We start from the raw sequence: 57,671 nt of genomic DNA on the forward strand, positions 1-57,671 counted from the left end.
ACGTTTGGTGACGATGGCGAAAGGGAACCACGCGTACCCATCTCGAACACGACCGTTAAGCCTTTCAGCGCCGATGGTACTTGGACCGCAGGGTCCTGGGAGAGTAGGACGTTGCCAAGCACGAAGGTAGCCTATTGCGTATGCAGTAGGCTTTTTTTGTTGTGCGGAGAATATAGTGTTGATGCAGGGTGATTGCGCAGAGCCGAGTCAGTGAGGATTTGGTTTAATGAGCTAAAGCTACGACGTTTGTAATGTGCATCGTAGTAACGAGCTAATGATTTAAGCTTGATTATCTCTATAGACTTTTAACCAGTATCTATTAATAAAAGTGTCTTGCTGAGGAAGTCATTGCAGTAATTCAGGAGAGTGTCTGAATCTGTTCGACGTATATTCGAAGATGAGGCAGCGGTAGTATAGGATGATTCAGACGCCGACCTTGAGGTTAGAACATGATGCTAATCAGTGTGTGTAGTCACGATGTTAAACAACCGGTGCGGAATGGCCGTTGCCAAGCACGAAGGAAGTCTATTGCGTATGCAGTAGGCTTTTTTGTTGTGCGGAGATGTAGTGTTGATGCAGGGTGATTGCGTAGAGCTCAGACGGTGAGGTTTAGAGTAATGAGCTAAAAAAGAATGTGTGTAATGTGCATTGCAGTAACAGGTTGCTGGTATAAGCTTGTTTGTATTTATAGACTTTTAATCAGATCTATCAATGAAAGCGAAATGCTGAGGTAGTCATTGCGGTAATTCAGGAGAGTGTCTGATCGACGTATATTCGATGATGAGGCAGCGGTAGTATAGGATGATTCAGACGCCGACCTTGAGGCCATAGCATGATGTTAATCAAGGAAGTGTAATCACGATATAAAACAACCGGTGCGGAATGGACGTTGCCAAGCACGAAGGAAGCCTATTGCGTATGCAGTAGGCTTTTTTGTTGTGCGGACATAGCATGTTAATTTGTAAAAATGTAATTGTTAAAATTAGAAGATGGTTTGCGATTCAAATTTACTCCATTTGAGTTTAAAGTACATGGAATTGTGATGTTACTTTAGTGGCTTTTTTGTTATAATAGGCTTGTTGTACATTTTTGTCGGTATTCAGTTAATCTGCCAACAGCAGCATGTAGCAATAGATTCTAGATTGGGAAGGAGTGGATTTAATGGATATGGATAAATTAATAGCTCGAATTAATGTTTTAGCTAAAAAAAATAAAACAGTAGGCTTGACTCCAGCTGAACAAGCAGAGCGTGCAGAGCTAAGAGCAAAATATCTAGCTACGTTTAAGTCTAATTTTAAGCAACAGCTTGATAGTATCAAATATGTTGAGGATGAACAGTCAGATACAAAGCCGTTGCATTAACGATAGTTATATTTGAGGAGGAGTTCATTTGTCACGTTCTTGGGAAAGAAAAGTTAAAAAGAATATGGATCAAATCAACAAACAGCGTAAAAAAGCTGGAGTTGGCAATCTCGTGCTCAACACGGAGAAAAAACATGAGCTGACCTTCAAAGGTAGAAATTACGTTTTACCTATCGTATTAATATTTTTTATTGGTATGTACAATATTATTAGCTTGATGAATCCGGAATTTGAGTTTTCTACGATGTACTGGTTGACAATTATCGCATATGTGGCGCTTGCTGCGTTATTTTTCTTCCGTAAACCATACCTAACCATTGGTAAGGATTATATTCAATCTCGTAGAATGATGGGGGACAAGCAGCTTTTCGCTGTAGCGATTAAGGAGATAAAGGTACAGGCCGGATATATATTCATCGTTCCGAGTCATGGAAGCAGCTGGGCTTTTAATCGTACCTTTAATCGCTTCCCAATCGATGAGATGTCTGTTGAGCTGAAGAAGTTTGCTGACAAATTCAACATTACTTGGACAGAAGGCTAAATTCAATCTAGGAGGAGAAACCATCGTGAAAAAAGCTGTAATGTTTGATCTTGATGATACGCTATTATGGGATGAGCGTAGTGTAAGGGAAGCGTTTCGTGCAACCTGTGACTATGCCGCAGAGAAAGCTGGAGTAGATCAGGATTTGCTAGAGGAAGCGGTAAGACGTGAAGCAAGAGAGATATATGAAGCGTTTGAAGCATTTCCATTTACGAAAATGATAGGTATTAATCCGTTCGAAGGACTTTGGGCTCGTTTTGCTGAAGGGAAGCAAGAGGAGTTCCGGAAGCTAGAGCAATTTGTGCCTAGCTATCGTTCGGATGCATGGACGAGAGGATTAGCTGCACTTGGAGTACACGATGAGCAGCTTGGTAAAGAGCTAGGAGAGATGTTCCCTGCAGAGCGTCGCAAGCGTCCACTCGTATACGAGGAAACCTTTGCGGTGCTGGATCAGCTTAAAGGAAAGTATAAGCTGTTGCTGCTTACGAATGGTTCGCCTGATCTGCAGCAAGAAAAGCTTGCAGGAGTACCTGAGCTTGCTACATATTTTGATCATATCATTATCTCGGGAGACTTTGGTAAAGGAAAGCCCGACGTTACGATCTTTGAATATGCGTTAAGTAAGCTAGAACTGTCTGCCGAACAATGTGTGATGGTCGGTGATAAGCTGACAACTGACATTCTTGGAGCGAATACAGCAGGAATTGATTCTGTATGGATTAATCGTCATGGCGTAGACCGCAATGATGACATTATTCCTACACATACGATCAAGAGCCTGCAAGAGCTGTTTAACATTATTGAACCCTAGCACTTATTGAATCGTTATTCATTGATCACTCATTAAAGCCTGAATGATAGGAAATCTCCTTCGTTCAGGCTTTTTCTTTTTTCTATGGGCCGCTAAATATAAGTAGTCTGAAACAAATCATCATCTTTTTTCGTTTAAATGATATGTCGACAATGCTTATACTAAAGGAGAAACGATGAGAACCGTTAAAAGAAAACAATCAAAACGTAAGAAGCTATTAAAATGGATCGGTGCACTTGCCGTACTGTGTATTGTTCTACTCACTGTTAATTTTGTAATGAATAAATCAATGAGCACAACAACATATCATATTACTCATGCGAAAATAAACGACTCGCTAGACGGTTTTACGATCGTACAGCTTAGCGATCTACACTCCATCCGCAATGAACGGACAGGAGAGTACATTACAAAAAAGGTGAGGAAGGAAGAGCCTCATATCATTGTGATTACTGGAGACTTGATCGATTATACGTACTACACTGACTTAAGAGACAAGCATATGCAAGAAGAGAAAGGTACTCAAGTCTTAGACTTGAAAACCGTTGAGTTTGTCGATGAGCTGACGGAAATTGCTCCAGTCTATTATGTGTTTGGCAATCATGAGCGAGTCTTCGATAACATGGACGAGCCCTTTCTAAAAGCATTAGTTGATAAGGGCGTTATTATATTAAATAATAAACAGACAACGATAACCTATAATGAGCAAACGATAAATGTAGTGGGCATCTCAGATCCGACAACGGCGTTTATGGAAGAACGCTTTGTAGGTCTCGGTGGTGGTGACAATATTATGAAGGCGATGCTAATGGGAGCTACAGAAACGATCGACAGCAATTTGTATACGGTGCTGTTGTCGCATCGCCCTGAGTATTATGAGATGTATACGCAATACGCGGTAGATCTAGTATTAACCGGTCACGCTCATGGGGGGCAAATTCGAATCCCATTCATGGGTGGTCTCTATGCGCCTAATCAAGGTTTTTTCCCAGAATATACGAGTGGGGAGTTTGAAAATGGCTCGATGAGTATGATTGTAAGTCGAGGAATTGGGAACTCAGCCTTCCCATTACGCGTATTCAATCCACCAGAAATTATAACGATAAAACTAACAGCCGAATAGCTTAATTGTTGTAGTAAAAAAGCGAATGATCACGATAATAGTGACATTCGCTTTATTAATATGGTTAAGTATTATTTCACGAAGCTAGGATCGTGGTGCGGATGAGCAATCCAGCCTTCTGTTTCAATAAATAGACGTACTGCAACGATTTTTTTGTTCTCCATCAATGTAAAGAAGTGAGGAGTGTGCTCTGGTACAGAGATAACGTCTCCTGCTTCAAGCTCGACATCGAAGTAGCCGATCTCATCATTGCCTTTAATAATGAAAATACCTTGACCTGCTGTAATGGCGCGAACTTCATCTTCAGTATGAGTATGAACGTTTTCGAATTTTGCAAGAAGCTCTTCAAGATTAGGTGTAGCTTCAGATAATGTGATGACATCCCAAGTTAGGTAGCCGCGACGACTAGCTAGATCGCGAATATCTGCATCGAATGTATCTAGAATTTCTTGTTTTTCTTCATCAGTAAGTACGAATTTTTCTTTTAGGTCCTCACGAAGCTTGCTCGTATCCCAGTGCTCATAGATAACTTCATATTGAGCAAGAAACTCTCTAACTGCTTGTTCACCCTTGATGCGTTCATTTGTGTTTCGAATTCTTATCTCTGCCATCTATTATTCCACCTTTTCCAATCGGAATTAAATTGTTATAGTAATACTATTATAATTCAAATTCTCATTCTTGTCGATTATAATCCTTTTAAGTTGTGTGAATATCTGATAAACTTTGAAATAGTGATTTTGGGAAGGGTGTATGATATTGGTAACCAGTAAGCTGCAAGAACAGCTAGAAAAGCGCATTCTTATTTTAGATGGTGCAATGGGTACGATGATTCAGCAGGAGAATTTATCGGAAGACGATTTTGGTGGAGCTGAATTGGATGGCTGTAACGAAATGCTCGTTCTTACGAGACCCGATGTTATCAAGCGCATTCATGAACAATATCTTGAAGCGGGCGCAGACATTATTGAAACGAATACGTTCGGCGCTACGAGTGTTGTTCTCGCTGAATATGATATTCCTGAAAAGGCAAGAGAGATTAATCTGGCTGCAGCTAAGCTAGCACGTGATGCAGCAGATAAGTTCAGTACGCCGGACAAGCCTCGATTCGTAGCAGGTGCTCTTGGTCCAACGACTAAGACATTGTCTGTAACTGGCGGTGTAACCTTTGATCAGCTAGTAGAAAGCTATTATGAGCAAACTGTAGCCTTAATCGAAGGCGGCGTTGATGTAATCTTGCTTGAAACCTCACAGGATACGCTAAATGTTAAAGCAGGCAGTATCGGTGTGCGTAATGCCTTTGAAGCAACCGGCAAAACATTGCCGATTATGATCTCAGGTACGATTGAGCCAATGGGAACGACGCTCGCGGGCCAAACCATTGATGCCTTTTATATTTCATTAGAGCATCTGAAGCCGATATCGGTAGGCTTGAACTGTGCAACGGGTCCAGAGTTTATGCGAGATCATATTCGTACATTGAGCGATATCGCACGAAGCAGCGTGTCTTGCTACCCGAACGCAGGGCTACCAGATGAAAATGGACATTATCACGAAAGTCCAGAATCATTGGCGAGAAAGCTCGCTGATTTCGCAGAAAATGGTTGGCTTAATATTGCAGGCGGATGCTGTGGAACAACACCAGAGCATATTCGCGCAATGGCTGAAACGATGGCACAATATAAGCCTCGCACTCAGCTAGGTGAGCATGCCGATGCTGTGTCAGGGATAGAGCCTGTATTTATCGAAGCAGACAACCGTCCGATTATGATCGGTGAGCGTACTAATATTTCTGGCTCGAGAAAGTTCAAACGCCTCATCAAAGAAGAAAAATATGATGAAGCATCTGAGATTGCTCGCTCACAGGTGAAAAACGGTGCGCATATTATAGATATCAATTTGCAGGATACAGAAATTGATGAAGCCTATGCGGTACAACAATTTTTACCGCAGGTAATGAAGAAAATTAAAGCTCCGATTATGATTGACTCAACGTACGATCATATTATTGAGCTTGGTCTAAAATATTCACAAGGTAAAGCCGTTATTAACTCTATTAATCTCGAAGATGGCGAAATAAAATTCGAAAAAATCGTGCCGCTTATTCATAAGTATGGGGCGGCTGTGGTCATGATTCTTATTGATGAGCGTGGACAGGCTGTATCGCGTGAAGCCAAGCTAGAAGTCGTTGATCGTGCATATGATCTTCTCGTTAATAAGTATGGCGTGAATGAAGAGGATATTATCTTTGACCCGAATATGTTCCCGATTGGATCAGGAGATCCGCAATACATTGGATCTGCCGTGGAAACATTGGAAGGCATTCGCATGATCAAGGAAAAATACCCTCGCACGAAGACGATTCTAGGCCTAAGTAATATATCATTCGGTTTACCTGATGCTGGCCGCGAGGTGCTGAATTCGGTTTATCTGTATCACGCGACGAAGGCGGGACTTGATTACGCCATTGTCAATACAGAGAAGCTGGAGCGTTATGCCTCTATACCAGCGGAGGAGAGAGAGCTGGCAGAGCAGCTGATCTATAATACGAATGATGATACATTAGCTAATTTTGTCGCTGCTTTCCGTAATAAAAAGGTCGAGAAAAAGGAAAAGCTTTCGAATCTGACGCTAGAGGAGCGTCTGGCATCCTATATCGTTGAAGGGACGAAGGAAGGTTTAATTGCCGACCTTGATCTAGCCCGTGAGAAATATACGCCGCTTGATATTATTAACGGACCGCTCATGAAGGGGATGGAAGAGGTCGGCCGATTGTTTAACAACAACGAGCTGATCGTAGCAGAAGTGCTGCAAAGCGCTGAGGTCATGAAGGCATCTGTTACTCATCTAGAGCAGTTTATGGAGAAAACAGAAACAGCAACCAAGGGTAAAATTATGCTGGCGACTGTTAAGGGCGACGTGCATGATATCGGTAAAAATCTCGTTGAGATTATTCTATCGAATAACGGCTACAAAATTATTAACCTCGGTATTAAGGTACCGCCAGATCGCATTATTGAAGCGTATCGTGAGGAGAAGGTTGATGCTATCGGTCTATCAGGACTTCTCGTTAAATCCGCCCAGCAAATGGTCTTAACCGCACAGGACTTGCGCAATGCAGGTATTGACGCGCCAATTCTTGTTGGCGGGGCAGCTTTAACTCGCAAATTTACAAGAACTAGAATATTACCTGAATACGATGGAATGGTTATCTACGCGAAGGATGCGATGGATGGCTTGGAGCTTGCGAATAAGCTCACAACTGCTACGCTGAGAACAGAGCTGGAGCAGGAAATTGCGGAGCAGCGTGCTAATCTTGCTAACGAAGCGGAGGAAAAGAAAAAGCTGCCTCCGATGACGAGAGCAGCGCGTTCGAGCATCTCACCAGATGCGCCGGTATTTATGCCACCAGATACAGAGCGCCATATTTTACGGAACATTCCACTAGGTCAAGTGCTACCGTACGTTAATATGCAAATGCTGCTTGGCCATCACCTAGGTGTCAAAGGTCAAGTCGACAAGCTGCTGGCTGCCGGAGACGAACGAACGGAGCAGCTGAAGGATATGGTTGATCAGATTTATCGTGAAGGAATGGCGGAAGGCTTCTTAGAGGCAAATGGGATGTATCGATTCTTCCCTGCTCAATCATCCGGCAACGATGTCATTATTTACGATCCGAATGATCATACGAAGGAAATTAAACGCTTCTCCTTCCCTAGACAGCAGGTGGAGCCGTTCCTTTGCTTAGCCGATTATCTAAAATCGGTGGACAGTGGTGTGATGGACTATGTTGGGTTCTTAGTTGTTACTGCTGGAAGCGGGATTCGTGAGCTGTCTAATCAATGGAAGGAAAAAGGAGATTATTTACGCTCTCATGCACTGCAAGCCTGCGCGCTCGAGACAGCAGAAGGCTTAGCTGAGAAGATTCACCATATGATGCGTGAGCAATGCGGCTATCCAGATCCGCCAGAGATGACGATGAAGCAGCGCTTTGGAGCAAGATATCAAGGGATTCGCGTATCGTTCGGCTATCCAGCTTGTCCGAATCTTGAGGATCAGGGTCCATTGTTCGAGCTGATGCAGCCAGAGGATATCGGAATAGAGCTGACAGAAGGCTTTATGATGGAGCCAGAGGCTTCAGTATCAGCCATGGTATTCGCACATCCAGAAGCACAATATTTCAATGTAGATAAAGCGTAATTCAGATGCTGTTGGTCAGAGGAGTTGTAGCTCCTTTGGTCAGCAGCATTTTTTTGCCATGACGTATTTCCATAATCCAGTATTGAACATCGAACATGCATTCGATACACTATAGAGAGGAAAAGAGAAGCGGTGTAAGAAAGAGGAGATTGAAAATGAATGAGTGGACGGGGAAAGCAAGGGATATGTCAGAGTGGCTTGAGAGCCTGAAGCAGCAGCGGGAAATTATGGACAATGTGACGGAGTGGAGAACGATTTCACCTCGAGATGCGGTCTATGCACCACTTCCTGAGGGGCTTCATCCAGAGCTTCTTAAAGCGCTGCATGCGAAAGGAATGGATCAGCTGTATAGTCATCAGGCAGCTGCTTTTTCTGCGGCGCAGAGTGGAGAGCATGTTGTCACTGTAACGCCTACCGCCTCGGGTAAGACACTCTGCTATAATCTGCCGGTGCTTCAGGAGATTGTTAGTCATCCAGAGTCGCGAGCGCTGTATATGTTCCCTACAAAGGCACTTGCACAGGACCAGGTTGCTGAGCTCCAGCAGTTTGCAGATTTAATGGATTGTGAGCTTAAAACACATACATATGACGGAGATACAGCTCCTAGCATACGTACTGCGATCCGTAACGCAGGTCATATTGTTGTAACAAACCCTGATATGCTGCATTCTGCTATTCTTCCACACCATACGAAGTGGGTAAAGCTTTTTGAAAATATAAAATATATCGTCATCGACGAGGTTCATGCGTACCGAGGTGTATTCGGCTCACACGTTGCGAATGTACTGCGTCGGCTACTAAGAATCTGTCAGTTTTACGGTTCGAACCCGCAGTTTTTATGCGCATCTGCAACGATTGATAATCCTGGTGAGCATGCATCAAGGTTAATTGGCAAGCCCGTTCATGTCGTAGACAACAACGGTGCACCAGCTGGAGAGAAGCACTTTATCTTTTACAATCCTCCAGTAGTCAATGCCCAGCTTGGCATTCGCAGAAGCAGCGTAATCGAGACGAAAAAGCTTGCCAGCTCATTAATTAAGCAAGGGCTGCAAACGATCGTATTTGCTCGAAGCCGAGTACGTGTTGAGCTGCTGCTTACTTATTTGCAGGAGCTGACGGAGCATAAAGTGAACGATCGCACGATTCGCGGCTATCGTGGAGGGTATCTGCCGAAGCTGCGCAGAGAGATTGAGCACGGTCTTCGTTCAGGTGAGATTAAAGCAGTTGTGAGCACGAATGCACTAGAGCTCGGTATAGATATCGGGCAGCTGCAGGCTTGTGTATTGAATGGATACCCTGGAACGATTGCGAGCACATGGCAGCAATCTGGGCGCGCCGGTAGACGCAACGAGATATCTGTTACTTTTCTTGTTGCGAGCAGTAGCCCGCTAGATCAATATATGATTCAAAATCCAGATTACTTTTTCAATCGACCGCCAGAGCAGGCTTTAATTGATCCAGATAATTTGCTTATATTAATCGACCATGTCAAGTGCGCGGCCTACGAGCTTCCGTTCAAGCAAGGGGAGCAGTTTGGTGCCGAGCGCTTAGAGGATATGATGGAGTTTTTAACCGAGGAGAAGGTGCTGCACCATGTAGGTGACACTTGGTATTGGATGGAGCAATCGTTCCCAGCGCACAATATTTCGCTGCGCACAGCAGCAGGAGAGAACTTTATCATTATCGATATTAGCAATCGTAATAAGGTTATAGGAGAAGTCGACCGCTTTAGCGCACCTACCCTAATTCATGAGGAAGCGATTTATATCCATGAGGGTGTACAGTATCAGGTAGAGATGCTGGATTATGAGGAGAAGAAGGCGTACGTGCGTGAGGTGGATGTCGATTATTATACGGATGCGAATCTAGCTGTAGAGCTTAAGGTGCTTCATATCGATAAGGAAAAAACTTTGGGTCATCTGGAGCAGTATTACGGAGAGGTAACGGTAAATGCGCAGCCAACGATCTTCAAAAAGATTCGCTTGCTCACTCATGAGAACATTGGTTCAGGTCCGATTCATCTGCCGGAGGAAGAGCTGCATACATCAAGCTACTGGTTTACGTTCTCTGACGAGCTAACCTCGAAGCTAACGAAGGATCAGATGCAATCAGCATTAATGGGGCTTGCCAATGTGCTTGGTAATGTGGCGCCGCTTTACTTAATGTGTGATCCCTTCGATATACGTGTCGTACCTCAGGTGAAGGCTGTTCACTCGGGGAAGCCAACGATATTTTTCTACGATCGTTATCCAGGTGGCATTGGGCTTAGCAAAAGGCTATATGAGCTGCATGAGACGCTGCTAGATAACGCCGAGCAGTTAATACAGCAATGCGGCTGTGTAAGCGGCTGTCCTGCGTGTGTCGGACCTATAGAAGAGGTAGGCATATGGGGCAAGCAAACAGCGCTGCAGCTTCTAAACAGTGAAGAACACATACAAATAAGTAAAGGGGAAGAGAGCGATGAGCATGCTGAGGGCGCGGCTAGAGCGTCTGAAAGGAATTAAGCCATCACAAGCTGGTGAGCAGATGGATATCCACAATACGGCTGCTGCAGAGAAGAAGTCGATAGCGCAAGAATTGGCTCTATATCAAGATGGCAGCTATACAGAAGGAAGCAGCCCTTACGCAGCTCAAGCAGGTATAAGCCAACCCTCGTTCCCTCCTGAAGCTAACCTATTGGAGTTAGATGCGAAGCTAGAATCAGCTTCGAAATTAACGAACTTGTTAAAGCTCGTGCCCCTTCATGATGAGGAGGCACATGCTCATAAATGGAATCAGCTGCATGTCCAGCTGGCACAAAACGAATTTGGTACGTTTCTTATGCGGACGCGTACCTATCGCCGTGATGAAGCAATTGGAATGCATCAGTTCGGTGAATGGCAGCAAGCTGGATTGCATCTCAATGCATTCTACCCTGAGCAGGAGGCAGAGCTTGAGCAGTTTTTGTTTTTAGATCTGGAAACTACAGGTCTAGGCAGCGGCACTGGCAATATTCCATTTATGGTTGGGCTCGCTTTTTGGGAGAACGAGCAATTTGTTGTGCAGCAAGCGTTAATCCGCCATCCTGCTGAGGAGAGAGCGATGCTAGCTTATTTACATCAATTAACGGCACATTTCTCCCATCTCGTTACTTATAATGGTAAGAGCTTTGATTGGCCGTTGCTTCATAGTAGATATATGTTGAACGGTATGCGAGAGACGATCTGGCAGCCACTGCATATTGATCTACTGCATCCTTCGCGAGCGATATGGCGGAACACACTAGAGTCATGTAAGCTCAGTCATATTGAAAAAATGCGTCTCGGTATTATAAGAGTGGATGATCTACCTGGATCAGAGGCGCCAGCACGCTACTTTAATTTTTTATCAAGTGGCGATCCGAGTGAGCTTGAAGATGTCTACAAGCATAATGAGATTGATATGATGTCTCTCGTTACGCTCGCTATCCGCTTCGGGCATTTATTAAGCAACGAGGATGTACGTACTATCGTTCAGCAGCCAAGCGAGCCAGAGGAGCTTGTTCGCACTGGCTTATGGCTAGAGAAAATGGGACGCTTCCTTTATTCGAAGCAGCTATTCCAATTAGCCGCACATATTCCACAGCAAAGCAGTCAGACGATTATGATGCTGGCGATGCGTGATAAAAAATACAATGAAATGCAGCGTGCACTAATGCTTTGGGAAAAAATCGTAATGACAAGCGGGGCATTTGCAAGTCGTACTCAGGTCGAAGCCGCAATTGAGCTATCGATGTACTATGAGCATAAAGCAAAGCAGCCACTTCAAGCACTACATTACGCTTCGCTTGCTTATGAGTTTCAGCTGCAGCTGCAAAGTGTATCGAGAAGAGAGACTAAGCAGAAGGAAAAAGAGCTTTCTGAGTTAAATAAACGAATAGAACGAATAAAAAAGAAGTGCAGACTGTCTGTATAGAATGTAAAATGTATGATATGTTGTAATGAAGATAGTTTTCGTAGGAGTTGACAACGTTGAAATTACGCTACCATGCCTTATTAATAGATCTAGATGGAACGATATATCATGGCGATAAGCCGATAGAAGGAGCCGCTGAGCTCATTGCTTTCCTGCGCAAGCAGGAGTGGAGCTATCGCTTTGTGACAAATAATTCTTCAGCGACGCCGATGCAGGTTGCTGAGCGATTGAATAATATGGGGATAGACGCAGAGCCTGACGATGTTTGTACCTCTGCTCAGGCTACTGCTTATTATATTAAGCAGCACATGCCGAAGGCACGTGTGATGATGATCGGTGAGTATGGTCTGCAGCAAGCGTTGCTAGAGCAAGGAATAACGATTACCGATGAACAACCAGATATCGTCGTTCAAGGCATCGATCGGTCGTTTACCTATGAGAAAGCAATAAAGGCTGTTCAAGCGATTAGGGACGGAGCTACATCTATTATGACGAATCCAGACCTACTGTTGCCTGCGAATGGCGGATTTATTCCAGGCGCGGGGTCAATTGGGGCAATGCTTAAAGCTGCGAGCGGCAAGGAGCCTGTGATCATCGGCAAGCCTTCGCGCATCCTTATTCAATATGCGCTTGATAAGCTCAATTGCGCAGCTGAGCAAGCACTCGTTGTAGGAGATAATATGCTAACCGATATTCGATCTGGTGTTGAAGCAGGCTGTGATACCGTGCTGCTATATACAGGACTTACAACACCAGCTAATGTAGAGGAGTATCGTATGCTTGCTGAATGCGAGCCTACGTATTGCTATCCGGATTTATATGAGCTCAAGCAAGCATTGATGAGCTAGATTAATGTGCGAACAACAGCAATCAAAAGTGCATTTCTCAAGGCTGATATGCTAACATGACAAGATCAGCTAATATAAGTTAATATATAAGATTAATATTATTAATAGTTACAGCTTTCAACGTCCGTTTGGAAACGTTGATACACAGGAGGCATATGGCAATGTACGAATTACCTGAATTAGAAGTCATACGAGCGATAATAGCTGAAAAATATACCGGTGTCGCCATTACAAAAATTCAATGCGGCGCTAAAGTAATCACAGGAAAAAAATCTCCATTCTGTGAGCAGCTTATTAATACGACCATTTGGTTTGTTGAACGTCGAGCTGGTCATCTCGTGCTTCATCTTGATACGGGAAAAAGACTAATGATTTACTTAAGCGATCAATCTTCATTTTATGGCGGAGAAGCGGGAGAGAAGGCAAAAGGAAGCCCAGACCTCGTGCTATACTTCGGTGAACGCTTTATGTCGTTTAGCAAGCTAGAGGAGCAAGCTGTTCAGTTAACGACTGTAAGAGAGGTTGAAGACCAGCTAAAGGTTTGTGCACCGGATCCATTGGATCGACGCTTTACAGAGGTTTACTTTAGAGAACAGCTTAGTAAAAAACGCAGCTCGTTGAAAACCTTTTTACTTGATGCCTCCGTTGTAACTGGTATTGGACCGGTCTATAGTGATGAAATATTATACGCAGCGCGTTTGCATCCGGCAAGAAAAGTGAATAGTTTAAATGAACAGGAAGCAACGAATTTGTATGAGACGATTCGAAATATGATGAGATCAGCAATCGCCGATGGTGGTGTTCGAACTGAGCCGCTGTATGCTCAGGACACTTTGACGGGCAGCTACGCTGAGCGACTAGCCGTTTATGGTAGAGATGGGAAATTCGTTCTTGATACAGAGAATGAGCAAGTAGAGCTTATCGTTGTCGCAAAGCAGAAATGCTATATTAGCCCTTTGAAGCAATTAAACGAACAGTAAAAAAATAATTCATAAGGTTTAGTTTTCAACACCGAGAAGGTTGAATAAAGCTTAGAGACTGAGAAGCGCAGCGTACGGTATTGGTACGTGAGCATCGGAAGGCTCGGCTGAATTCAAGATTCGAAGTCGAAACAGCGTTCAGCATATGCATCGTGATCAAAACTGAATCTTTTGAACAACCAATTCAATAAGGGTTCAAAAGGTTTAGCTTTCAGCACCGAGAAGATTGAATAAAGCTTAGAGACTGAGAAGCGCAGCGTACGGTATTGGTACGTGAGCATCGGAAGACTCGGCTGAATTCAAGATTCGAAGTCGAATAAGCGTTCAGCATATGCATCGTGATTAAAGCTGGACTTTATGAACAACCAATTCAATAAGGGTTCAAAAGGTTTAGCTTTCAGCACCGAGAAGGTTGAATAAAGCTTAGAGACTGAGAAGCGCAGCGTACGGTATTGGTACGTGAGCATCGGAAGGCTCGGCTGAATTCAAGATTCGAAGTCGAATAAGCGTTCAGACATGCATCGTGATCAAAGCTAATTTTTTTGAACAACCTCTATATAAATAAGGAGCCTTGGAGTATGATTCATGTATACCTAGATGACTTCCGCTACTGCCCTGAAGGCTTTGTGCTTGCCAAAAATGCCGAGGAGTGCAAGCTGCTCATTGATCATGAGCAAATTGACATTCTATCACTTGACTACGATTTGGGCTGGAATGAACCGACAGGCTACGAAGTAGTTAAGCATCTGATGAAGACTGGAAAATATCCAAGATGCATCTATTTGCATACTTCGAGCATGTATGGAAAGCAACAAATGTACGAAGCATTACGACAGCAAGTACCAGCTTCCTATGAGCTGTATGCACGACCAATGACAAAGGAAGAGCTTGAAGAAGCGCTAAAGCGAAAACAAGTGAAAGAGGAACAGAATGAGTAAGTGGATCGCAACATCCAATCAAGGCTTCTCTCCCTATGGGATGGAGGAACTGCGCAAAATATTTTCACAAATTACATTCGTACAATTGATTCCTGGTGAAGTGTATCAGTTCGAGGTTCCACTCGAAAATGATGAGGTTCAAGCTAAGCTGAACACATCAGAATTAATATTTGTACGACACATACAGCCTATAGATCGAATGGTGACGATTACAGGTGATATCACTGGCGACCAGCGTTCCTTGGCAGAGATGATTCATTATATAGACAGCTCGCTTGCTGGAAAGCGAGTTGCTACTCATATTCGTATGAGTAAAATGCACCAGCTTACTGCAACGAAGCAGCAGCTCAAGCAAGCAATGGATGAAGCTCTGCTAGCTGTCGGGGCAGAACCAGTCCTGCAGCAGCCTGACTTAATTATTGCGCTATTTGCACATAAGGATGAGATGCTTATCGGCTTTGGAACGGTGCAGGAAATGGGCTCTGACTGGCCTGGTGGCGCTATTCGCTTTCAAAGAGAGGAAGGTCAAATCTCGAGAGCAAAGTTCAAGCTTCTGGAAGCCGAAAAGGTATTTGGACTTGATTACAGCAGCTTTCATGCAGCAATCGATGTAGGAGCTGCCCCTGGAGGCTGGACGAGCCTGCTGCTAGAGAGAGGCTTAAAGGTGACAGCAATTGATCCTGCAGCATTGGATGCTCGCATTAAGGATCATCCTGCGCTTACACATCTAAGGATGAATGCATCAGCGGTTAAGCTGCCAGCTGGAAGTCATGACCTTCTTGTATGCGATATGAGCTGGAGTCCTATTGAGATGAGTAAGCTAATTTTAAAACTGCAGCCAGCACTTAAGCCTCAATCATTAGCGATAATTACGGTTAAGCTAATGCATAAAAAAGGACTGCAAAGTATTCGAGAAGTAAAGGAGCGACTAAGCAACGCCTTTACTATTATTGCTGCGAAGCAGCTGTTTCACAATCGAGAGGAAATTACGCTCTTTTTACAGAAGAAGAAATAGTACATCAGCCTTTGCTGTTATATAATCGAAGTACAATCTAATAAATGGATCAGAAAAGCATTCTGAGCTATGCCCTATCGCATGGCTAAGAGTGCTTTTTTTATTTGAGAGGAGGAAATCGCAAGATGAACGCTAGCTTACAAGGCTTAATTGCAGAACGATATCAGACTATACATAAAGCAGGGGAAGGAGGGATGGGAGAGCTCTATCTCGCACGAGATATGAAGTTAAACGGAGCGCTGCGTGCGATAAAAATATTAAAGCATACTGAAGCACAGCTCGAGCAGGGGCTAGAGCAAGAAGCATTAATTCTAACTCGCCTGCAGCACCGCTGTTTGCCAATTATTTATGATTACACCTCGCATCAATCAAGGCCGTGTCTAGTTATGGAATGGATTAATGGCATTCATCTCGGTCAGCTTTTGAACGAGCAATCTAAGCCATTACCGTTAAGCTATATTTTCTATGTGCTAATCGATGTGTTGGAGGCTTTGGCTTACTTGCATACACAGCAGCCGCCAATCATTCATCGTGATTTGAAGCCATCCAATATTATGCTAGCAAACGATGGAACCATTAAGATAATTGACTTTGGAATCAGCAAGCAGCTTGGGAAAAACAATGGCAGTACCGTAATGTTTGGCACGCGCGGTTATTCCTCTCCTGAGCAGCTTAGCGGCAAGCCGACAGATGAACGTACAGATATTTACAGCTTCGGAGCGCTGTTATTGAGAATGCTAGGGCTAGATCCAACCAAATGGATAAAAGGAGGGAAAGTAGAGCGATCCTTACTTCGCAAGCTATTGGCTTTTCCAAAAGGTTTGAGAGAGCTCATCGTGGATTGCATTCAGGAGCAACCACTGCACCGTCCGCAAAGTATAGACGACGTTTTACACAGAATGAAGAAGCTACAGCTGCTTCATGGGGGAGAGCTTCAGAACAAGAGTGGGAATAATGCTTACTATGTTGGCAAAAGGATTGCTGTGCTATCAGCGCATAAAGGTGCAGGCGCCACACTTGTCAGTCTTTCCTTACGTGAGCTGTACCAGGATAGAGACATGCCATACTCATTGATTGAGCATCGCTTAGACGAAGGAGAGCTAAGCTATCACTACGATCAATATAGGCAAAGTGAGCATAGCGGCAGCGGCTTAGAACTCATTGATGAAGCATACGAATGTGCAACGGTTGGAGCAGGTAGAATATTTATGATTAATCCACTTAACGAAGAAAACTGTGCGGAGGACCGGTTGCAGCATACTGTAGAGCTAACTGCAAGCTTAGCATTACAGCATGATGTTATTATTGATTATTCCTCGCATTGGAACGAAAAAGAGCTTGAGTACATCGTGCAGCATGCTGATCTCATTCTACTTGTTGATAGCCCCTGGACTTTGAAGCAATCGCCTCGTAGCTTATATCGAATACATCAATTGCTACAGCAGGCGAATCGCTCTAACGTTACTGTTCGATGGATTCATAATCGAGATCAATCGTTCCATGGCCGATCATCCTGGAAAAGCTTAGCTGGAGAGCTTTCCTCGTTTCGCATACCTGAGCTTCCTGCCAAGCAAATATTGAAAAGTATATGTATGCAAAACAGCTATCCGCCGTACCAAGATATAACAAGACAAATTAAGAAATATTTAATGTCATTAATCAAGTGACATGTATGCTTGCAATAATGTCCTTTCTTCTATTATGATGAATATACCGATTATATAAAGGTAGGTGCACCATAATGGGCGATAAAATATTAGTCGTAGAAGATGAATCGGGGATAGCGCGAATACTTCAGCTGGAGCTGGAGCATGAAGGCTATGAAGTAGGTCTTGCATTTGATGGTAAGCAGGGCTATGAGATGATTAACAGCGGAGAGTATCAGCTTGTTCTATTAGATGTTATGCTACCGAAGATGAGTGGCATTGAAGTGCTTCGTCAAGTAAGACAAGCCGGCAATTTAATTCCAATCATTTTACTGACGGCGCGTGACACAGTACCAGATAAAGTGAGTGGCTTTGAGCACGGAGCGAACGATTATATTACAAAACCGTTTGCGGTTGAGGAATTGCTTGCTCGTGTTCGGAATATATTACGCATTTTTCAGCAGAAGCCTAAGGATCAAGATGGCTCTGATGTTATAACGCTAGGAGATCTGACCATTGAGCTAAGAACTCGTAAGGTAACGAGGAAGGACAATGTGATTGAGTTAACTCCGCGTGAATTTGAATTGTTGGTTTTTCTTATTGAGCATGTCAACGAGGAAAAATCAAGAGAAGAAATTTTATCGGAGGTATGGGGCTATGACTTTATTGGTGAAACCAATTTAGTGGATGTGTACATCCGATATCTTCGTCAAAAACTTGACAAGGGTTATCGCTACAAGCTAATTCATACAGTGCGTGGCGTTGGTTATATGATCAAGGAGCCAGATTGATGACACTGCGAAAACGGTTTACGTTATTTACGATTTTTTGGTTAATATTAATTCTTATCTTTTTTAATATTTTTGTTTATTTTTATGTCATCAAGATTACGACAGAAAGTGAAGAAGAGATTATTGCGAACAAAGTCAAGCTTCTTCTCGAGAATCCGAGGATTCAAAGTGGAAGAGGCTTGAATACTGCAGATCTACTGAATGAATATTATAATGTGAACGAAATGATTCGCATTATTAGTCCTAACAATCGTGTCGTGAACATATCAGGGTCTAATGAGATATTACTTGAGCTAACAGCTGAATATAGCTCATATCAAAACAATGGCATTATGACAAAGGGCGGGGAGAGAATTATCTATTCCCGCGTTCCTCTGTTTGAGGATGGTCAAGTTATCGCAATGCTGGAGGTTACAAGAATTCTCGATGAGCTTGATGATTACCTTCAAATTTTGATTGCTGCATTAAGCGTAACGAGCGGTGGAGCGATACTATTCGCTATTTTTGGTACATATTGGTTTACATCTAGACTCACAGAGCCTATATCGCAGATGGTAACGACTATGCGAGAAATTGACCGAAGCGGGAAGCTGAGAAAGATTGAGCTTGGTGAGCGTGAGGAATCTGCAGAGCTACAGCAGCTAATCCGTGCGTTTAACCAAATGATCGATCGATTAGATCGAACATACGAGCGTCAAAAGTTTTTCGTAGCCGATGCATCTCATGAGCTTAAAACACCACTAACGGTTATTTCAAGCTATGCCAACATTCTAAAGCGCTGGGGATCAGACGATGAGAATGTTCGTAATGAAGCGATTGATGCGATTGCGAGAGAGACGACTCGACTACAAACGCTAACGAAGTCGATGCTTACGCTAACAGAAGCGGAGCAGGAGGATTGGCTAAAGCTAGAAACGTTTGATGTTGTTCCTGTCGTTGAAGAAATTGCAACGATGATGGAAACAACGTTCCAGCGTTCGATAAGAGTGAAAGCAAAGTCTCATAATGTACGAATGGTTGGTGATAAGGATAAAATTCAACAGCTGCTCGTTATATTGATAGATAATGCGATTAAGTACTCTAAGGAGCCCATTGATATTTCCGTATCACAGTCAAAGGGCATCGTTAGATTGGAAGTGAAGGATAAAGGGATTGGCATACCTGAGAATGAAATCCCACACTTATTTGAACGTTTTTATCGCGTCGATGGTGCGCGTGCCCGTACGACTGGCGGTGTTGGTCTTGGACTTGCCATTGCTAAGCGTATTATTGATTTGCATGAAGGTAAAGTAGAAGTATTCAGCATGATTGATCTAGGTACTACGATTACGCTACAATTCAGACAGCGAAAATAAGGAGGCATACTGTGAAATATCGTGTAGGAGCGGTTCAATATAAATTAGCGGATATTACAACATTTGAGCAATTCGCTCATCAGGTGGAGCATTATGTCCGTAACGCATCGGAGTATGGAGTACAGCTGCTGCTGTTCCCGGAATTTATGACGACCCAGCTGCTTTCTATTCCAGATGAGCAAGGGAATGCACAAACGATCGACAAGCTGCCGAATTATACGGACGCGTATATTGAGCTTTTTAAGTCATTAGCGGCTTCTTATCACATGCATCTAATTGGCGGGACACATGTCGTAGCTATGTCGGATGGAACGCGTCGTAATGCCGCGCATTATTTTTCTCCTCAAGGAGATATTCAGATACAGCACAAGATCCACTTAACACCGACTGAGGTGGAGGAGTGGGATATGAGTGCTGGAGATGGTGTTGCTGTGTTCGATACGCCTTTCGGTAAAATTGCAATGCTTACCTGCTACGATATTGAATTTCCTGAAATCGTACGAATGGCACGCGCGCAGGGGGCAGACGTTATTTATTGCCCATCCTGTACAGATGATCGCCACGGCTTTCATCGTGTGCGCTATTGCTGCCACGCGAGAACGATTGAAAATCAAATTTATGTCGTTACAACGGGTACAGTTGGTGCACTACGCTCCGTAGATTTTATGCGTGCTAACTATGGTCAGGCTGCAATTCTGGCGCCCAATGATATCCCTTTCCCACCAGGAGGCATCATCGCTGAAGGTGTAATCAATGACGATATGCTCGTTGTTGGCGACCTTGACCTAGCGCTGCTGCAAGACGTTCGAGCAAAGGGCTCAGTCATGACTTGGCGTGATCGACGTACCGACCTATATACCGATTGGTCATCTTCATAATGTCGATATAAGGGGTGAGTTGCCGTGAATAAACAGCTGTACGTCATTCAGGACGGAAAGCCGGAGCTTGTTACGATTCGTAACTATACACTGGCTGATATCGAAGGATTGATCGATGTCCAACGGCTTAGCTTTCCGCCCCCATTTCCTGAAGAGCTATGGTGGAACAAGGAGCAGCTGAAGGAGCATATCACTCGTTTTCCTGAAGGTGCTTTATGTGCGGAAGTGAACGGTACCATCGTTGGCTCCATGACTGGACTAATCGTTCAGCTGGAGCAATATGGTCATAAGCATACATGGAGTGAAATTACAGATGAAGGCTTTATTCGAAACCATAATCCGCATGGAGACACACTGTATGTCGTAGACATATGTGTTGTTCCATCTTATCGTAAGTCGGGGATTGGCAAATGGCTTATGCAGTCGATGTATGAAACGGTCGTACATCTGGGCCTATCAGCTTTATTGGGTGGCGGGAGAATGCCTGGATACTCACAGCATGCTGATCAGCTCTCTGCCGAGCAGTATGTAGACAAGGTGATGGCAGGAGAGCTGAAGGATCCAGTTATTACTTTTTTACTGCGCTGTGGTCGGGTGCCTGTCGCTGTTGCTGAAAATTATTTGGAAGACGAAGAGTCATGCAATTATGGAACCATTATGCAATGGAGAAATCCGTTTATAACATAGTTGTATACATTATTGGATTATTACTAGGAGGTAATCGTTATGTTAACCTATCATCGTATACAATCGATCGATGACCCTCAGTTTCCTGCTATGCACCAATTGCTAGGGACGATATTTCCACCTGAAGAGGTACTTGCTTATGAGCTATGGAGGGAGCCGCTTGAGGACCCTACCATTCACGTTTATGTTGCACTACATGATGGCAAGGTGGTAGGAGCGACAGAATATCGATATTATGCTGATATGCAGGTGGCAATGACTGATTTCACGATCATTGGTGAGCCTAATATGGGCATTGGACGTTTTCTAATGCGCCAGCGTGAAAAGGATCTACAGAAGCTGGCTGCTAAAGCAGGAAATACGCCAATTGGGATGTTCGCTGAAATATATGATCCGTATCGTGCGCAAAGCCATGAATTTGGTGGAGTGTCTCCGATGAATCCGATCGTTCGTCGTGAAGTGCTTTCTCATATGGGCTATAAACGTCTTAACTTCACGTATGTACATCCATCGTGGGATCACGAAGGCAACGCTGTTTCTGAGCTGGATCTATGCTTCCTGCCAGCAGACGAAGAGCTGCAGAAGCTCCCAGCTAACCTAATTGCTACTTTTCTTGAAACCTATTACTCTGCATTGCCTAATAAGCCTAAGCAGTGGCAAGATATGGTTGATAAGCTTAAGAGTAAGACTGATGTTGAGTTAATGCCACTATAGAAATAATGAATACTCCTTTGTAAAAACAGATGTCATCTCCTTCTAACCGGAAGGGGATGACATCTTTTAGGTAGGTGAGCATTGCTTGTAGGAGGAGAGATATGATTGGCTGGGGCACGATATTTTCTAATCTAAAGATCAAATATAAAATATTTATATTGATAGCTTTGTTAATGGCTAGTGTCATCCTAATCACGAACCTTGTGCACCGCTATGCTTTTTATGCATATGACGAGCTAATGTATGAGCAATCCTCTCAGGCAATCAGCATTTCTTCGTTAGGGATGGAGAATGAGCTCAAAAAAATCGCAGCGCTATCCTTTAACGTTGTTACAGATCCAGATATACAAGACTATTTGTGGGACATCAGGAACGAAGAGGCCAATTATAGCAGCTATGTTCTATTTACTAAGATTAGACAGCGTATGGTTGATTTAGGTGCGTTAGATAAATATGTGCTTTCCTTTAATCTTTACGACATTAACGATAAAGAATACACCGTAGGGTCAAGACCAATCACCCTCAATAAACCTCGCTTAGCACGTTTGAAGCTCGATGCACAGAATGAAAAGGGAGGTATCGCATGGACGACACCAGACGAGAATGACCGAACATTAACAGCGGTTAGAAGTGTACGAAGATTTCAGAATCTTTCTTTGGAGAGCTTAGGAATGCTAGCCGTTCGTATCGATGTTAATCGTTTGTTTTCTGATTATGCTACAGGCTTGGATCGTAAGGATGCGCAGTTTATCATTATCAATAGTAATCATGAGATGATTTATCCTGATAAGATAGATTTTGATATGCAAGCGCTTTCTGATATTAGTGATTACGATCAAGGCTATAAAATCGTTAGACAGAAAAATAATGCTTATTTTATTTCCTATCGTTTATCTGCATATACAGATTGGACATATGTCACAATCATGCCCTACAATCAAATATTCCACAGCATAGTTAATGCAAAAAATATTGTATTAGCCGTTTATATCATCCTATTTTTCATTGCTGTAATCGTCGCATTTCAATTTTCTCGTCGCATAACCGACCCACTAGAAAGACTCACACTAAAAATGAGAAGAGTTCAGCTTGGTAACTTTGATTATCAGGACGAAGAGACAACGGTGATAGCGATGGATGAGGTTGGCCAAATTCAGCGGCATTTTCGTATTATGCTTGAGCGCATTAATGAGCTCATAAAAGAAAACTATGTCAAGCAGCTTGTCATTAAGGATACACAATTCAAGGCACTACAAGCTCAAATCAATCCTCATTTCTTATATAATACGTTGGAATCTATTAACTGGATGGCGAAGATGAGCAATCAGAGTCGCATTTCTCAAATGGTCGAATCACTTGGATTTTTACTCAGATTATCCATTAACGATAAAGATTCCATCATTACACTAGAACGAGAACTAGAGATCATTAACCATTATCTCGTTATTCAAAAGCTACGCTTTGAGGAACGGCTCGAGTTTACTGTTCATATTCCTCAGCATCTATTAAGCAGTGGAATTCCAAAGCTATCTGTACAGCCGCTTGTTGAGAATGCAGTCAATTACGCATTGGAGCCGATGATTGAGCCTTGTTCAATAATTATCACGGCAACAGACATTAACGGATTACTAATGATAACTGTCGAAGACAATGGACCTGGTATGTCTGATTCTTATGTAGCGCAGCTAAATAAAGGCGAGGTAGAGACTAAAGGAACCGGGCTTGGGCTTGGTAATATAAGAGAGCGGATACTTATGCTTTATGGTGAAGAGTATGGACTTCACATTGACAGCACGATTGGAGCAGGTACGAAGGTTACATTAAAACTGCCACATGTTGTGAGGGATGAGTATGAATAAAGTGCTGCTTGTTGATGATGAACGGATAATACTTGAAGGAATATCTACGTTAATTCAATGGAATGACTTCGATGCTCAATTAATTGGAACGGCACGCAACGGGATTGAAGCATTACAATTCATTAAAGAACAGCAACCAGATATTGTTATTTCGGATATTAGAATGCCAGGTATGGATGGTCTTCAGCTTGTTGAGGCAGCTAGAGAGCTGTATCCTGAGTTAGCTTTTATTATGCTTTCGGGCTTTGATGATTTTCATTATGCAAGGAAAGCGATGCAATTTGGCGTAAAGCATTACCTGTTAAAGCCGTGCAACGAGAAGCTTATCATTGACGCCTTAAAGGAAGTAATAGGCGACCTTCAGCAAACTCGTAAGAAGGAGCAATTCATGCGTCATATGGAGCTAGAGCTAGCTAAGGCTCTGCCACATGCGAAGGAGCAGTTTCTGAAGGAGCTGGTGACGAACAAAATGTATGGGCAGAGGGATTGGGAGGAATATCGTCGTTTATTCCACATCTCAGAGGACCTTGGCTATATTCAGCTCATTTTACTTCAGCTGGAGGGAAGCTACGAATATGAGCATTTGTTTGCTGTTAAAAATATAGCGGAGGATGTGCTCGGTTCATCCATCGTCCAGCTCGGTACAACGATTGGAAGTCAAGTATTACTTTTACTTAAGGCAAGCTACGCTAAGGAATGGCTCTTTACTAGGCTTGAGCAGATAAAAAGGACTTATCACGAATATTACAGGCTAGATTTAACAATTGCGGTTAGCGATACAGCAACAATAAGTAGGGTACGGAATATGTATCATGATACACTTGAATGCTTGAACTATCGCTTCTATCTAGGCGAAGGTGCGATCATTACAACTAATGATCTGATCAATTTGAGATCTGATACACCGTCATTTTATTTCGATGAAGGTCAGTTATCGTTTTTTATGAAATCAGGAGACTGGCATTCAGCTGAAAGTGAAATAAATCGATATTTTCAGGAACTATCAGAATGCCGCCTTGATACAGCAATGTCCAAGTCGTATGCTCTCTCCTTGCTCGTTTCGATAACGAGACACAGTATGCAGGAGGAAAGTAATGATTATATGCCTACCATTGCAAAGCTTGAGGAGCTGCACACGCTGCGAGCGATCGAGCAATATATACTAGAGGTTGCTCAACAAATTACAACGACAAATTTGCAAATTCAGCAGAAAAAGCATTCGTCTATAGTTGAACGTGTCATTGATATTGTACAGAAGCATTTAGATCAATCCACATTATCTCTTAATTGGATTGCTAATGATGTATTGTTTATGAATGTTGATTATTTAGGGAAGCTGTTCAAAAAAGAAACAGGCGAGAAGTTTTCGAATTACGTAATGAGACTGCGGATCGAGAAGGCCATTAACATCATAGAATCCTCTAATGACGTCAAAGTATTTGAGCTTGCTGAGCAGCTTGGTTTTGGTGATAATCCGCAATATTTTAGCCAGGTTTTTAAGAAGCGCACTGGCCAAACACCAACGGAATATCGCAAATCACCGAGTATATCCGAATGATCATGTTGCAGAGGAACGGGCTGTTCACAGCACGGCTCCTCTGTTTTTTTAACAAACATATCGGTTTTTTATATTTCAGTAAACGCACTGACAAAATATAATAATAATGCAAGCCTATTAAAAGGGAGCAGTCTGCACGTAAGGGGGAGTCAGGATGAAATACTCAAAAAAGACAGTAGTTGTCGCAATCGGCGTTCTGCTCACTCTCATCGTGGCTATTAGTTTTAGTGTTGGCAGTGTAACACCTTCGAAGCTAAGAGGAATAGCTGATCGTAGTGAAGAGCTAAAGCCTGTTACGATTCGAATTGCCTGGTGGGGTGGGGATGCCCGTCATGAATATACGAAACAGGTTGTAGAGCTGTACGAGCAAAAGAATGAGCATGTCACGATTGATATAGAAGAATATGCAAGCTACGATGACTATTGGAAAATAATGGCGCCACAAGCAGCTGCTGGTGAGCTGCCAGATCTTCTTCAAATTGATACAAGCTATTATGCACAATATGCAGGTAAACAGCTCCTGACCGATCTTAATCCATACTTCGGGAATGAAATAAATACTGCGAATATCAATGATGATATTTTGAAGGCCGGGATATACAACAACGGAAATTATGGGATGACGCTCGGTATCAATGTACTTGGGTTTCAATATGACCCTGAGATATTGAATCGAATGGGTATTGGTCACATACCAGAAGGATGGACATGGGATGATTATGAGCGGATAGCGTTACAAGCACAAAAATCAGGCGTGTTTTTTGATGATGGCATGCGTCCAGAAATCTTTTTCGCCTACTATTTACGCACAAACGGTGAAACCCTTTACAATCCAACGGGGACAGCTCTTGGCTATGAAGATGATGCATTTTTTGTTGATTTCTTTGGAAGACTTGTACGTCTTGTCCATTCGCGAGCAACACCTACCTCAGAGGAGAAGGCAGCAATTAAAGGCTTCTCGGACAATTATTTATCGGAAGGTAAGCAGATTGGAATATGGCAATGGTCCAATCAGTATGTGGCGACGCAGCAGGCTACGAATCGTACAATGGCGATTGCACCGATGCTGGGGCCGAATATGAAGCAAGCTCTGTTCTTAAAATCCAGTATGTTTTTTTCGATTGCTGAGAGCTCAAAGGTTAAAGCAGAGGCTGCAAAATTTATAGATTTTTGGGTAAATGACATTGAAGCGAACAGGCTCATACTAGGTGAACGAGGAGTGCCGGTTTCATCCGTTGTTCAAGAAAGTATTAAACCTTATCTAACAGCAGCACAGCAACAGGTTATGGATTATGTAAACTGGGCAGAACAGAACAGCTCGCCAGGTGATCCGGTCGATCCTGTTGGCTCTGCTGAAATTATTGATACACTAAGAGAGCTGTGGGAGCAGATGGAATATGAACAAATATCGATAGAAGAAGCAGCGAGCACATTCCGTATGAAAGCTAATGCAATCTTAAAGCTAAACAATGAGAGCAGTAATGGGTTTTAGCAACGAGAAGGAGTGGTTAACGAAATGGATATTGTATTTCATGGAACGAGTGATGCGTTAGGTGTTCCAAGGATTTATTGCCAATGTGACGTTTGTGAGGAGGCGCGGTTATCCGGTGTAAACCGAAGATACCGACCGTCCATTCAGCTTTGTATAGAGGATGAGGAATCGATATGGATCGACTGTGGACCAGATTGGCACATACAGATGGAGCAAGCACAGCAGCGAGTAGTGTCACGAATGCTCATTACACATGCTCACTATGATCATATTGGCGGACTGCCTCAATGGTATGATCAGTGTCGTTATGCGAAAGTAAAGCCAAAGCTGTATGCTGCAACAGAGGTTTTACAAGAGATAGAGGCAAGATTTCCTTGGCTCTCAGGATTGATTGAGTTTAACTCGCTAGATGAGGGTCTAATGCTAGGCAGCTGGCAGTTACGGATATGGAGAGTTAATCATGGACGCAATGGATATTCCTATGCTTTTCGCTTCGATCATCGTCCATTCGGAAAAAGTATCGTTTATTGTCCAGATTGCATCGCACTTTCTGAAGATCAGCAGCAATTGCTATATAACGTGGATATGCTAATTATAGGTGCGAGCTTCTATAAAGAACCTCATCCATTCGAAACACGTTCACTTTACGATGTAACCGAAATTGTTGAAAGGTCAATGGTGTGGAAGCCAAGAGAGCTTTGGATTACACATATGTCACATGATATTGATGTACGTCATGTTGAGTTGTTACCGCAGCATGTTCATTATGCTAAAACAGGCTTGAAATTATCATTGTAATTCTCAACAGGCAGTAGCGATCGTTACTGCCTGTTGAAAGTTACAATAATCGGCTTATCATTAGATTGTACTAGTATCAATATACACAAAGATAACGCTTTGAAATTTTAAATGTGCAATAACAATGGAAGAAGGGTGATGTGTGATGAAACGACTTCCTATGATGCTGCAGCTCGTGTTTATTTTATTTTGTGTGATGTTGATTCCTACGACGATAATAACGTGGTACAGTGGTACTCAAATTTTAGGTTATTCAGAAAAAGCTATAGCAGAGTCTTCTTTGGATAGCTTGGAATCGAATAGGGAGCTGAATGAAAACGCTTTAAATTATATTGCTCAAGATACGATCCGCTTAGCCTCTTCTAATATATTTGATCGTCTCCGTCACTATAAAACCTACGAACAACTGAATCAAAACTATACAAACGTAGAAATTGGTCTATCACTGCTTAAGGATCTTCAGCGATTAATAAGAAGCAATGAAGGAATATATTCTGCGTTTTTTTATTTACAGGATGCTGATTATATCGTCTCCTCAGATAAAGGGATTACAATGCTCGAGCGATATGAATCGCTCAAATGGATCGATGAAGCATTACTTCAGAAGGATGGTATATCCGGGGTTTGGACTCCGCGCATGCTAGCTGACAATGAAATGGTCTTCTCTTATATATTACCGCTTAACCGTTTATCTACTTCAACGAAGGGTATGCTCGTCGTTAATTTAAAGGAATCACAAATCGCTCAGTATATGGATGCGTCGAATCAAAAGGATAGCAGCTACTATCTCATTGATTTGAAGGAGCAATCGATCATATCGCATAACGATAAATCAGCTCTGCTCACTGATGTGACACAAATCCCAATTATTTCAGAAATGATAAAGACAGGTGCCGCACAAGGCTATCAATTTAATGAAGTAGACGGGAAACGACTTCTGTATACCTGGAACACCTCTAATCTAAATGATTGGTTATATATTCATTCCTATTCTATGGATACACTAATGTCTCAAACTCGTTCAGTTCAGCACGGAATGATTATCTTTTCTATCATCATTTTTTTAGTGGGCTCCGTTCTAGCTGTCCTGCTAGCAACATGGCTGTCTAAGCCTTTGCGAGAACTAACTAAGCATATTCGTGCACGTAACATCTCTAGTGCTGCAGGGAAAAATGAGCTCGATTTCCTTGGAAGCGCATTTAGGAAAATGCAGGATGAGGAAGAAAAGCTTACACTGCTTATTAAGGAACAAGAGCAGGATTCATACAGTCTTGCGATTCACCAATTATTGCAAGGTGAAGCATTGGATCGAAAAAAGAAAGAGCTGTTGCTTGAGATGCTTCCCGAGAGAAACTATCACATCTCAGTTGCTGCACTTGATCAATATAGTCAATACATTAATAAAACAAGTCCAGAAACGCGCTCCTACCATTTTTATTTATTCATAGCGCAGATTGAGAAGCTAAGCTCAAGCAGGATTCGTATACGAAGCGTTAATTATGGAGAGGGCAGATTTGCGATTGTCATGAATTATCATACTGCGGAGCAAGAAGAGCTGCTAAGCAGTTTGCATAACATACAAGCTGCTGCCTTGGAGAACTTTGGTCACACTGTAACGATAGGCATAAGCGATACTGTCGAAGCTTTATCGGACGTTTCTAGTCAATTGCTACAAGCACTAGAGCTTGTAAAGCATCGAATGATTGAGGGGAATGGACGTTTAATCTTTTCGAAGCAGCAGTTACGAGTCAATAATAAGTATATTTACCCGAGCAATAGTGAGCGAAGAATAGTGAATTACATCGATACCGGAGATCTTAGCAGCATAACAGAGGAACTGGATCTCATCCGTAAGCAGATTGAAGCGGCAACGTATATTTCCTATGACAATATATTATTTATTTATAATCAGTTGTTTGGTGTCATGATCAAGCATCTTAATGAGAAAAGCATCAATACTTCAGCTATTTTCGCTAATCGTGGAAATATCTATTCGGTTATGGCTTCAATGGAAACATTAGATGAGCTAGACGTATATTTTAAGCAGCTATTCGCAGAGGTTAGTCTGTATGTTGACCAAAGCTGTCATGAGGTAGGCTATCTAGAAAAAATCTTTGCATATCTAGATGAACACTATAAAGAGGATATCGTGTTTGAAGATATGGCAAAAGAAATTGGCATCAGCTATTCGTATATGCGAAAAATTGTTTATGAGCTAACCGGAAAAAGCTTAATGGAGTGTATCAATCAAAAACGAATACAAAAGGCAAAGCAGTTACTCGTTAAAACAACGCTGAATGTCGCTCAAATTGCAGCAGAGGTTGGGTATAACAACATTCAAAGCTTTAATCGATTCTTTAGAAAATTCGAGGGGATTACACCAAGCAGCTACAAAGCGTCGAAGCTTAATGGTTGATTTTGATTAGAATGAACAATACTGATTCCTTTGTATCATAGGTGCAGTCTGCTTGCTAAGCTACATGTATAGCATATGCCAGGCTGCACCGAAACACGTGCTTGCTAGATAGAAAATCCTTGTGCATCAAGGGATTGCGGGCACTGTCAAAATTGATAAACATAATCAAAACGTACAATTTACGTTACTTAATAGGGCGGTTAATATGAGAATCAGCTTCTCCGATCAATCAGACGTTTTCCTAGAAATGAAGGTTTGAAAATTGAAAAGGGGATGTAATAAAAGGAGGGAAGGTGTAGATGTGAAACTTGTAAACGCTTTAATGAAACGTGATTCTGACAATCGTAGTTTTCTCTATTATTTAAAGCGTGACAATCAGCTTTATTTAATGCTATTAGTTCCAATTTTTTTCGTACTTGTGTTTAAGATTCTTCCGATGTTTGGTTTAGTCATCGCCTTCAAAGACTTTAAGATCGCGAAAGGCTTCTGGGATAGCGAATGGGTTGGATTTGAGGTATTTCAGGAGATCTTTGCAAAAAGAGATTTTGGTCGTGCTATCAGAAATACATTATTGCTTAATACGTTAGATTTTATATTAAGCTTTACAGCACCGATCTTACTTGCCATATTACTTAATGAAATTAAAAACGTAAGGGTTAAGCGTGTAAATCAGACGTTGCTCTACTTACCACACTTTTTATCCTGGGTCATTATCAGTGCATTAGCCTATCAGCTATTTAGTGTAGGTAATGGCTTAGTGAATAATCTTATCGAGAATCTTGGCGGTAACCGAATACCATTTCTGCAGGAAGATCTGCATTGGCTAATGTCTTACTTGCTCATAGGTGTGTGGGCGAGTATGGGCTGGGGCACAATCATTTATCTGGCTTCCATTAGTTCGATCAATCCAGAGCTGTATGAGGCTGCATACGTGGATGGTGCTGGGCGCTGGAGAAAAATATGGCATATTACGCTCCCAGGTATACGGGTGACAATTGTAACCTTGCTAATTATGAATTTAGGTAGAATTATGGGAGGCAACTTTGAACGAGTGTACGCACTTGCGAATAAGGCAACGACAGAATATACAACGACTATCGAAGTGCTTGTCTATCGTTGGGGTATAGAATCTGGACAATTTAGTCGTGCTACTGCAATTGGTTTATTCCAAGCAGTCATCGGGCTTATTCTCGTAATACTGGCAGATCGTATTGCGAAAAAGCTTGGTGAGAACGGCTTATTGTAGAAAGGATGGCATGAGATGAAAGCATCTAGCAACCTAACGACGGTTAAAGGCATGAAACGCTATGACGCATGGGATGTCATCATAAATATTGTGGTTGCCCTAGCATCGCTAGCCTGTTTATTACCGTTAATTCATATTTTAGCAAAGTCACTAAGTCAGGATTCCTATGTGCTTGCCAATAAAGTATTGCTCTGGCCAATGGGATTTACGTTCGAAGCGTATAGCAAAGTGTTTGCTGATGCTTCGATCATTCGCTCACTGTACGTCTCGGTTTTTGTGACGATTACGTTTACGATACTTGGACTTATCGTTACGATCTGTGCTGCATATCCGCTTTCTCGCAGACAGTTAAAAGGACGTTCATTCATTACGTTCATGTTCGTATTTACGCTTATCTTCAGTGGTGGAATAATCCCTGAGTTTATGCTTCTTAATTCTCTTGGTCTGTTAGATACGTTATGGTCATTAATTCTTCCACCTGCATTTAGTGCATTTAACTTTTTAATTATGAGAAGTGCTATATATAGCTCGATACCAGTCAGCCTAGAAGAATCGGCACGGATCGATGGAGCGGGTCATTTTAGAGTACTGTTCAACATCGTGCTGCCGCTTTCTAAGCCAATCATTGCAACGCTGGCATTGTTTTATGCAGTTGGTCGCTGGAATACTTACCAGGACGCCTTGTTTTACATTAAACAGAACATAGACTTACGCCCTCTACAATTAAAGCTGTATTACATGGTGGTAACGGCATCTGAAAGCTTTCAGCTTGAATCGACGTCAGTGCAGCTTACTAATCCTGAAGTACTGAAAGCAGCATGCGTCATCTTTGCAACGTTGCCAATCATTATTGTTTATCCTTTTATTCAGAAATACTTTGTTAACGGTGTCATGCTTGGAGCTGTAAAAGAGTAAGTGGTGACATGGGTAAGATTATATTAAACGAGGAGGCAATTTACTATGAAATCTAAAAAGATTGCAATAGTTTTATTATCGTTGATGATGGTTTTAAGTGTGTTAGCAGCATGCAGTAAAAACAACAACAACACGAATACTCCTTCCAATACGAATCAAAATTCGAATAACTCGTCACAGCCTACAGCATCCACGAATGAGGGGAATGAGGGCGGCTTTCAAGACTATTCGAATGGATTTCCAGAAAACGTTACGATTGAAATTCCCGTTTATGATCGTGCGTTTGAAGGCTGGAACGTAGCAGATAACTATTACACAAGATGGATTCAAAAAGAATTTGGCGATAAATACAATGTTACGGTGAAATACGTACCAATTTCTCGTTCTAACGAAGTACAGGACTTCCAACAGCTGCTAGCAGCACATAAAGCTCCGGATATTATTTTCCATTACGATATGCCGCAGCAAATTGCTTATTATAGCGAAGGCGTATTGCAGCCAATCGACTGGGCAGAAATTGAAAATTATGCTCCAACCTATTGGGGGAATCTAGGGGATACAATCGAGCAATACGGTATTATCAATGATGAGAAGATCTTCTTCTACGCAGATCGTCCTTCTGCAGATAACTTTGTAAGCTTAATTCGCAAAGACTGGGTTGAGAAGGTTGGTATGAAGGTTGAAGATCTAACCTCATTAGAGAAATATAATGAAATGCTTGTGAAGTGGAAGGAAGCAGGTCTAGGTGTACTAGGTGGCACACTTACTCGTAACAACTTCAATTACAACTATGCATTCCGTGATTGGCCGATTGATGCAAAAGATCGCGCTTTATATTCTGATCTATCCATCGCTGATTTTACATCTGTAGCAACAGAGCGCTGGCTTAAAAACTTAAACTATCAATACAATAATGGTCTAATTGATCGTGAATTCTATCTAAGAGATGATGAAAACAAAGCGAAAGCAGAGTTTGTTGCAGGTCGCACAGGTACGTTCGGAAGCTATCTAACTAGCAACTCCGACGTTATCGCTGCTACGCTAGCGAATAATCCTGAGGCTGAATTTGCTGTTATTCCACCATATGCAGGTGTACCTGAAGGCTTAAAACCGCAAGGACGTGCCTACTGGCCGTTTGGTTTCATTATGGGAATTAACTATGAAACGCCTGAGCTTGAGCGTATTGCTATCTGGATGTTCCTAGAGTGGATGAGTCAGCCAGATAATTTATTCTTCCTACAAAATGGCGTTGAAGGAGAGAACTATACGATTGATTCGGACGGTATAGCTATTCGCAATGCAGATTTTGAAGGAGAGTCTGTGCTTTCCTTAAACAACAATAAAGACTATTGGGCGCTAGTTATCGAAACTCAATTATATGATGATCCAGAGATTAACAGAAAGGCTCAAATTCGTAACTGGGCTCCCGTTGGCTATGAATACTTAGCTGAGGATCTCATTAAATATTACGAAGAAACAGCTGAATTCCGCACACCGGATGCATTGTTCACAGAGGTTGTTGAAACAGTTAGTGAATATAAAGCTGATCTGAATGAGTTGTTCCAGGAGCTGTATATTAAAGTTGCAACTGCACCAGAGGATCAGTTCGATAAGCTATATGAAGAGGCAAAACAAACGTATCTAGATGCTGGCTATCAAGAGATTTTAGACGAAAAACAAGAAATTATTGATAGAGGCAACTTTAGATAGGATCAACATTCATCATTTCCAAAGCCCATGCATTTGCTTGGGCTTTGGTTATTATTGGAGGTAGAGCATGCTGAAATTGGCAATGGACTCAACTGAGCTTAAGACGACGATAGATCGCGTTGTAGACTACACATTGAACATGGATCTAACCTGGGATTGGCCATGCGGAGTAGCCTATTATGGTGTTAGCCGTGCATTCGAGGTGACAGGGGAACAATGCTATTTGGATCGAATGGCTGCTTGGTGCGATGAATACATCGAGGCAGGATTACCGACATGGACCGTTAATACTTGTGCAATGGGGCATATGCTTGTTACGTTATATCAGCATACCAACGAACAGAAGTATCTGGATCTGATTCTAAGCAAGATCGATTATATTCGTAACCATGCACTACGATTTGCTGATCGAGTGCTTCAGCATACCGTCTCTGCGAATAATGATTTCCCTGAGCAATGCTGGGCGGATACTTTATTTATGGCGGCTTACTTTCAGCTGCGCGTTGGAGTGATGTTAAACGATTCATCGTTAATTGAAGATGCACTTCATCAATATTATTGGCATATTAACTTCCTGCAGGACGAGAAAACTGGACTGTGGTATCACGGCTATAATCATGTGAATAAGGATCACATGTCAGGAATGTTCTGGGGACGCGCTAATGCTTGGGCAGCGTATACGATGTCAAGAGTCGGTAAAGTGCTTCCACAGCCTTATCTGTATCCACCGTATATGCATATTGATTCATCACTTCGAGATCAATTAGCCACTTTAAAACGATTGCAGAGGGAAGATGGACTTTGGGGAACCGTACTGGATTACGGGCCTTCCTACGGTGAGGTTTCCGCATCTGCAGGGATAGCTGCTGCAATGGTCATGAATGGAAATCCACTGCACGGCAAATATATTAATCTGACTCTTGATGGCATGGCAAACAATATAACGGAGAACGGAAGGGTCCTCAATGTATCAGCAGGAACGGCTGTAATGAATGATATTGAAGGCTATCTAAACATTCCTAAAAAGTGGGCTCAGGGTTGGGGCCAAGGCTTAGCGCTTGCATTTCTAACTGCGCTTGCGGAGCGGCAAAAGAAAGAGAAGGTAGAGTAAGAGGCAAAAAAGCCAAGTGAGCTTATAGACATGGACTAATCCATGAGCCTATAAAGCTACCTTGGCTTTTTGCTTTGCTGTTCATATTCCAGAGGCCATGCTGCAATGTACTTCATTTATTGTTGCATTACTCAAAAATTGAATTATTCGTAAGCTGTATTAATCGTTAGACTGAATAACGAGCAGCTTGCCACTCTTAATGCTTACTGTGGCTTGATCAGTGAGGAGCTCATTACTAATGCCGATCGAATGACCCTTTGTTAGTGTTGCATCTGTCAACGGGTACTTAAAGCCATGCAGTGTAATACCAGTGACCTCCTCAGAATAAGGAATGAGTGACACATAGCGATAGCCATTACGTGACACGTTTAATGTATCATTCATAAGTTGTATTGTGTTGTGTTGATCGATAATCATTGATGGAATATTATACTTCAGCGATAGCTCTAAGAGCTGAATGCTAGCAAGCGAATGATCATATCGGCTGCCGAGAGCTCCAACGAATATTATTTTATTCGGTTTTTGCTCAAGCGCGTGCATATAAGCGAGCTGAGAGTCAGTATAATCCTTATCAATGGCGTCGAATCCAATAAATTGCTTACTATTACGCTGGATCGTCATTACTTGCTCACTGCTGACTGAATCAAAATCTCCTAAAGAGATGTTAGGTACAATGCCATGCTCTATTAGAAATTGTGCGCCGCGATCAGCGCCTATAACATAATTAGCTTCTTTAATGTAGGGAATAGCCCATTCACCTAAAGTTCCGCCGCTACATATTGCTATGACAAGTTCTTTCATCACAAATTCCTTTCTATATGTACTGCATATGTATAATCAGATCACTTTCTACTTATTCTATCGTATCAAGATGTTGGATCACAAACAACTAGAAGTATATGATGTTCATTGAATAAGGACTAACAATTCGCTATAGTAGAGTAGATGCGATCTTAATTATTATTCATGATGAAATGAGGGTATACGTTGAAACAGAAGGTTTTGTTCGTATGTTTGGGCAATATTTGCCGTTCTCCAATGGCTGAAGCGGTTATGCGACACTATGTGGAGCAAGAAGGGCTGTCTCATCTTATTGAGGTGGATTCGGCAGGGACTGGCGACTGGCATATTGGCAAACCGCCACACGAAGGCACGCGTAAGCTGCTCGATGAAAAGCAGATATCGTATAATGGAATGAAGGCAAGACAAGTGGCAGCCAAAGACTTGTATGACTTTACATACATCGTATGTATGGATAATCAGAATCTAAAGGATGTTCAAAGTGTATTCAGTAGCTCGGTAGGGGATGGCGCTCATGGTAAAGTGATAACCTTTATGAGCCTAGTAACGGGAGCACATGTAACAGAGGTGCCGGATCCTTATTACACTGGTAATTTTGATGAAGTGTATGACCTCGTAAAACAGGGCTGTCGTACATTGCTTAATGAAATAAAGCAACAGCTTCAGTAAACATATTGGCATAAAGAAGGAGTGTAACAGCTAAGAGACATTGCAGCGCTGTTACACTCCTTTTGTTCGTTTATTCAAATGAACTCCATTCACCGTCGAGTAAACTTCAATGAATCTCATGCCATCAAAGCCGATTTGGCTTTCAGGACCAAGAAGATGGAGTGAAGCTAGAAAACAAGAAGCGCAGCGTACGTAATTGGTACGTGAGCTGAAATGTTTTCATAGAAAACATACTACGGAAGCATAACCTTTCGGTTGAACCCCATATTCACCGTCGAGTAAACATCAACGAAACCGCATCGTCATCAAAGCCGAAACTTCGGTATTAATATTCACGTATAAAATAACGTATTGCCTGCGGCACTTCCTTCTGCCAAAAGCCCCATTGATGCTTACCGTCTTTTTCTTCATAATGAATCGTAGCATCACGTTCCTGAAGCAGCTTGTGCATGCTTCGGTTAAGCTCTACAAAATTATATACACCACGATCGGTTTCAAAAGCTTCTTCTTGCAGGCCAACAATCATATATATATTCAGCCAATCCAAATCTCCTGAAGCAGCTACGATCTGTAGCGATGCTTCATAAAATGCGCCAGACATACTCATTACTTTCGTAAATAGGTTTGGATGCTGTAGTGCAATATGTAGCGAAACCGTCCCACCTAATGAATCACCTGCTAGAATTCGTTCCTCTACATCTGCTCGAACTGGATAGTTGCTTTCAATAAAGGGGACAAGCTCCTGAGCAAAAAAGTCAACATAAGCCTGGTGACGAGTACCGTCAGGAGAATATTCTTCCGTACGTACCGACTTATCTACATCTACGCCTACTATAATGAATGGTTCAATGCCACCATCAAGGATAAGCTGCTGAGCTGTAGTAGCGATTCTTCCAAAATTAAAAAAATCTTCACCGTCTTGGCAATAGATGGTGGGGTAGCTTAAAACCTCATTATAGCCTGGCGGTAAATATATGCGTAGGTTTCGTTCACCTTCAGGTAAATGCTTGCTTTTAATCGTGCTTTTAAGAATGGTGCGCTTAAGAAAGCGATTGTCCGTCATGAGTGAAAATCTCCTTTAAAATGTAGTATGGAAAGCTTGCGAATAGGTAAAATAAGAGATGTCCTGTAAAATGATTGCAAAAAACAGCTTTGTATCATGCTGTTATACTGATATTGTGTAGCTGTTATACTACAACTTTGGGCTTGAAAGATGAGAATTCGCTAAAATTAGCGACATTTCTCCTTTTTTACTTTGACCAAACGTAATAAACAGCGGTATAATAATTCTATAACAGAGACACACAATTTTCAAATATTTTAAGATGAGGTGAGCGTTCTCAATGAGCAAATTGCCATATGAGGTTCAAACTGAGCCGGTTACACCGCTATCCGTTCTGACACTAGAAGGGGATGTAGCACATCCAGAGTACATGCCAGAACTTACTGACGATCAATTAAAGGAAATTATGTACCGCATGGTATTCACACGTACGTGGGATGAGCGTGCAATCAACCTTGGTCGTCAAGGTCGTCTAGGTTTCTATGCGCCAGTATCTGGTCAAGAAGCTTCCATGATTGGTAGTGAGTTTGCACTTAATAAAGAAGATTTTATTTGCCCAGGTTACCGTGATATGCCACAAATCGTTTGGCACGGTCTACCGCTTTACCAAGCATTCCTATATTCTCGTGGTCATCAACATGGTGGTCAAATTCCTGAAGACGTAAACGTGCTTATGCCACAAATTATTATCGGCGCGCAAGTGCTTCATGCAATGGGCGTTGCGATGGCATTCAAGAAAAAAGGCGAGAAACGCGTTGCAATTACCTATACAGGTGACGGCGGTTCTTCTGAAGGTGATTTCTACGAAGCATTGAACTTTGCGGGCGCGTTCAAATTACCTGCAATTTTCGTTGTACAAAACAACGGCTATGCAATCACAACACCTTACTCCAAACAAACTGCTGCTCTCTCTGTTGCACATAAAGCTGTTGCAGCTGGTATTGTTGGTCAGCAAATTGACGGTATGGACGTACTTGCAGTTATTAAGGCAGTACAAGATGCTGCAAAACGCGGCTACGAAGGTGAAGGAGCAACTTTGCTTGAGCTAATTACTTACCGCTATCGTCCGCACTCTCTTGCAGATGATACGACGAAATATCGTACGAAAGAAGAAGAAGCAGAAAAAGCATTGCTTGATCCACTTACTCGCTTCGGCAAATTCCTTGAGAAAAAAGGTCTATGGACTGAAGAAGATACAGCTCGCGTAAAAGAAGAAGCAAAAGCAGCTGTTGCAGAACATATCAAAAAAGCTGAGCAAACAGAAAAAATGACGGTTGCTGGTCTTATTGATTCTATGTTCGAAACTACACCGCAGCACTTGGAAGCTCAAAAAGCTGATTTCGAGTAATAGGGAGGATTAATCGACAATGGCACAAATGAATATGTTAGAAGCAATTCGCGATGCGATGCGCATTGAACTTACACGTGATCCTAATGTTGTCATCTTCGGTGAAGACGTTGGTCATGTTGGCGGTGTATTCCGTGTAACTGAAGGTTTACAAAAAGAATTTGGCGAAGATCGTGTATTCGATACTCCGCTAGCAGAATCAGCAATTGCTGGTATGGCAGTTGGTATGGGTATTCAAGGATTTCGTCCAATTGCGGAAATTCAATTCGTTGGATTTATCTTTGAAGCGCTTGACCAAATGTTCGTTCAAGCAGCTCGTATGCGTTACCGTTCAGGCGGACGCTACAATTCTCCAATCGTATTCCGTACACCATTCGGCGGTGGAGTAAAAGCAGCTGAGCTTCATACAGACTCTCTTGAAGGGTTAGCATTGCAAACACCTGGTATTAAAGTTGTTATTCCTTCTAACCCATACGATGCTAAAGGTCTAATGATCTCAGCAATTCGTGATAACGACCCAGTATTCTTCATGGAGCATCTTAACCTATATCGCGCATTCCGTGATGAAGTTCCTGAAGGTGAATATACAGTTGAGATTGGTAAAGCAAACGTTGTAAAAGAAGGTAAGGATGTAACTATTCTTGCTTACGGTATGATGGTTCATACAGCTAAAAAAGCTGCTGATGAACTAGAAAAACAAGGTGTAAATGTTGAAATTATCGACCTTCGCACGTTGCTACCGCTTGATATCGATACGATCGTTGCATCAATCCAAAAAACAAATCGTTGCATCGTTGTTCAAGAAGCTCAAAAAACTTCTGGTGCAGCTGCAGAAATTATTGCACAAATCAACGAGCATGCAATTCTACATCTTGAAGCACCAGTTCTACGTGTTGCTGGCCCGGATACTGTTTATCCTTTCGCACAAATCGAGGATCAATGGCTTCCAACTCCAGCTCGTATTATTGATGCAGTTAATAAAGTAATAAACTTCTAAGAGCAATGACATACTGAAATTGAATGAACTGTGACAGCCTGCGCTTCGCAGGCTGTACTACAAGGAGGTAAATATCGGTGGCTAAATTCGAATACCGATTCCCAGAACTAGGTGAAGGTCTTCACGAAGGTGAAATTGTTAAGGTATTGATCGCTCCAGGTCAAGCCGTAACCGATGATGACATTATTATGGAAGTTCAAAACGATAAAGCAGTCGTTGAAGTTCCATGTCCTGTTAATGGTAAAGTTGTTGAAGTTCTAATGAAGGACGGAGACGTTAAAAAAGTTGGCGAGGTTGTTGCGATTATTGAAGCTGAAGGTGAAATTCCTGAAGGCTTTGGTGCTCCAGCTGAAGAGGCTAAGGAAGAAGCGTCAGCTCCGGCAGCATCTAGTGCTCCAGCAGCAGCTCAAGAAGCAGCGTCAGCTCCAGCGGCTGAATCTGCAGTAGTGCTTGCAACACCAAGCGTACGCAAATTCGCTCGTGAGCAAGGCGTTGATATTACACAAGTATCCGGCACTGGCAAAAATGGCCGTGTAACTCGTGAAGATATTGCTGGCTTTAACGGTGCAGCACCTGCAGCAGCGGCACCAGCAGCTCAAGAAGCAGCAGCACCTGCAGCAGCGGCAGCTCCAGTTGCATCTGGCGATGCATATCGTCCAGAAGAACGCGTTCCATTCAAAGGTATCCGTAAAATTATTGCAGGCGCAATGTCTAAATCTGTATACACTGCACCTCATGTAACCATTATGGATGAAGTGGACGTAACTGAGCTAGTTGCTCTACGTACAAAATACAAACCATATGCAGAACAACGTGGCTCTAAGCTTACGTATCTGCCATTTATCGTAAAAGCTCTTGTATCTGCATGCCGTGAGTTCCCAATTATGAACTCTACGCTTGATGAAGCAAACCAAGAGATTGTTTACCGTAAATACTACAATATTGGTATTGCGACAGATACAGAGAATGGCTTGATTGTTCCTGTAGTTGAAGATGCAGATCGTAAAAACTTGTTTGCCATTGCAGACAAAATTAAAGATCTAGCTGTTCGTGGTCGTGATGGTAAGCTTGCTGCTAACGAGCTAAGAGGTAGCACGATTACAATTTCTAACATCGGCTCTGCTGGTGGTATGTTCTTTACTCCTGTTATTAACTTCCCAGAGGTTGCTATTCTTGGTACAGGTCGTATCTCTGAAAAAGCTGTTGTACGCAATGGCGAGCTAGTAGCAGCACCAGTTATGGCGCTTTCTCTAAGCTTTGACCACCGTCTAATCGATGGCGCGACAGCACAAAACTTCATGAACCACATTAAAAAGCTTTTGGCACAGCCTGAGCTATTCATTATGGAGGTGTAACATATGGTAGTAGGAGACGCTTCTCTCGATATTGATACATTAGTCATTGGTGCTGGTCCTGGTGGTTATGTTGCAGCAATTCGTGCAGCACAGCTTGGTCAAAAAGTACTTTGTGTAGATAAAGCAAATGTTGGTGGTGTATGTCTTAACGTTGGATGTATCCCTTCTAAAGCTTTGATCTCTGCTTCTCATCAATATGAGAATGCATTACACGCAGAAACTTTCGGTATTGAAATCAGCAAACCAAAAGTAGACTGGAACAAAGTACAAGAGTTCAAAAACAAAATCGTTTCTAATCTTACTGGCGGTGTAGCTGGTTTGCTTAAAGCGAACAAAGTTGAATATTTCAACGGCGAAGTAATGTTTATTAACGAAAACGAAGCTCGCGTATTTAACGATGCAGAAGCTCCTCGTTATCGTTTCAAAAACTGTATCATTGCTACAGGCTCTCGTCCAATTGAGCTTAAAGCATTCCCATTTGGCGGACGCATCGTATCCTCTACAGGTGCATTGTCTCTACCTGAAATTCCAAAAAGCATCGTAGTTATCGGTGGTGGCTATATCGGTATCGAGCTTAGCCAAATGTTCTCTAACTACGGTACACAAGTAACAGTAATCGAAGGCTCTGACCAAATTCTTCCTGGTTTCGATAGCGACGTTTCTGCAGTTGTTGCTAAGAAATTCAAAGGTAAAGGTGCTAACCTTATTACTGGAGCGCAAGCTAAATCCGCTACTCAAACAGATAAAGATGTAACAGTAACATATACTGTTGGCGATAAAGAAGAATCTGTTACTGCAGATTACCTGCTAGTAACAGTTGGTCGTCGTCCTAACACTGACGGTGAGCTAGGTCTTGACCTAATCGGCATCGAGATGACTGATCGTGGTCTTGTTAAGGTTGATGAGTTCGGACGTACAAACCATAAGCATATCTATGCAATTGGTGATATCGTTCCTGGTCTTGCACTTGCACACAAAGCGATGTATGAAGGCCGCGTTGCTGCTGAGCATATCGCTGGTGAAGCTTCTGCTGTTGACTACAAAGCAATTCCAGCTGTTTGCTTCTCTGATCCAGAGATCGGCAGCGTTGGTATTGGCGAGGCTGAAGCAAAAGCTCAAGGTCTTAACATTACAGTTGGTAAATTCAACTATGGTGCTAACGGCCGTGCAATGAGCTTGAACGCTACAGAAGGCTTTGTTAAATTAATCGGCGATGCTGACACTGGTTTATTGCTAGGTGCACAAATCGTTGGTATCGAAGCTTCAAATATGATTGCTGAGCTTGCTCTTGCAATCGAAATGGGTGCTACGGTTGAAGATATCGCTCTTACAATCCATGCGCATCCAACGCTTGGTGAGATCGTTCTAGATGCAGCTGAAATGCTACTTGGACATCCGATCCATGCGGTTGCTAAAAAAAGATAATTCAATCGAAAAGCTAGTCCAATCGGTTGATTCTATTGGTTTCAGGCTGTTTATGCATTGCATAGACGGCCTGAAGCCTTTTTATTACGTTAAGACGAACCTATCCTCATGAAAATACATAAATACAATGAAGAGGTGAACGTATTCATGCTTAATGAAAAAAAGAAGCCTTCTGACTCCTTTACGCTAATGACCCAGCTTATTTTTCCGTCTGACACGAACCATTATGATACGATGTTTGGCGGTAGATTAATGGAATATATGGACAAGGCTGCAGCGATAGCAGCTATGCGTCATGCGCGTACAAGATCAGTAACCGCATCAATGGACAGTATTGACTTCCTAGCTCCGATTATGATCGGTGAAGTAATTGAGGTTAAGGCGTTTGTATCTTGGACACATCGCAGCTCTATGGAAATCTATGTAACCGTAACGAGTGAGAATTTGAATAGTGGAGATAAGAAGCAAAATGTTCAAGCGTTTTTTACGTTTGTAGCGCTTGGCGAGGACGGCAGACCAACTCCGATCGCAGAGATTGAGCCAGAAACAAAGCTCGAGAAAAAGCTGTTTGCTAGCGCACCAGAGCGTCACGAGGCAAGAAGAAAGAGAAGGCAGGAGCGTAAACAAGCGGATGCAAGTGAGGAATAACAGTAAATAAATAGATCTTATAGTAAATCGTTTGTAATGAGACAAACGATTTTTTATTGATAGATAAGATAAACTTTCTATGAAGTGCTGAACTTAACTGAGTTCAACAGTAACCTCAGCTTCAATGGGTTGCTTCTATTCATATTTTACTGACAAAGCTAATATGATAAAGTATACGGCTTGACCATATGAGCTGCTTGGGTGAGTAATGCTCATTATTTAACAATCCGACAAATAAAAAAGCTCCAATGATGGAGCTTAATAGATAAAAAGATAACAATAACAACAATGATAATAAAGCTGAATAAGCACCTAAAATAATAATGTTAATAGAACCTTTTCTCTGATTGCTTTTCTTTAAGAATTTCCACCGCTTCACGGAAACGTAGGGAGTGTACAACCTCACGCTCCCGCAAAAACTTTAAGCTATCTTGTAGATCGACATCATCTGTTAAATCAATCAACCACTGATAGGTAGCCCTTGCTTTTTCCTCAGCAGCAATATCCTCATATAAATCCGCAATCGGATCACCTTTGGCTTGAATATAAGAGGCAGTCCACGGTACACCGTTGGCATTGGTGTAAAATAATGCACTGTCATGTGCAGCAAAATGCGGGCCTAGGCCGGCTGCTTTTAATTGATCTGGTGTAGCGTCCTTCGTTAACTTGTAGATCATCGTTGCAATCATTTCCAAATGGGCAAATTCTTCGGTACCAATGTCGGTAAGTAACCCGATTACTTTGTCAGGGATGGTGTATCGCTGATTAAGATAGCGAAGGGCAGCTGCAAGCTCACCATCAGCCCCTCCATATTGCTCCATGAGCAGCTTTGCCATCATAGGGTCGCATTTGCTAACTCTAACAGGATATTGCAGCTTTTTTTCATAAATCCACATAGTTAACCTCCAGTCAAATTAACTTTAAACCTGCCAAGGCCAAGGTGCTTCAATCCATTGCCAGCTGCTTACCGGCATATTACTGCGTCCGAATTGTAGTAATGGTTCGTAGGTTGTTTCATAGTGGTGGACTACACGTTTGCGTAATTCGACAAACTGGTTAAATTGCTGGAGTGCTGCGGCATCGTTCGGGTGGGTATCGAGGTATAATTGTAGTTCGACTAAGACAAAGTCAATGGCCTGCAATTCGTGAAGCAGGCTGTAATAGGCTTCGTCAAGCTGAATGCTCATCGTAACTGATCAACTCCTTTACTGACTGCCATATGGGCTGTACAACGGCTGCCATAGTGTGCCAAGCTTTAATGCTTCATAAGGCTGGAATTGTGGAAGATTCGGTGGCTGAAACGTTATAAAGTGGTTAGGGGGAACCTGAAAGCTCTTGTACCCAATAGGTGGACACGGGTCGAAAGGACCCGCAAAAACTTCAAAATACCGAACTTGATCGCTCATAGAAGTCTCCTTTCATCGTTACTATTTAACCATATGTAGCAGAAACGAGTGAATATGCTGAAAACATTGTATAAAACATGATTTCAGCATGAATTTTTTATGAAGCTTAGACATGGAAGGTGTGCACCACTTCGTACATCGGCGTGCTTTTTAAATTCGACTTCATGACGGTAAAATGATTCACCTCCCACGAGCTAGCATCAGGCTGATCGGAAATGTCAGATAGCTGAAAGCTGCGATCACCTCGATAGTCTCGTGCAAGGGTCAAATGAGCTCTAAATTCTCGTTTTTCTGTTTCGAAGCCTGCTAATTCTGTTCTCTTTACAATTTGTCGCTGAAGCTCCTTTAGAGCTTGAGTGGAATCAACAACGGAAGCCCACAAGATACGCGGAGAGGCTTTTTGACCGAAGACGCCAATTTGACCAAGCGATAGTGAAAATGGTTCAAATGTTACATGCTGAAGCGTTTCGATAAGCTTATTGATGACGGGTGGTGAAGTCTCGCCTAGAAACTGCAGAGTGATATGATAATCAGCGGGATGTGTCCATTTCCGAAAGGGAAGCTTTTGCTGATGTCCTTGTACCCAATCAGACAGCGTATTCGTTACGCGTTGAGACACGGGTACCGCGATAAAAAGTCGTGATGATTGTTGTTTATTCATTGATATGTACCCCCAATACTTCGTGTAGTTTGCAGCAGATCGAATGAGCTGCAGCGTCGATATCGTTAGCATCTCCGCTATGTATACAGTTATTCTCGTTGTCGCGGTGGTGATAGGATTCTAAGTCGTGATATGGTATAATGTTTCGAATGAATTAACTCGAAAAATGAAACAAATTTAGGAGTGAATAATGTGCAAACTAGTGAACAGGCCTATCTCCAGCTGTTAAAAGATTGCTTGGAGAAAGGAGAGCGCAAGGAAGATCGAACGGGAACAGGCACGATCTCTATGTTTGGCTATCAGATGCGTTTTCCGCTTGCAGAGGGCTTTCCTTTATTAACGACAAAGCGTGTTCCTTTTAAGCTTGTAGCAAGTGAGTTGCTTTGGTTTATTAAAGGCGATACGAACATTAAATATTTGCTTCAGAATAATAATAACATTTGGAATGAATGGGCATTTAAGCGCTGGGTGGAATCCAGTGAATACAATGGCCCTGACATGACGAACTTTGGTCTACGCTCACAAAGCGACGAGCAGTTTGCTCGCAGCTATGAGGAGCAGCTTGCTATATTTAAGGAAAGAGTGCTGAATGAGGATGAGTTTGCAGCGAAATATGGCGAGCTTGGTGACGTATATGGGAAGCAATGGCGTGCATGGCGCACAACACGAAACGATGTGATCGATCAGCTTGCAGATGTTATTCATACCATTAAAAACAATCCAGACTCACGTAGAATGATTGTTTCTGCTTGGAATCCTGAGGATATACCGAGCATGGCGTTGCCACCCTGCCATACGATGTTCCAGTTTTATGTATCGGGCGGCAAGCTAAGCTGTCAGCTTTACCAGCGCAGTGGTGATATCTTCCTTGGCATACCATTCAATATTGCAAGCTATGCGCTTCTAACGCATTTAATAGCACATGAATGTGGACTTGAGGTTGGGGATTTTATTCATACACTTGGTGACGCACATATTTATTTGAATCATGTGGAGCAGATACAAACTCAGCTGTCGAGAGAGACGCGTGCATTGCCTAAGCTTGTGTTGAATACGGACAAGACCTCTGTATTTGATATCGAGCTTGAGGACCTGGCGATAGAGGGCTATGACCCGCATCCGACGATTAAAGCGCCTGTAGCAGTCTAGGAGGAGAAACATGACCATTTCATTAATTGCTGCGATGAGCAGGGAGCGAGCAATCGGTGCCAATAATCAAATGCTGTGGCATCTACCTAAGGAACTCGCGCATTTTAAGCGCACCACGCTTAATAAAACAGTCGTGATGGGACGAAAAACTTATGAGTCGCTAGGAAGACCGCTGCCAAACCGACGCAATGTCATACTAACGAGACAACAGGATCTGCATATTGAAGGCTGTGAGATTGTCCATACTGTAGAAGAGGCATTGCAAAAGTATGGGGATGAAGAGTTAATGATTACAGGCGGGGGAGAAATCTATGAGCTGTTTTTACCTATCGCTGATCGTCTTTACTTAACGAAGGTAGAGGTTGATATTGCACATGCGGATGCGTACTTCCCTGAATTTGACGAGCAGGAATTTACGCTTACTAGCTCTGAATTCGTAGAGAGTGATGAAAAAAATAAATACAGCTTTACGATATGCGTCTATGATCGTGTAAAGTAAGGAGCTAAAGTAAATTTTTCCTTTCCACGATCTCATTAAGTTCATGTATGCTAGATGAACGGAGAGAGGTATCTCTTACAACCATCATCGGTTTGGAGGGTTCGCTTGTGCAAAAGAATAATGTTCTATATGAAGAAATGAGACCCGATGAATTTCTTGAACGATTGAATCATTGTCCTATAGCGTACCTTCCACTTGGTACATTGGAATGGCATGGATTGCATCTTCCGTTAGGGTCAGATAGTTTACAATCAAAAGGATTCTTCAAGGCATTGGCTGAACGAATAGGCGGCATTGTATTGCCGACGTTGTTCCTTGGTCCAGATACGAAGATTAGTCAAGAGGAATTCGACTATATTGGGATGGATGTTCATAGCTTTGAGCGAGAAAGCATTCAACAATTAGATGGTTCAGCTTATTATATCGAAGATGAATTATTTATAAATATTTTGGAAGCAACGCTAAAGAATTTGTCACGTGCCGGTTTCAAGATTGTCGTAGCGCATGGACATGGTCCTTCCACGAATATCTTTAGGAAGTTTATACCTAAATTCGAGAAGCAGTTTGACTTGAAGCTATTTGAGCTTTGGCAGCTCGGTGGAAAAGGCAATGAAGGGATAATGACCGATCATGCAGCATTTAATGAAACATCGCTAATGCTAGGACTATATTCAGAGCTTGTTGATCTTGAAAAACTGTCAGATGAGACGATGGTAGGGATTTGGGGAGATGATCCTCGTGCTACGTCGAAGGAAGAAGGCAAAAGAATAATTGAAAGTAATTTATCGCTCGTGGGGAGCAAGCTGCAGAACGAGTTATCAACACTGTCATGGCCCAAGCGAACGATGAACTATACAAATGTAGTAAAGCTATATAATCCATAATAAGTGAATAGTTAATGTAAATCTAAAGAGCTTATTGATTGTTCTTGCTTGGCAATCGATAAGCTCTTTTATGCAATTTAAACTCGATTGATGGAGTTTAGAAATCGTGCGAATATTACAAGTGAATAGGTATAATATATGTTCAGATTTGATTGTGTACATTGTTAAAATTGTTGATAAGTACTGATATCATTGGGATGTGGTCGAGTTCAGCTATTGTGACATTGCTATAAATATGTGTTTTAGTACAAATTATCTCGTTAAGTCGCCTGATTAAATTAGTGCAAATAGTGCAAATGATTATGGTGATAATCCATTACGGAAAGTACAGCTCGAATGGTAGCATATTGGTATAACTTACGAAGCCATTGCCTCATTTGAGGATGTATACATTCGACCGTTTTAGCTTTAATTAGCTAATCTTCTTTTTGTAAATGGAGGAACATAGTCATGTCATTGCCTACTGGATTTTTAGATTTCGAGAGAGAAGTACCTAGTGATCGTAACCCTCTTCAACGTGTAAACGATTGGAGAGAATTCCATAAGCATTTATCAGAGCAACAGCTACAAACACAAGGCGCTCGTTGTATGGATTGTGGTACGCCTTATTGCCACACTGGGATTGAGCTTGGCGGTACGGTATCAGGATGTCCGTTAAACAACTTAATTCCTGAATGGAACCATCTTGTTTACCGCGGTCAGTGGAAGGAAGCACTGGATCGCCTACACAAAACGAATAACTTTCCTGAATTCACTGGTAAAGTGTGCCCAGCACCTTGTGAAGGCTCGTGTACGGTGGGCTTGATCGGTGATGCTGTAACGATTAAATCTATCGAGGAAGCAATTATTGAACGCGGCTTTGCTGAAGGCTGGATTGTCCCTCAGCCTCCAAAGGCTCGTACAGGAAAGAAGGTTGCGGTTGTAGGATCTGGACCGGCTGGTCTTGCTGCAGCTGCTCAGCTGAACAAGGCTGGTCATACCGTAACCGTTTATGAGCGTGCGGATCGCATTGGTGGGTTGCTAACGTATGGGATTCCTACGATGAAGCTGGAGAAGCATGTTGTGGATCGCCGTGTTCATCTGTTAAAGCAAGAGGGCATTGAATTTATTACGAATACCGAAATCGGGAAGGATATTGCTGCAGCCCAGCTGCTCAAGCAGTATGATGCTGTTGTACTAGCTCTAGGTGCGACCAAAGCACGTTCAATCGAAATCGAGGGCTCTCAATTGAACGGTATCTACCCTGCAATGGATTATCTAAACAGTACAATAAAAAGCTATCTGGACTCTAATCTTGAGGATGGTAACTACATTAGTGCTAAGGACAAAAATGTCATTGTCATCGGTGGCGGGGATACTGGAACGGATTGTGTGGCAACAGCGCTGCGACACGGCTGTAAGTCAGTCGTTCAATTCGGTACAGTAGCTAAAGCTCCTGCTACACGTGATGCGATCTCTAATCCGTGGCCACAGTTCCCTAATGTGTATACTTTGGATTATGCACATGAGGAAGCCAAGGCGATATTCGGTGAAGACCCACGTCAATTCTCCATCTTAACAAAGAAATTTGTTGGAGATGAGCAAGGGAACATTACAGAGCTTCACACCGTTCGAATCGAACGTTACATCGATGAAGAAGGACGTAAAGTGTATAAAGAGATCGAAGGCACGGAGGAAGTGTGGCCAGTTGATCTAGCACTTGTTGCTATCGGCTTTGAGGGGCCAGAAGCTGCAATCATTGATGAAATGAGTCTTGCTACGGATACGCGTTCGAATATAAAAGCGCGCTATGGTGAATATCGTACGAGTATTGAAGGTGTGTTCGCTGCAGGAGATGTTCGCAGAGGCCAAAGTCTTGTCGTATGGGCAATAAATGAAGGCAGACAGGCTGCACGCGAGGTAGATAAATATTTAATGGGTAGCTCAATGCTCCCATAGACGAGTGATGTATGGTTAACGTAGTGAAAAGCTAGGACCCATAGTATAGAACCTTGTTTAAGGTGTCTATACTATGGGTCCTTTTGCTACTATTCCTCTTGCTCTGGTGTAATGATAATGTGGCCGAATTGGTTCGTATAAGCTCTTCCAAGCAACCACCAAGGAAATTGCATAACTCCGCCGGGATATTGTGGATGCTGCGGATGCTGAGGGTGTTGAGGGTGCTGCGGACCTTGACCCGGCTGAGTAGGATTATATGTTGCTGGTCCGATACCGATAATATCGCTGTTATGGAACTGCATCGTATATTGTTGACCGTTAGGAGCATAAATTAGGAAGGTTGCCATTCCTGATCCCGCATCAAAATTCGTTAGCAGACCTGTATAATGCTGATTTCCCGCTTGAAATTGAACCATTTGACCAACATATTGTTGAAGTGTAGCTGGTGGAACTAAATAATTTGTTGGCATGCTTTCACCACTTTCTTCTCATTTATTTACCATTTAGCCTATGCATGCAGGATGTCCGTGTATTGGGCATGTGCCTGTGCTGCAGCTAATATTTATTTTTGAATGTTTAACAAAGCCTTCATTCTATTATGGTTTCGTCAATTATGATAGAATAGAATTAACTAGCGAGTAATAGAAGGTGAATACATGTGATAAGATATGGATCGGATCATATTGAGGAAATGAAGTTTTCTAGCTTGCATATGAGCATCGAGTGCCGTGACCATCAATGGATCGATATTACGTTGAAGCCTCAGCTAACTACGGATAGTGCGACGGTACCTGAAGATCTCACAGATTTTACGATTTTAGTTATTTGCAATCATGGAGGTATCATTGCTCAAATGGTGCCTCAGGATATTGGCTGTGATTGTGAATATCAGCTAACGTTTTTAGAAAAGGAGCAAATCAAGTCGTTTATCCTATCTGAGGCAGTTCAACAGCAAATCAAGCAGGCAGCAGCTCAGATGTGATATAGTATGGCTTGAAATGACATAGCATGGCTTGTAATCTATAGCACGGCATTAATGGAAAAGTGAGGCGAACCCTGTGGAGCAACGGGATGTATTATCGCTAGATTCTGTTGATCGTATTCGTGGATATGTCAAGCATAAATATGTGCATCTGCCGAAAGAGAAGCATGCAGAGATTGTTGCAGATGCCATCGTAAAAATTATTGAACGTCAGCTACCACCCTTCGAGCAGGAGTTAAGGCAGAAACTGTGTAATGAGCTGATTAAGCAAGTGGTAGTTCGCGAGCAACGGCCTGTAAGCTTGGATGATATTGATCATGCATGTGAACAGCTCGCCTCGCAGGATGTTGAAGCTCGGCAGCTATGGCGAGAATGGAGAGTGGACCATGGCATCGACGAGGTCATTGCTGAGCGGACCTGGCTGGACAAGCTTACCAAGCAGCTACAGCAGCTGTACCAATCTAAGCGATTACGAAAATCACTACTGTATGCGGTTGGTTGCCTTTTGATTGTACTTATAGCCTATTTCGTTAAGCCAGTTGAGCAGCCGAAAGAGGCCGATTCTATTCCCATCGTGGAACAAACCTCGACAATAGAACAAGAAAGCTTGCCTTTCAATGAGCTACCTGCATTGTATCAGTATGAACAGATAGACATCGATAAGCTGAAGTCGTTCTTGGAATCTAGAGAATCAAAGCTTGCGGATGAACCATACTTTAGCACGATTATCGCGACCGCCAAGGAGTTCAATCTTTCGGTGGTGCTTTTGTTTGCCATTACTGGACAAGAGCAAGGCTTTGTTCATCGTGAGCACGAGCAAGCGGAAGAAATTGCTAACAACCCTTTTAATGTGTTTCATAGCTGGAAGGATTATAATACAACAATTGAAGACTCTACAGCGATCGCAGCTAGAACACTAGTTAATTTAAGTAAGGATCGACCTGAAGATATTGAGCCTATCGTATGGATTAATAGAAAGTATGCAGAGGATCCAAACTGGTCGAAAGGCGTGACCAGCATATTTCAAACGATTACTAACTACATAAATAATTAATGGCATTAATTATAAAAGGAGTTTGTATGAAAACGTTAATTATTGCCGAAAAGCCGGATATGGGCCGCAATATTGCTGCTGCTATCGAGCCTAAAGCAAAAAATATGCGAACCTATATTGAAGGTGAGCATTATATTATTACGTGGGCGATTGGGCACTTAGTTGGGCTTGCTGAACCAGATGCCTACGATGACCGTTATAAGAAATGGAGCATTGTCCATCTCCCAATTATTCCATCGCAGTTTAAGCTTATTGCGAATAAACGAACAGCAGATCAGCTGAAGGTCATTAAGGAGCTGGCAAGCCGTTGCAACGCATTAGTGAATGCTTGTGATGCTGGGCGGGAAGGTCAATATATCTTCTCGCTGATTCAGCGCTACTTGCAGCTTAAGCAGCCAGTTGAACGGCTATGGATTTCAGATTTAACGGTGGAAACGATTCGTAAAGGCTTTGCTGAGCTAAAGCCAGGTCATGAGTATGATAATTTAACGAAGGCAGCATCTGCACGAAGTGAAGCAGACTGGTTAATTGGCATGAATGGAACGCGCGCATTTACAACCAAGCATAATGAGCTGCTGTCGGTAGGTCGCGTTCAGACGCCCGTGTTAGCATTGATCTATGATCGAGAGGCGGAGATCGCGAAGTTCGACTCGTTAAAATATTTTGTTGTTGAGGCTAGCTTTAAGCAAGGTGAAACGACCTATAAGGGCTTATGGCAAGGAGATCGAATGACCGATCAAGCCAAGGCGGAGCTTATTGCTAGTCAGGTTAAGGGCAAGCAAGGAAGCATTGACCAATATGAGGCGAAGGAAGTGAAGGAATATCCTCATCGCCTATATGACTTAACGCTTCTGCAACGCGAAGCGAATAGCAAATTGAATTTCTCGGCAAAGAAAACATTAGATATTGCGCAAAGTCTATATGAGAAGCATAAGGTAATCACTTACCCGAGAACGAATTCAAACTACGTGAACGAGCAAAATATTGCCGAGATGCATAAAGCACTTCAAGCCCTGCAAGGGACGCAATATGGTGAGTGGGTGGCAGGAGCCAATCGTTCCTTTGTCCATGCTGGCAATAAAAGCATTTGTAATCCGGCCAAGGTCGAGGATCATCACGCGATATTGCCGACAGCTAAACGAGCGAGCTCTCTGTCGTCTGACGAGCAGAAGCTGTATGATTTAATTGTGAAGCGATTCTTATCGCAATATTATCCACCTGCTCAGTATATTAGCCATGTTGTACTTACCAAGGTAGAAGAGCATTTATTCAAGACGAATATAAAGCAATTAGTCGATCTAGGTTGGAAGATGATATACGGTGACCAGCAGGAAACTAACAATAAACGAAAGAAAAAGGGTGCGGAAGAAGAGGAAGACGTTGTTGAGCAGCAGGAAGGCTTCGAGCTTGATGCTAACGCTCCGGTTCATTGCCGTCAGGCTGCTGCAAAGGAAAAAGAAACGAAGCCTCCTAAGTCGTATACAGAGGGTACCTTGCTAAAGGCAATGGAAAGCGCCGGAAAGCAAATCGAGGATGATGAAGCGAGAGAGGCGATGAAGGATTGTGGTCTCGGCACGCCGGCAACTCGAGCAGCTACGATCGAGCGTTTGAAGCAAGTAGGCTATATTACGATGCAAGGGAAAAGAATTACGATTACAAGCAAAGGGACAGCAGCGATTGAGCTGATACGTGGAGCAGGTATTGAGCTGCTAACCTCACCAGAGATGACTGGGATCTGGGAAAAACGATTGAATGATATTGCGAGGGGCAGAGCCTCTAGTGAGCAATTTATGGAGAATGTCAAGAAATTCGCAACGATGATCGTTGATAAAGTGAAAGTTCAGCCCGCTGTTCGATTTGAATTTGAAAAGCAACAAAAGGGTAAAACGTCTCGAGCTCGGACAAGTAGTAGCAAAGCGAAGACAGAGGCTTCTGCGGCAAAGGGGGCTGACGCTGAGAAGCGGACACGTTCTACTCGAAAAACGGCTGATGAGAGTAAGCAACGTGTGAACGCAGCTGCTGAAAGCATTCGTACAAGCAGCATGCCTAACAGTCAGCGACTAGAGGAAGCAACAGCTAGACAGACAGTAATGAGCATTGCGCCATGTCCACGTCAAGGCTGTGGTGGACATCTTATTATGGGGAAAAAGGGATATGGATGCTCACACTACAAGCAAGGCTGCGGCTTTGTAATTTGGCGAGATGCGTATGGTGCAGAGCTGTCTTCACAGCATATTCAGTCACTTGTGCATCAAGGGAAAACACCTCCTCTATCGTTAAAGCGGGACAACGGTGATACCATTCAGGCTGAGCTTCTGCTGACTGATCGCAATACGGGAACGCTTGCTATCGAACCGCTTCGATCGTGAGCAGACTGCTGAAGATATCAATGACGTTGATTGAGTGTTAAGTCGCTAATCTTCGCGGAAAAACAATTACATGGGCATAAAGCGAAAAAGCTATCCAGTGAGCACACGTAAGTGCGCTTGCTCTGGATAGCTTTTTATATAGCGGGAACGAATGTAGATGGAATTTGCTGCAACGATTGAACGGAGAAATATTGTCCCTTTGGCTTAACATCAACTTGTATAATGTTATAGTTCCATTCATCAGGTACCTCGACATGGATCGCATGAATGCCTGCATGAAGAGCAGGAACGATATCATTACGAATAGAATTACCAATCATCCAAGTTCTTGAGCGTTCGAAAGCATGCTCTGTAAGCAGCTCATCTAGTGCAGATATATTTTTAACCTGTCGGATATAAATTCGGTCGTCGAAGTAACGCTTTAGATCCATGTCATGGATTTTACGGAGTTGAATGCTATGCTCACCGCCGGTGTAGAGGTGGAGCTCATGGCCCTGATGCTGAAGCTGCTGCAATGTTTCCTCCATATACGGATAAGGCTCCGTCTCATGAGCATAAACCTCCATGCCGAGCTTCCATAGCGAATCCTTTTCGGAAGATGAAACAGCTACTCCAAGAAGATCTGCAAAATGAACGTAAGTTTCAATGAATGATTGTGGAAAGTGCTCACTCTTGAAGCCAGACTGTCCGATCAGCTCACTGTCAAATTCGCTCTGCTTCGCTTTAACCGCATCGAGTGTAACGCTTGGATCGTTAAACCTGTTAACTAGCTGATGAGCAAATCTATCAATTGTACGAAAGAAATAACGATTGCAGTAGATTAAAGTATCATCAAGATCAAATAATATTTGCTGTGACATAATGTGTACTCCTTATTACAATCTCGTATGATCAATCTACCTTATTATAATAGAGTAGTCAAATGGAAAAGTATATGCTAGGCATAGCGTTGCTGCGCTTCGAGCAATCGATTTTTAATGAAAAGAATACGATGCTTAATGTAGAAGTCTTTGCTATCGCTACGAAGTTGTGACGGGCTGATCAGCTCACCTGTATCATTATTCTCAATTGTGAGTCTGCCATCGCTAAAAAAAGTAAAGGTCAAGTCTCGTTTCGGTGGTACCTTTTCAATAAATCTAAAATGCTGGGAAGTAGGATTCATGCTGATCAAGCCTCCTTTAATTGGATAATAGAATCGAACGTTTGTTCTAATATCATTATACCAAACATTTGTTCGTATGGAAAGAGGTTAGTATTTATCGTAAACTAAAAATATGAGATGCGTTTTCATTTTCATAGAAAGGATGACGATATGATACGGGTACAAAATCTTACAAAGTCTATACCAGGTGGACCGAAGCTCCTTAAAAATATTACGTTTGATGCTTATGAAGGTGATTTCATTGCAGTAAAGGGAGCAAGCGGAAGCGGGAAATCAACGCTGCTAAAGTGCTTGGCGCTGCAAGAAAACTGGACGTCAGGCAAGTATATATTTAACGGGAAAAATGTGTTTGAAGGTGGATTCCGAGCGAAGATGCAGCTGAAGAAAGAGGTTGCATACTTAGAAGAGAAGCCTTATTTGTTTCCGGATAAAACCGCTTTAAAGAATGTAATTATCGGTGCTGTCGGTCAGACTCCTGCTTGGAGACGGTGGACAGGTATGGTCCGCAATGATGATTATATGGGTGCTATGGATATGATCGAGAAGCGTGGCCTGCTGGATAAGGCAAAAATGAAAGCGAGACATTTATCAGGGGGAGAGCAGCAAAGGATTGCCGTTGCTCGTGCACTTGTTCACGGCGCGAAAGTGATCGTAGCAGATGAGCCGGTTGCCGGACTTGATCCACATAATGCGGAGATCGTACTTAGCGAGCTAAAACAGCTGTGCAAGGAGCAAGGGCTGATCGTTATCTCTGTGCTTCATCAAGGTGACTGGGCAGAGCGCTATGCTGATCGCATCCTCGGCCTAAACGGTGGGGAGCTGGTGGTGGATGTATATGGCCGTAGACTAACAGAAAGAGAAAAAAACCTCCTTTAAGAGGAAATTCAAAAGATTCGGCTTTGATGACGATGTGTTGCACTGTAGCTTAGTCGACGGCGAATATGCCACTCATCGGAAGCCTCCGGTGCTCATGTACCCAAAACGTACATTCCGCTCCTCGTTTCCTAGCTTCGTGGCATCTTCTTGGTCCTGAAAGCCGAACTTTTGAACCTTCATTGGAAGAGGTTGGTTAAAAGTCCGGCTTTGATGACGATGTAACACTACGTAGTGGATTCGACGTCGAATATGGAGCGCTAGCGAAAACTCCGTTGCTCACGTACCAACAACGTACGCTGCGCTACTTGTTTTCTACTAGCGCTCCATCTTGAAACGATAGGTTACGTAATTAATTTAAAAAAGGCGAATTTCCATTCACAGTTGAATGGGGATTTGCCTTTATTTAATTTATACAGATGGACAGTAATCTATCGTAAGCAAACAGAAAAGCAAGAGGAATTCACGATGTGTGACTTTTTGAGGGCTGAGCATCTGGAATGACATGATGAGGATGGGCTGTATTCCAGCCCCATAATCTAGTTCGACATCGAAAGTCGGATCATTGACATGCACTACCTCTATGCAACATATAAATAAAGCATGGAGGTGTCAAAATGATAGGTTTGATGATGTTTATGCTGCTAGTGTTTGTTGCCGTACTTTGTATGCTCGCTATTACGCTAAAGGTACAGGCTAGCTTACGCAAGCAAAATTATATTAGCGGTGTGCGATACGGAAAGGTTGTACAGCAGCTGCAAGACAAGCATGAGCTGCACCGCTTTGGCTTCGGTCAGTTCTTTAAAAGACAATATGGCGAGCTGTCCATATTTAGCATATCGATGAATACGATTGGTATGTTTCCAATCATGCTACTTTTGTTTGCTCCGATGGTGATGCAAGGTGGGCTCGTTAATAGCCTGTTCGTGTATAGCGGTGTTGGTTTGCTTTTTATTGTTATTGTAGCTCTAATTGGTCAATACTTATCCTCGCAGCCTACTGCCGGCGGCTTATATCACGTCGCACTGCGCAGGGGAGGGGCATGGCTGGGTGCGATCGTTGGCGGCCTTCAGCTGGTTGCTCAGGTAGCTATGCTGCTTGGCTACAGCTATGGTGTCGTGTATTTTTTAAAGCTGCTCGCAGGACATAAGCTCATCTGGCTAGAGCAAATGTCTGTATTTACTATGGTCATGGGTATAGTCATCCTAGTTATGGGGGTCATTGGCTTATTGAAGAGCAACTATTCTCCGCTGTTTCATTATCTTTCTATTATTATACAAGGGCTTGGTGTAATTGTTTTATTTATTGTTGTATATCGAGCGATGCAAGGAGATATTTATAACGGAATGCATTTGTTTCAGCTTGAGACCAATGTTAATGGCTGGTTTCCTGCTTCAAGTGAGCTGACACCGATGCATATAGGTTTTATGGTTGCATTGGCTTGTCGCTTCTTCATCGGCG

Annotated in this window: 51 protein-coding genes and 1 rRNA gene (1 of these 52 running past the window's edge); 42 read left to right on the plus strand and 10 right to left on the minus strand. The window is 42.6% G+C overall.

From position 1 onward, the window contains the following. The first annotated feature begins 3 nt into the window (after positions 1 to 3). The 5 genes from rrf to M3180_RS00025 all read left to right on the plus strand — a co-directional run bounded on the left by rrf (position 4) and on the right by M3180_RS00025 (position 3,837). A 5S ribosomal RNA gene (rrf, locus tag M3180_RS00005) occupies positions 4 to 120 on the plus strand. A 1,041-nt stretch (positions 121 to 1,161) separates the two neighbouring features. Then, positions 1,162 to 1,362, plus strand: coding sequence for a DUF896 domain-containing protein (locus tag M3180_RS00010; protein WP_251665171.1), 201 nt, complete (start codon positions 1,162 to 1,164; stop codon positions 1,360 to 1,362). 28 nt (positions 1,363 to 1,390) lie between these two features. Continuing rightward, positions 1,391 to 1,903 (plus strand): hypothetical protein, encoded by a 513-nt coding sequence (locus M3180_RS00015; protein ID WP_251665172.1) that lies wholly within the window; start codon positions 1,391 to 1,393, stop codon positions 1,901 to 1,903. A gap of 22 nt (positions 1,904 to 1,925) precedes the next feature. Next, positions 1,926 to 2,714: an HAD family hydrolase gene (locus tag M3180_RS00020; RefSeq protein ID WP_251666318.1), complete on the plus strand. Its 789-nt coding sequence runs from the start codon at positions 1,926 to 1,928 to the stop codon at positions 2,712 to 2,714. 175 nt (positions 2,715 to 2,889) lie between these two features. Next, a complete protein-coding gene (locus tag M3180_RS00025) occupies positions 2,890 to 3,837 on the plus strand; it encodes a metallophosphoesterase (RefSeq protein WP_251665173.1) in 948 nt (315 codons plus the stop codon). Positions 3,838 to 3,908: 71 nt separating this feature from the next. On the opposite strand, the gene M3180_RS00030 is transcribed toward M3180_RS00025, so the two are convergent. Further along, positions 3,909 to 4,448 (minus strand): 1,2-dihydroxy-3-keto-5-methylthiopentene dioxygenase, encoded by a 540-nt coding sequence (locus tag M3180_RS00030; RefSeq protein ID WP_251665174.1) that lies wholly within the window; start codon positions 4,446 to 4,448, stop codon positions 3,909 to 3,911. 142 nt (positions 4,449 to 4,590) lie between these two features. Here M3180_RS00030 and metH point away from each other — a divergent pair, with 142 nt between their 5' ends. The 22 genes from metH to M3180_RS00140 all read left to right on the plus strand — a co-directional run bounded on the left by metH (position 4,591) and on the right by M3180_RS00140 (position 34,927). After that, on the plus strand, positions 4,591 to 8,037 hold the full coding sequence (gene metH / locus M3180_RS00035) for a methionine synthase (protein WP_251665175.1): 3,447 nt from the start codon (positions 4,591 to 4,593) through the stop codon (positions 8,035 to 8,037). Between the two features lie 155 nt (positions 8,038 to 8,192). Further along, a complete protein-coding gene (locus tag M3180_RS00040; RefSeq protein ID WP_285855538.1) occupies positions 8,193 to 10,541 on the plus strand; it encodes a DEAD/DEAH box helicase in 2,349 nt (782 codons plus the stop codon). Further along, a complete protein-coding gene (locus M3180_RS00045; protein ID WP_251665176.1) occupies positions 10,498 to 11,970 on the plus strand; it encodes a ribonuclease H-like domain-containing protein in 1,473 nt (490 codons plus the stop codon). The genes M3180_RS00040 and M3180_RS00045 overlap by 44 nt, the downstream gene beginning before the upstream one ends. A gap of 56 nt (positions 11,971 to 12,026) precedes the next feature. Beyond that, positions 12,027 to 12,818: a TIGR01457 family HAD-type hydrolase gene (locus M3180_RS00050; protein ID WP_251665177.1), complete on the plus strand. Its 792-nt coding sequence runs from the start codon at positions 12,027 to 12,029 to the stop codon at positions 12,816 to 12,818. A 161-nt stretch (positions 12,819 to 12,979) separates the two neighbouring features. Next, on the plus strand, positions 12,980 to 13,798 hold the full coding sequence (locus M3180_RS00055; RefSeq protein ID WP_251665178.1) for a DNA-formamidopyrimidine glycosylase family protein: 819 nt from the start codon (positions 12,980 to 12,982) through the stop codon (positions 13,796 to 13,798). 578 nt (positions 13,799 to 14,376) lie between these two features. Then, complete coding sequence (locus M3180_RS00060) at positions 14,377 to 14,736, plus strand: cyclic-phosphate processing receiver domain-containing protein (RefSeq protein WP_251665179.1); 360 nt, start codon at positions 14,377 to 14,379, stop codon at positions 14,734 to 14,736. After that, a complete protein-coding gene (locus M3180_RS00065; RefSeq protein ID WP_251665180.1) occupies positions 14,729 to 15,751 on the plus strand; it encodes an SAM-dependent methyltransferase in 1,023 nt (340 codons plus the stop codon). Before M3180_RS00060 ends, M3180_RS00065 begins: the two co-directional genes overlap by 8 nt. A gap of 125 nt (positions 15,752 to 15,876) precedes the next feature. Then, on the plus strand, positions 15,877 to 17,418 hold the full coding sequence (locus M3180_RS00070; RefSeq protein WP_251665181.1) for a serine/threonine protein kinase: 1,542 nt from the start codon (positions 15,877 to 15,879) through the stop codon (positions 17,416 to 17,418). A gap of 74 nt (positions 17,419 to 17,492) precedes the next feature. Further along, positions 17,493 to 18,188 carry a response regulator transcription factor gene (locus tag M3180_RS00075; RefSeq protein ID WP_251665182.1) on the plus strand — a complete coding sequence of 232 codons (696 nt, stop codon included), beginning with the start codon at positions 17,493 to 17,495 and terminating at the stop codon, positions 18,186 to 18,188. After that, on the plus strand, positions 18,188 to 19,543 hold the full coding sequence (locus M3180_RS00080; RefSeq protein ID WP_251665183.1) for a sensor histidine kinase: 1,356 nt from the start codon (positions 18,188 to 18,190) through the stop codon (positions 19,541 to 19,543). Before M3180_RS00075 ends, M3180_RS00080 begins: the two co-directional genes overlap by 1 nt. An 11-nt stretch (positions 19,544 to 19,554) precedes the next feature. Continuing rightward, the gene (locus tag M3180_RS00085) at positions 19,555 to 20,421 is read left to right on the plus strand and encodes a carbon-nitrogen hydrolase family protein (protein ID WP_251665184.1); all 867 of its coding nucleotides are present in this window, start codon (positions 19,555 to 19,557) and stop codon (positions 20,419 to 20,421) included. A 24-nt stretch (positions 20,422 to 20,445) separates the two neighbouring features. Beyond that, on the plus strand, positions 20,446 to 21,108 hold the full coding sequence (locus M3180_RS00090; protein WP_251665185.1) for a GNAT family N-acetyltransferase: 663 nt from the start codon (positions 20,446 to 20,448) through the stop codon (positions 21,106 to 21,108). 39 nt (positions 21,109 to 21,147) lie between these two features. Continuing rightward, positions 21,148 to 21,822 (plus strand): GNAT family N-acetyltransferase, encoded by a 675-nt coding sequence (locus tag M3180_RS00095; protein ID WP_251665186.1) that lies wholly within the window; start codon positions 21,148 to 21,150, stop codon positions 21,820 to 21,822. Between the two features lie 101 nt (positions 21,823 to 21,923). Further along, positions 21,924 to 23,681, plus strand: coding sequence for a sensor histidine kinase (locus M3180_RS00100; RefSeq protein WP_251665187.1), 1,758 nt, complete (start codon positions 21,924 to 21,926; stop codon positions 23,679 to 23,681). Then, positions 23,674 to 25,239, plus strand: a complete 1,566-nt coding sequence (locus tag M3180_RS00105) for a response regulator transcription factor (RefSeq protein WP_251665188.1) — start codon at positions 23,674 to 23,676, stop codon at positions 25,237 to 25,239. The genes M3180_RS00100 and M3180_RS00105 overlap by 8 nt, the downstream gene beginning before the upstream one ends. A gap of 154 nt (positions 25,240 to 25,393) precedes the next feature. Next, positions 25,394 to 26,731 carry an ABC transporter substrate-binding protein gene (locus M3180_RS00110; RefSeq protein WP_251665189.1) on the plus strand — a complete coding sequence of 446 codons (1,338 nt, stop codon included), beginning with the start codon at positions 25,394 to 25,396 and terminating at the stop codon, positions 26,729 to 26,731. Between the two features lie 24 nt (positions 26,732 to 26,755). After that, positions 26,756 to 27,529 carry an MBL fold metallo-hydrolase gene (locus M3180_RS00115; protein ID WP_251665190.1) on the plus strand — a complete coding sequence of 258 codons (774 nt, stop codon included), beginning with the start codon at positions 26,756 to 26,758 and terminating at the stop codon, positions 27,527 to 27,529. 145 nt (positions 27,530 to 27,674) lie between these two features. Then, the gene (locus tag M3180_RS00120) at positions 27,675 to 29,945 is read left to right on the plus strand and encodes a helix-turn-helix domain-containing protein (protein WP_251665191.1); all 2,271 of its coding nucleotides are present in this window, start codon (positions 27,675 to 27,677) and stop codon (positions 29,943 to 29,945) included. Between the two features lie 322 nt (positions 29,946 to 30,267). Then, complete coding sequence (locus tag M3180_RS00125; RefSeq protein WP_251666320.1) at positions 30,268 to 31,191, plus strand: ABC transporter permease; 924 nt, start codon at positions 30,268 to 30,270, stop codon at positions 31,189 to 31,191. Between the two features lie 51 nt (positions 31,192 to 31,242). Continuing rightward, positions 31,243 to 32,106: a carbohydrate ABC transporter permease gene (locus M3180_RS00130; protein WP_432806897.1), complete on the plus strand. Its 864-nt coding sequence runs from the start codon at positions 31,243 to 31,245 to the stop codon at positions 32,104 to 32,106. A gap of 45 nt (positions 32,107 to 32,151) precedes the next feature. After that, entirely contained in the window at positions 32,152 to 33,816 is a 1,665-nt protein-coding gene (locus M3180_RS00135) for an extracellular solute-binding protein (protein ID WP_251665193.1), read from the plus strand. 67 nt (positions 33,817 to 33,883) lie between these two features. Further along, on the plus strand, positions 33,884 to 34,927 hold the full coding sequence (locus M3180_RS00140) for a glycoside hydrolase family 88/105 protein (protein WP_251665194.1): 1,044 nt from the start codon (positions 33,884 to 33,886) through the stop codon (positions 34,925 to 34,927). A gap of 159 nt (positions 34,928 to 35,086) precedes the next feature. Here the strand turns inward: M3180_RS00140 and M3180_RS00145 are convergent, their stop codons facing one another. Beyond that, on the minus strand, positions 35,087 to 35,728 hold the full coding sequence (locus M3180_RS00145; protein ID WP_251665195.1) for a thiamine diphosphokinase: 642 nt from the start codon (positions 35,726 to 35,728) through the stop codon (positions 35,087 to 35,089). A gap of 186 nt (positions 35,729 to 35,914) precedes the next feature. Between M3180_RS00145 and M3180_RS00150 the strand changes: the two genes are divergently transcribed. Continuing rightward, positions 35,915 to 36,397, plus strand: coding sequence for a low molecular weight protein-tyrosine-phosphatase (locus tag M3180_RS00150; protein ID WP_285855539.1), 483 nt, complete (start codon positions 35,915 to 35,917; stop codon positions 36,395 to 36,397). Positions 36,398 to 36,722: 325 nt separating this feature from the next. Here the strand turns inward: M3180_RS00150 and M3180_RS00155 are convergent, their stop codons facing one another. Next, positions 36,723 to 37,460, minus strand: a complete 738-nt coding sequence (locus tag M3180_RS00155; RefSeq protein WP_251665196.1) for an alpha/beta hydrolase — start codon at positions 37,458 to 37,460, stop codon at positions 36,723 to 36,725. Positions 37,461 to 37,740: 280 nt separating this feature from the next. Between M3180_RS00155 and pdhA the strand changes: the two genes are divergently transcribed. From pdhA to M3180_RS00180, 5 genes are all read left to right on the plus strand, one after another. Continuing rightward, complete coding sequence (gene pdhA, locus M3180_RS00160; RefSeq protein WP_251665197.1) at positions 37,741 to 38,808, plus strand: pyruvate dehydrogenase (acetyl-transferring) E1 component subunit alpha; 1,068 nt, start codon at positions 37,741 to 37,743, stop codon at positions 38,806 to 38,808. A 19-nt stretch (positions 38,809 to 38,827) separates the two neighbouring features. Continuing rightward, on the plus strand, positions 38,828 to 39,805 hold the full coding sequence (locus M3180_RS00165) for an alpha-ketoacid dehydrogenase subunit beta (RefSeq protein ID WP_251665198.1): 978 nt from the start codon (positions 38,828 to 38,830) through the stop codon (positions 39,803 to 39,805). Positions 39,806 to 39,882: 77 nt separating this feature from the next. Further along, entirely contained in the window at positions 39,883 to 41,160 is a 1,278-nt protein-coding gene (locus tag M3180_RS00170; protein ID WP_251665199.1) for a dihydrolipoamide acetyltransferase family protein, read from the plus strand. A 3-nt stretch (positions 41,161 to 41,163) separates the two neighbouring features. Further along, entirely contained in the window at positions 41,164 to 42,585 is a 1,422-nt protein-coding gene (gene lpdA / locus M3180_RS00175) for a dihydrolipoyl dehydrogenase (RefSeq protein WP_251665200.1), read from the plus strand. A gap of 147 nt (positions 42,586 to 42,732) precedes the next feature. Beyond that, complete coding sequence (locus tag M3180_RS00180) at positions 42,733 to 43,233, plus strand: acyl-CoA thioesterase (protein WP_251665201.1); 501 nt, start codon at positions 42,733 to 42,735, stop codon at positions 43,231 to 43,233. Positions 43,234 to 43,559: 326 nt separating this feature from the next. Here M3180_RS00180 and M3180_RS00185 read toward each other — a convergent pair whose 3' ends face one another. The 4 genes from M3180_RS00185 to thpR form a co-directional block, all read right to left on the minus strand. Continuing rightward, positions 43,560 to 44,129, minus strand: coding sequence for a manganese catalase family protein (locus M3180_RS00185; protein ID WP_251665202.1), 570 nt, complete (start codon positions 44,127 to 44,129; stop codon positions 43,560 to 43,562). Between the two features lie 24 nt (positions 44,130 to 44,153). Then, on the minus strand, positions 44,154 to 44,420 hold the full coding sequence (locus M3180_RS00190; RefSeq protein WP_251665203.1) for a spore coat protein CotJB: 267 nt from the start codon (positions 44,418 to 44,420) through the stop codon (positions 44,154 to 44,156). Positions 44,421 to 44,438: 18 nt separating this feature from the next. Further along, a complete protein-coding gene (locus tag M3180_RS00195; protein WP_251665204.1) occupies positions 44,439 to 44,639 on the minus strand; it encodes a spore coat associated protein CotJA in 201 nt (66 codons plus the stop codon). A 106-nt stretch (positions 44,640 to 44,745) separates the two neighbouring features. Beyond that, positions 44,746 to 45,300, minus strand: coding sequence for an RNA 2',3'-cyclic phosphodiesterase (gene thpR / locus M3180_RS00200; RefSeq protein WP_251665205.1), 555 nt, complete (start codon positions 45,298 to 45,300; stop codon positions 44,746 to 44,748). A 192-nt stretch (positions 45,301 to 45,492) separates the two neighbouring features. Here thpR and M3180_RS00205 point away from each other — a divergent pair, with 192 nt between their 5' ends. From M3180_RS00205 to M3180_RS00220, 4 genes are all read left to right on the plus strand, one after another. After that, the gene (locus M3180_RS00205; protein ID WP_251665206.1) at positions 45,493 to 46,449 is read left to right on the plus strand and encodes a thymidylate synthase; all 957 of its coding nucleotides are present in this window, start codon (positions 45,493 to 45,495) and stop codon (positions 46,447 to 46,449) included. 10 nt (positions 46,450 to 46,459) lie between these two features. Next, positions 46,460 to 46,948, plus strand: a complete 489-nt coding sequence (gene folA / locus M3180_RS00210; protein ID WP_251665208.1) for a type 3 dihydrofolate reductase — start codon at positions 46,460 to 46,462, stop codon at positions 46,946 to 46,948. Between the two features lie 107 nt (positions 46,949 to 47,055). Beyond that, complete coding sequence (locus M3180_RS00215) at positions 47,056 to 47,832, plus strand: creatininase family protein (RefSeq protein ID WP_251665209.1); 777 nt, start codon at positions 47,056 to 47,058, stop codon at positions 47,830 to 47,832. A gap of 450 nt (positions 47,833 to 48,282) precedes the next feature. Continuing rightward, positions 48,283 to 49,770, plus strand: a complete 1,488-nt coding sequence (locus M3180_RS00220; protein WP_251665210.1) for a glutamate synthase subunit beta — start codon at positions 48,283 to 48,285, stop codon at positions 49,768 to 49,770. Positions 49,771 to 49,859: 89 nt separating this feature from the next. Here the strand turns inward: M3180_RS00220 and M3180_RS00225 are convergent, their stop codons facing one another. Next, positions 49,860 to 50,240 (minus strand): hypothetical protein, encoded by a 381-nt coding sequence (locus M3180_RS00225; RefSeq protein WP_251665211.1) that lies wholly within the window; start codon positions 50,238 to 50,240, stop codon positions 49,860 to 49,862. 188 nt (positions 50,241 to 50,428) lie between these two features. On the opposite strand from M3180_RS00225, the gene M3180_RS00230 reads away from it, so the two are divergent. The 3 genes from M3180_RS00230 (at position 50,429) to M3180_RS00240 (ending at position 54,175) form a co-directional block, all read left to right on the plus strand. Further along, positions 50,429 to 50,752 (plus strand): hypothetical protein, encoded by a 324-nt coding sequence (locus M3180_RS00230; protein WP_251665212.1) that lies wholly within the window; start codon positions 50,429 to 50,431, stop codon positions 50,750 to 50,752. 76 nt (positions 50,753 to 50,828) lie between these two features. After that, positions 50,829 to 51,806 (plus strand): hypothetical protein, encoded by a 978-nt coding sequence (locus M3180_RS00235; RefSeq protein ID WP_251665213.1) that lies wholly within the window; start codon positions 50,829 to 50,831, stop codon positions 51,804 to 51,806. Between the two features lie 26 nt (positions 51,807 to 51,832). After that, positions 51,833 to 54,175, plus strand: coding sequence for a DNA topoisomerase 3 (locus M3180_RS00240; protein ID WP_251665214.1), 2,343 nt, complete (start codon positions 51,833 to 51,835; stop codon positions 54,173 to 54,175). 134 nt (positions 54,176 to 54,309) lie between these two features. Here the strand turns inward: M3180_RS00240 and M3180_RS00245 are convergent, their stop codons facing one another. Next, complete coding sequence (locus M3180_RS00245) at positions 54,310 to 55,035, minus strand: HAD family hydrolase (RefSeq protein ID WP_251665215.1); 726 nt, start codon at positions 55,033 to 55,035, stop codon at positions 54,310 to 54,312. 77 nt (positions 55,036 to 55,112) lie between these two features. Then, the gene (locus M3180_RS00250; RefSeq protein ID WP_251665216.1) at positions 55,113 to 55,337 is read right to left on the minus strand and encodes a hypothetical protein; all 225 of its coding nucleotides are present in this window, start codon (positions 55,335 to 55,337) and stop codon (positions 55,113 to 55,115) included. A 150-nt stretch (positions 55,338 to 55,487) separates the two neighbouring features. Here M3180_RS00250 and M3180_RS00255 point away from each other — a divergent pair, with 150 nt between their 5' ends. Further along, positions 55,488 to 56,213: a phosphonate ABC transporter ATP-binding protein gene (locus tag M3180_RS00255; protein WP_251665217.1), complete on the plus strand. Its 726-nt coding sequence runs from the start codon at positions 55,488 to 55,490 to the stop codon at positions 56,211 to 56,213. A 614-nt stretch (positions 56,214 to 56,827) separates the two neighbouring features. Then, positions 56,828 to 57,671: the 5' portion of an APC family permease gene (locus M3180_RS00260; RefSeq protein WP_251665218.1), read on the plus strand. It continues 776 nt past the right edge of the window; only the first 844 of its 1,620 coding nucleotides appear in the window; it begins with the start codon at positions 56,828 to 56,830; its stop codon lies beyond the right edge, outside the window.

It is taken from the genome of Paenibacillus camelliae (assembly GCF_023715345.1).
Taxonomy (GTDB): Bacteria; Bacillota; Bacilli; order Paenibacillales; family Paenibacillaceae; genus Pristimantibacillus; species Pristimantibacillus camelliae.

Coding starts and splice junctions, on each gene's coding strand:
- M3180_RS00010 (WP_251665171.1), top strand. CDS start 1,162: ATGGATATGGATAAATTAATAGCTCGAATTAATGTTTTAGCTAAAAAA.
- M3180_RS00025 (WP_251665173.1), top strand. CDS start 2,890: ATGAGAACCGTTAAAAGAAAACAATCAAAACGTAAGAAGCTATTAAAA.
- M3180_RS00030 (WP_251665174.1), bottom strand. CDS start 4,448: ATGGCAGAGATAAGAATTCGAAACACAAATGAACGCATCAAGGGTGAA.
- metH (WP_251665175.1), top strand. CDS start 4,591: ATGATATTGGTAACCAGTAAGCTGCAAGAACAGCTAGAAAAGCGCATT.
- M3180_RS00040 (WP_285855538.1), top strand. CDS start 8,193: ATGAATGAGTGGACGGGGAAAGCAAGGGATATGTCAGAGTGGCTTGAG.
- M3180_RS00045 (WP_251665176.1), top strand. CDS start 10,498: ATGAGCATGCTGAGGGCGCGGCTAGAGCGTCTGAAAGGAATTAAGCCA.
- M3180_RS00055 (WP_251665178.1), top strand. CDS start 12,980: ATGTACGAATTACCTGAATTAGAAGTCATACGAGCGATAATAGCTGAA.
- M3180_RS00060 (WP_251665179.1), top strand. CDS start 14,377: ATGATTCATGTATACCTAGATGACTTCCGCTACTGCCCTGAAGGCTTT.
- M3180_RS00065 (WP_251665180.1), top strand. CDS start 14,729: ATGAGTAAGTGGATCGCAACATCCAATCAAGGCTTCTCTCCCTATGGG.
- M3180_RS00070 (WP_251665181.1), top strand. CDS start 15,877: ATGAACGCTAGCTTACAAGGCTTAATTGCAGAACGATATCAGACTATA.
- M3180_RS00075 (WP_251665182.1), top strand. CDS start 17,493: ATGGGCGATAAAATATTAGTCGTAGAAGATGAATCGGGGATAGCGCGA.
- M3180_RS00080 (WP_251665183.1), top strand. CDS start 18,188: ATGACACTGCGAAAACGGTTTACGTTATTTACGATTTTTTGGTTAATA.
- M3180_RS00095 (WP_251665186.1), top strand. CDS start 21,148: ATGTTAACCTATCATCGTATACAATCGATCGATGACCCTCAGTTTCCT.
- M3180_RS00100 (WP_251665187.1), top strand. CDS start 21,924: ATGATTGGCTGGGGCACGATATTTTCTAATCTAAAGATCAAATATAAA.
- M3180_RS00105 (WP_251665188.1), top strand. CDS start 23,674: ATGAATAAAGTGCTGCTTGTTGATGATGAACGGATAATACTTGAAGGA.
- M3180_RS00110 (WP_251665189.1), top strand. CDS start 25,394: ATGAAATACTCAAAAAAGACAGTAGTTGTCGCAATCGGCGTTCTGCTC.
- M3180_RS00115 (WP_251665190.1), top strand. CDS start 26,756: ATGGATATTGTATTTCATGGAACGAGTGATGCGTTAGGTGTTCCAAGG.
- M3180_RS00120 (WP_251665191.1), top strand. CDS start 27,675: ATGAAACGACTTCCTATGATGCTGCAGCTCGTGTTTATTTTATTTTGT.
- M3180_RS00125 (WP_251666320.1), top strand. CDS start 30,268: ATGAAACGTGATTCTGACAATCGTAGTTTTCTCTATTATTTAAAGCGT.
- M3180_RS00130 (WP_432806897.1), top strand. CDS start 31,243: ATGAAACGCTATGACGCATGGGATGTCATCATAAATATTGTGGTTGCC.
- M3180_RS00135 (WP_251665193.1), top strand. CDS start 32,152: ATGAAATCTAAAAAGATTGCAATAGTTTTATTATCGTTGATGATGGTT.
- M3180_RS00140 (WP_251665194.1), top strand. CDS start 33,884: ATGCTGAAATTGGCAATGGACTCAACTGAGCTTAAGACGACGATAGAT.
- M3180_RS00145 (WP_251665195.1), bottom strand. CDS start 35,728: ATGAAAGAACTTGTCATAGCAATATGTAGCGGCGGAACTTTAGGTGAA.
- M3180_RS00155 (WP_251665196.1), bottom strand. CDS start 37,460: ATGACGGACAATCGCTTTCTTAAGCGCACCATTCTTAAAAGCACGATT.
- pdhA (WP_251665197.1), top strand. CDS start 37,741: ATGAGCAAATTGCCATATGAGGTTCAAACTGAGCCGGTTACACCGCTA.
- M3180_RS00165 (WP_251665198.1), top strand. CDS start 38,828: ATGGCACAAATGAATATGTTAGAAGCAATTCGCGATGCGATGCGCATT.
- lpdA (WP_251665200.1), top strand. CDS start 41,164: ATGGTAGTAGGAGACGCTTCTCTCGATATTGATACATTAGTCATTGGT.
- M3180_RS00180 (WP_251665201.1), top strand. CDS start 42,733: ATGCTTAATGAAAAAAAGAAGCCTTCTGACTCCTTTACGCTAATGACC.
- M3180_RS00185 (WP_251665202.1), bottom strand. CDS start 44,129: ATGTGGATTTATGAAAAAAAGCTGCAATATCCTGTTAGAGTTAGCAAA.
- M3180_RS00190 (WP_251665203.1), bottom strand. CDS start 44,420: ATGAGCATTCAGCTTGACGAAGCCTATTACAGCCTGCTTCACGAATTG.
- M3180_RS00195 (WP_251665204.1), bottom strand. CDS start 44,639: ATGAGCGATCAAGTTCGGTATTTTGAAGTTTTTGCGGGTCCTTTCGAC.
- thpR (WP_251665205.1), bottom strand. CDS start 45,300: ATGAATAAACAACAATCATCACGACTTTTTATCGCGGTACCCGTGTCT.
- folA (WP_251665208.1), top strand. CDS start 46,460: ATGACCATTTCATTAATTGCTGCGATGAGCAGGGAGCGAGCAATCGGT.
- M3180_RS00220 (WP_251665210.1), top strand. CDS start 48,283: ATGTCATTGCCTACTGGATTTTTAGATTTCGAGAGAGAAGTACCTAGT.
- M3180_RS00225 (WP_251665211.1), bottom strand. CDS start 50,240: ATGCCAACAAATTATTTAGTTCCACCAGCTACACTTCAACAATATGTT.
- M3180_RS00240 (WP_251665214.1), top strand. CDS start 51,833: ATGAAAACGTTAATTATTGCCGAAAAGCCGGATATGGGCCGCAATATT.
- M3180_RS00245 (WP_251665215.1), bottom strand. CDS start 55,035: ATGTCACAGCAAATATTATTTGATCTTGATGATACTTTAATCTACTGC.
- M3180_RS00250 (WP_251665216.1), bottom strand. CDS start 55,337: ATGAATCCTACTTCCCAGCATTTTAGATTTATTGAAAAGGTACCACCG.
- M3180_RS00255 (WP_251665217.1), top strand. CDS start 55,488: ATGATACGGGTACAAAATCTTACAAAGTCTATACCAGGTGGACCGAAG.